Genomic DNA, 43,444 nt, shown 5'->3' with positions numbered 1-43,444 from the left:
GCGGCGGACACGACAGGGGGAAAACTGTAACCCATGTATCCGGTTCAAAGTGTTACCCATCTTTCAACTGGACACCGCCAGGCGGATGAGGGGCGGCGCTCGCTTCGGCGATTAGCAAACGTTACACGGGCCGGCCTGCTGGTCGACCAGTTCGCGCAGCGCCATCCGCTTGTAGGCGGCGACCAGGTCGTCGCCTTCGTTTCGACCGACCGAGATCGCCAGCCGCATGGTGGCCTCGCCCATCTGCCAGATGAGAAACGCCGTCGTTTCCAGCGCCGCCGGATCGGCGGTAGGCCGCAGCCGCTTCAGCACCGCGGTGAGGAATTCGGCGTTGGCCCGGCTGTCGGTGAGTTCGAGTTCGCGCAGCGCCTTGTCGGCCTGCGTGCCCGACCAGATGTCGCGCATCACCGGCTCGGCCAGGAATAGCCCGTAATAGATATCCACCAGCTCGGAAAATGCCCGCCGCAGCCCTTCGGCGTCGCTAACCGGTGCAAGCGCTGCCACGATGCAGGCCTGGCTTTCGGAGGTGTAGCGCTCGGCCAGCGCCCAGATGATCGCTCGCTTGTCCGGGAAGAACTGGTAGAGCGAGCCGATCGACACGCCGGCCCGTTCCGCCACCTCGCCCATGCGCATGGCATCGCTGCCTTGCTCGGCGATCAGCGCAGAGGCGGCGGCCAGCATCCGCTCGACCCGCTCGCGGCTGCGCTGCTGGCTGGGCGCCCGGCGCGGCGATGCGATCTGGCCATCCTGTGAACCCGATACGGTCGAGCCTTCCATCACTGTCTCCTGGCGAATGATCAACAAATTGGCTTGACTCACAAAATACGAGGGTTTATCACGTTTTGCAAATGTGAGGATTAATCATATTTGTGAGCAAAGGAAAATCGCCATGATCGACACAGCAGCAAAACCGATTTTGATCCTCGGCGGCACCGGCAAAACCGGCCGTCGTCTCGCGGACAGGCTGACGGCGCAGGGCCTGCCGGTACGGATCGGCTCGCGCTCGGGCACCCCGCCCTTCGACTGGGAAGACGATACGACCTGGGAACCCGCGCTCGATGGTGTCGGTGCCGTCTACATCAGCTACTATCCCGATCTTGCGGTGCCCGGTGCGGCCGAAGCGGTCGGCGCTTTCGCCAACCTTGCCGTGGCAAGCGGTGTGCGCCGGCTGGTGCTGCTGTCGGGGCGCGGCGAAATCGAAGCGCAACGTGCCGAAGAGATGCTGAAAGCCTCAGGCGCCGACTGGACGATCCTGCGCTGCGCCTGGTTTTCCCAGAACTTCAGCGAGAGTTTTTTGCTCGATCCGCTGCTCGCCGGAGAGGTGGCTTTGCCGGTCGGTACTGTCGGAGAGCCGTTCGTCGACGCCGACGACATTGCCGACGCCGCCGTGACGGTGCTTACCCGGCAAGGCCATGTCGGCCAGCTTTACGAGCTGACCGGGCCGCGTCTGCTGAGCTTCGCCGACGCGGTCGCCGAGATCGGCAAGGCGGCCGGCCGCGACATCCGCTTTGTCAGGATTTCGCATGCCGAGTTCACCGCCGCAGTAGCCGGACACGAGTTGCCGGCCGAGTTCGCCTGGCTGCTCAACGAGCTGTTCACCGAGGTGCTCGACGGTCGCAACGAGGCGCTGACCGACGGCGTCGAGCGCGTGCTCGGCCGCGCCCCAAAGGACTTTTCCGCCTATGCAACCGAAACCGCTGGTACGGGCATCTGGAGTGACTGACATGATCATGAAACTGCTTCCCACCCTCACCTTCATCGCCGCGCTCGGCTCGGGCGTCGTCGCTGGTGTCTTCTTCGCCTTTTCCAGCTTCGTCATGCCGGGCCTCGCCCGCATGCCGGCCGCGGGCGGCATCGCCGCCATGAATTCGATCAACATCACTGCGGTGACGCCGCTGTTCATGACCGCGCTTTTCGGCACCGGGCTGATCTGCCTCGTCCTCGTCGTCGGCGCTGTCATCGGCTGGGGCCAACCGGGCTCGTTGTGGCTTCTCGCCGGCGCCCTGATCTACCTCGTCGGCAACCTGATCGTGACGATGATCTTCAACGTGCCGCTCAACAACGCGCTGGCCGCCGTCGATCCGGCAAGCGCCAACGGCGCCGCCGTTTGGGCCACCTATCTCAGGGACTGGGTGATGTGGAACCACGTCCGTACCATCACCGCCATCGTCGCGCTGGCCTGCTTCATCGTGGCGTGGCGGTGAACGAGGGCAGAAATCTAAAGACCTTGCGTCAGGCAGGGTCTTTTGACGGGGTATCTTTTGACTTGTCGCTCTTGCGGTCGGCATAGCCGAGATCGCGGTCCGGATCGATCACGTCGCGAACCAGTTGCTTGAGCCTTGCGGCATCGGGAAAGCCGCCGTCGCGCTTGCGGTCCCAGACCAGTGTCTCGTTGCAGGAAATGGTGAAGATGCCGCCGGTGCCGGGCACCAGCGTGACCTCGCCCAGATCCGTTGCGAAGGTCGACAGCAGCTCCTGCGCCATCCAGCCGGCCCGCAGCAGCCAGTGGCACTGCGCGCAATAGGTGATGCGGACCTGGGGCAACGGCTTTTCGGTCATGTCAGATTGAGTTCCGCTCATATCTCAGATTAAGCTCCGCTCAAATCTCGGATTGAACTCCGCTCATGTCTGGTTGAGCTGTGCTCATGCCGCGCTGAGCTTCGCCATGGTCTCGTCGTCGACCTCGAAATTGGCGTAGACGCTCTGCACGTCGTCATCGTCCTCGAGCGTGGCGACCAACTTCATCAGCGACTGTGCCCGCTCCTCATCGACCGCAATGTTGGTCTGCGGCTTCCAGATCGGCTTCACTGATTCAGCCTCGCCGAGCGCGCCTTCCAGCGCCTTCGACACCTCACCAAGATTCTCGAAGGCGCAATAGATCGTGTGGCCTTCCTCGTCCGACTGGACGTCGTCGGCCCCGGCCTCGATCGCCGCGTCCATGACCTTCTCCGCGCTGCCTACCGATGCCGGATAGAAGATTTCGCCGACACGGTCCCACATGAACGACACCGAGCCGGTTTCCCCCATCGCCCCGCCGGCCTTGGTGAAGGCGGCCCGCACATTCGACGCCGAGCGGTTGCGGTTGTCGGTCAGCGCCTCGACGATGAGCGCGACGCCGCCTGGCCCGTAGCCTTCGTAACGCACAGCTTCGTAAGTCTCGGCGTCGCCCATCGACGCCTTGTTGATGGCGCGCTGGATGTTGTCTTTCGGCATCGACACCGCCTTGGCGTTCTGCACGGCAAGACGCAGGCGCGGGTTCATCGACGGGTCCGGCGTGCCGCTCTTGGCGGCGACGGTTATTTCGCGCGCCAGCTTGGAAAACATTTTCGACCGCACCGCGTCCTGGCGGCCCTTGCGGTGCATGATGTTCTTGAACTGTGAATGGCCAGCCATGGCACCCCTGTCGTCTTCTTGGCAGAGCATCCTGCAGCGAGGTAGTCACCTCGCCTTTGCCAAAATGCTCGAAGTCAAAATTTCAGAACGTCCCTGCTGCGTCCGGATGGACGTACGGCGCTCTATCTCGGAATGGCCGGCTTATAGATAAATCGGCTCAATTCGTCCAGCCGCGCCGTAAGGATGGTGCGGCAAGGTAACCGCCAGCTGCTTTCCTGCGAACGCTCACTCCTCCAGATCGGATCTCAGCCGGTCGAGAATGCTGATCGCATGCGTGGCGTACTGGCTGATCCAGCGGTCGTGGATCTGCTTGATTGGCAGCGCATTGAGATGGTTCCAGCGTTCGCGCCCCTCGCGCCGCGCCACCACCAGGTCGGCTTCCTCCAGCACTTTCAGATGCAGCATGACGGTGCAGCGGTCCATGTCGGGAAAGGCATCGCACAGCATGCCGCTGGTCCGCGGCGCGTCCTTTAGCTCGTCGAGCAGCGCGCGCCGGCGCGGATGCGCCAGCGCCTTGAAAACATTGTCATCCTGCGCCTTGCTTGACATGTTATATTTTTATAACATAATATCGATCCGATCAAGGAAGGAGCTGTGGATATGTCTCTTGGATTCAGAGTTTCGGGCCGCATCGGCAAACCGGTTGCCGAAGTCTTCGATGCGGTCGTCAATCCGAACAAGCTCAGCGGCTATTTCACCACCATCGGCGGCGCCAGTGCCCCGCTGGTGGCCGGCGCCAGGGTCATCTGGTGGGGCAAGGTCCCGGTCGAGGTCGACGAGGTGGAGAAAGACAACCGCATCGTGCTGCGCTGGGACGCCACCGACGCCGACGGCAAGCCGGCCTACAAGACGCGAATCGAGATGAATTTCGAGCCGCTGGACGACGGCGGCACCTTCGTCACCATCGCCGAGGCCGGCTGGCACGAGGACGCGGTCGGCCTGAAGAAGTCCTACCTCAATTGCGAGGGCTGGTCGCAGATGCTGGCCTGCATGAAGGCCTATGTCGAATACGGCATCAATTTGCGCGACGGCTACTATCGCAGCGAGATGAAGGGCGAGCCCGCCAATGAAGACAATATCTGAGAAGACGGAGGAAAGAATGGCTGCGAAAATCACCGGCGGCATCAACATCGCCATGAAAGTGCCGCCCCACCAACACCAGGAGACGATCGCCTTCTACCGCGATGTCGTCGGCCTAAAACCGTTCACGACCAAGGCGCCGGCCATCGGTTTCGAGCTCGGCCCCAATCGCCTGTGGATCGACGAAGCGCCGATGCTGAGCCAGGCCGAGATCTGGCTGGAACTGTTCACCGACGATTTTCCGGCCGCCGCCGATCATCTCGCCAAAGCCGGTGTTGTGCGCTGCGACGCCATCGAGGCGCTCGGCGAAGGTTTTCGTGGCGGCTGGATCACCAATCCGGCCAACATCATTCACCTGGTGCGCGAACCCGACGCCTGGTGACGGAGACCGGTTCGGAAGGAGGACGAAATGGACATCCGTGAGACACCGACCGCCGAAGCCGGCATGCTGATCCGGCGGCCGGTCGCAGAAGTATTCGAAGCCATCGTCGATCCGACGATCACGACGAAATTCTGGTTCACCCACGGCAGCGGCAGGTTGGACAGCGGCAAGAAGTTCGCTGGGAGTGGCGGATGTATGGCGTTTCGACGCCGGTCACGGTCAGCGAGTTCGTCACGAACGAAAAGATCGTCATGCAATGGAGCGATCCGCCGACCACGGTGGTCTGGACTTTTACCGAGATGCAGGGCGGCACCTTTGTCGAGGTTCGCAATTTCGGTTTTGCCGGCAGCACCGATGAACAGGTCAAGCAGGCGATCGGCTCGACCGATGGCTTCGCGCTGGTGCTCGCCGGCGCCAAGGCCTGGTTGGAGCAAGGCTTGACGCTTGGCCTGATCGGCGATCGTCATCCGAAGGGCACGCCGACCGCTTAAGTCACTGGGTGCAAAAAGCCGTTCTGCAGCGATCCTTCCCACCCCCTCTGTCCTGCCGGACATCTCCCCCGCAAGGGGGGAGATCGGATGTCGCTGAGGCTTTCGCCAATCTCCAACGCTGCAGGACGAGCAGAGCGCTAAAGCTGCCAATCTCCCTCCTTGAGGGGGAGATGTCCGGCAGGACAGAGGGGGTGCTGTCCCTCCGACGTCTCAAAGGTTCTGCATGGCCGCGACAAGTGAGGCAGAGCTCAGGCCTTCGCCGTCGCTTCGCCCCGCCAACCTCAGTGCCCCGCGCCGGCCTTTGCCTTCCTCCGACGTCGCGCCAGCATGTTGAGGCCCTCGACAAGGGCGGAAAAACCCATTGCGGCGTAGATGTAGCCCTTCGGCACATGGAAGCCCATGCCGTCGGCGATCAGCGTCATGCCGATCATCAGCAGGAAGCTCAGCGCCAGCATGACGATGCTGGGGTTCTTGGCGATGAAGTTGGCGAGCGGTCCGGCCGCCAGCATCATCACGGTGACCGCGACGATCACGGCGATGTACATTATGGCGATCTCGTCAGTCATGCCGACCGCGGTGATGATCGAATCGATCGAAAAGACGAGGTCGAGCAGCAGGATCTGGAAGATGGCGCCGGCCAGCGAAAGCTGCAGCGTCTCACCCATCATCGTGTCCTGGTGATCCTCGAGATCGACCGTGTGGTGGATCTCCTTGGTCGCTTTCCAGACGAGGAACAGGCCGCCGGCGATCAGGATCAGATCGCGCCACGAAAAGCCATGGCCGAAAGCGGTGAACACCGGTGTCGTCAACTGGACGATGATCGAGATGGTGGCAAGCAGCACCAGCCGCATGATCAGCGCGGCAGAAATGCCGAGCCGCCGGGCGCGGGCCCTCTGCGCCTCCGGCAATTTGTTGGTCAGGATCGAGATGAAGATCAGATTGTCGATGCCGAGCACCACCTCCAGCACAATCAGCGTCAGCAACGCTACCCATGCAGTCGGATCGGAGACAAAGGCGAAATGCGGCGCCAGGAATTCGATGAGCTGCATGGAGGTCGTCCCCTCTTACGATCTGAAGCAGGCGTGGCCGGCAATTAGGTACTACAATCGCTTACATCAATGTCATGACCAGAACGAGGGCGCGGTTTCTTCGAGCCGCGGCCCGCGGCGAAACGGCGCAATCCGCTCGGTCAGGCCGCTGCGATCCGAAATGTCGACCCCGACGCCGCACAATGTCGCCGGGCCGCTCGCCGCCTCGAAGCGCCCTTTCGGCACCTTCGACAGAAAGCGGTTGAGCGGCTCCTCCTTGTCCATGCCGAGCGAAGAATCATAGTCGCCGCACATGCCGGCGTCTGAGATATAGCCGGTGCCGCCGTTGAGGATATGGTGGTCGCCGGTCGGCTGATGCGTGTGAGTGCCGACAACCAGGCTGGCGCGGCCGTCGACGAAGTGCGCAAAGCACATTTTTTCAGAGGTCGCCTCGGCATGGAAATCGATGACCACCGCATCGGCCTGCTCGCCGAGCGGGCAGGCGGCAAGCTCGCGCTCGCCGGCCTGAAATGGATCGTCGAGTTCAGGATGCATGAACACCCGGCCCATGATGTTGGCGACCAGAACGCGCGCGCCGTTCCTGGCGATGTAGACGCCCGAGCCCCGCCCCGGCGTGCCCTTGGGGAAATTGGACGGACGCAGAAAGCGTTCCTCGCGCGGCGCGAAAGCCAGCGCATCGCGCTGGTCCCAGACATGATTGCCGGTTGTGACGACGTCGGCGCCCGCCGAGATCGTCTCGCGAAAGATCTCTTCGGTAATGCCGAAGCCGCCGGCGGCGTTCTCGCCATTGACGATGACGAAGTCGAGTTTGAAATCCGAGATCAGGCCGGGCAGTTGTTCCCACACCGCCGTGCGTCCCGTCTTGCCGACCATATCGCCGAGGAAGAGAAGTCTCATCTAAACATGATCCCGAACCGAAGGTCAGCGAAGCAAAAAGCTGCATGACTTCCGGAAAAGACCATGCGTCCAGGAACTTATCTACAATTTCGGCGCGAACCGGCGCAACCCGCTCTCGGTGAGTATTTCCGGAATGGTCACGTCATGCGGCTCGTCCGGCACCAGCGCCACCTGCTGGCAGTCGAAAGCAATGCCGATCAGCCGCGGCGGCTGCCCCTTGTCGACCAGCCGCGCGATGGCACGGTCGTAATAGCCGGCGCCATAGCCGATGCGGTGGCCGCGCGCGTCGAAAGCCGCGAGCGGCACCAGCATCACCTGGGGATCGAGCACCTCGGCCTCCTCATGCGGCCCGACGGTGCCGAACCCCATGTCGATCATCGGCGCGCCGCGCACCAGTTCGCGAAAGACGATGGTGGTCTTGTCGAGAATCGCCGGCAGGCAAAGCCGTGCCCCTTTTTCGCGCAAGGCGAACATCAGCGGCCGGACGTCGACTTCCGAGCGCATCGGCCAGAAGCCGGAGACGATCTGGCCCGGCTCCATCGCAATGCTGTCCCGCGCCGTCTCGGCCATTTCGAGCGCTGCCTCCACCTGCCAGAACGGATCGAGCGCATCGCGGCGCCCGAGTGCTTCGCGTCGCAACTGTCTTTTCAGGTCTTTCGAGGATGTCATGCGCCGACGATAGAAAAGGTCAGATTTGGATGGAGTTTTAGGAGCGACGTTTTCCACCGCATGATCCACCGAAGCGTGGATCCTTTGCGTCAAGTGACGATCCACACAACCGGTGGAGAGAGCGATCCCGGGAACCTACAAAGTAGGTGGGCGCCGTATGAGAAAACCCACGGGTCTTCCCAGGGACAGCTCCCTAGGGATCATTAAGGCCCCGGGGAAAATGTTCTCCTGCCGGGAAGCGCAGACCGTCACACCCAATATAGGCCGACGATCAACCAAGCGCCATAGAGATGGCCATGCTCCGTGGCTTAATTCGTCACAAACCCCTGCCTGGGAGTTTCCTGGCACAAGGCTTCACCGCGCCCTCGCCGCTGCGCCTTGCATGGGCCGGGCTGCCTCCTTACGGTTGCCATCACAACCGAGGAGCAAAAATGCGTTTCGAAGGCACGGCGGCCTATGTCGCCGACAAGGATTTAATGGTGGCGGTCAATGCGGCGATCGCGCTGGAGCGGCCATTGCTGGTCAAGGGCGAGCCCGGCACCGGCAAGACGGAACTGGCCAGGCAAGTGGCGGCCGCGCTCGGCCTCGAGCTGATCGAATGGCACGTCAAGTCGACGACGAGGGCGCAGCAGGGGCTCTACGAGTATGACGCCGTGTCGCGGCTGCGCGACAGCCAACTCGGCGACGAGCGCTTCAACGACATCAGCAATTATATCAAGCGTGGCAAGCTGTGGGATGCCTTCGCGACGGCCAAGAAGGTCGTGCTTCTGATCGATGAGATCGACAAGGCCGACATCGAATTCCCCAACGATTTGCTGCAGGAACTCGATCGAATGGAGTTCTTCGTCTACGAGACCGGCGAAACGATCCGCGCTGCCGTGCGCCCGATCGTCATCATTACCTCCAACAACGAGAAGGAACTGCCGGACGCCTTCCTGCGCCGCTGCTTCTTCCACTATATCCGCTTTCCCGCCTTCGAGACGCTGCATCGGATCGTCGACGTGCACTATCCCGGCATCAAGCAGAACCTGGTGCGCGCCGCGCTCACCCAGTTCTACGAGATCCGCGACGTGCCGGGCCTGAAGAAGAAGCCGTCGATCTCCGAGGCACTGGACTGGATCCGCCTGCTCGTGACCGACGATATCGCGCCCGAGGATTTGCGCGCCGACCCGAAAAACGCACTGCCCAAGCTGCACGGCGCGCTGTTGAAGAACGAACAGGACGTGCATCTGTTCGAGCGGCTGGCCTTCATGGCGAGAAGGCAGGGGTGAGGAGCGGTCGGCCGACGAAAAGCCGACGATTTGGCTTTTCGAGCGACGAACGCCCGAAGCCATAGCGGATGGCCGGGCATGCGGCGGACAGCGCTTTCCCGTTGCTGGACCGTTGCCGCCGTCCGGGCACCGGGGCAGCCTGGGCCCGAAGCTTCAGAAGGAAATGAAATGACCGAGATCACCGTCCGCCCACTGGCACAATCCGACCACGCCGACTGGCAGCGTCTGTGGACTGCCTACCTCACCTTCTACAAAACCGAGCTGCCGGAAGACGTCTACGCCGTCACCTGGAAGCGGCTGTTCACGGCGGGTGAGTTTGAACCAAAAGGGTTCATCGCCACGCTCGGCGGTAAGGCGGTCGGCCTGACGCACTATCTCTACCATCGCTCCTGCTGGTCCGAAAAAAACAACTGCTATCTGCAGGACCTGTTCGCCGACCCGGACGTGCGCGGCAAAGGCGTCGGCGCCGCCCTGATCGAAGCGGTCAAGCAGGAAGCCGGCAAGATCGGCGTCAAGAACGTCTACTGGATGACGCACGAGACCAACACCACCGCGCGCAAGCTCTACGACCACGTGGCGCGCAGGACCGGCTTCATCGAGTATGATCTGATGTGATTTTTGCCGACAGTTGAAATGGCCGCGGTTGCGCAATATATTGCGCATGATCAGGAGTGCCCGTGCCGCTGATCGAGACCAACACACGCAAGATCGTCACGAGGCTTTTGCGCGACGGCTGGGTAAACGTAGGCGGCGGCAAGCATGAGAAATATGAGCATCCGGAGAGACCGGAGATCATGATCATCGTGCCGCGGCATCGCGAACAATCTCTGGGTGTCGCGCGGTCGATCGCCCGGCTTGCCGGATGGATTTAAGGAGGAAATCATGACCCACTATGTCGGAATCCTTGACGGCGCAGATGATGTCTGGGGAGTGCGGGTGCCCGATCTTCCCGGATGTCATGGCGGTGGCGCAAGTCCCGAGGAGGCGATAGCCGATGCGACCTCCGCCGTTCGCGAATGGGCCGAGGCACGAATGGCGAAGCACTTGCCCTTGCCCGACGCGCGCACGGTGGCAGATCTGCTCCGACTGGGCGAAATCGATAGCTCCGCCGGCGAATCTGCCGTGATGATCCCCGTGCTGATCGATTCCGGACGGCCTGTCCGAGCGAATCTGTCGCTCGACGCAGGTCTCTTGGCGGCAATCGATGCCGAAGCGAGCCGGCGCGGCCTCACGCGTTCCGCCTTCATCGCCAGCGCCGCTCGCGAGAAGATCGAAGGGCACAGATAAAGTCGCACGATGTTCATCCCCTTTTTTCTCGAACTGAAGGCTGCGCGGGTTCCGGTCTCGCTCCGGGAATATCTGTCGCTGCTGGAAGGGCTGGAGGCTTGGCTGATCGACTATGACGTCGAGGGTTTTTACTACCTCGCCCGCTCGGCACTGGTGAAGGACGAGCGCCACATCGACCGTTTTGACCAGGTCTTTTCGCACTTCTTTAGGGGTGTCGAAGCGCTGGCTGGCGAAAACCCGGTCGACGTCGAAAACATCCCGGAGGAATGGCTGCGGCGGCTTGCCGAAAAGCACCTGACCGATGAAGAGAAAAAGCTGGTCGAGGCCCTGGGCGGTTTCGAAAAGCTGATGGAAACGCTGAAAAAGCGGCTGGAGGAACAGAAGCGCCGCCACCAGGGCGGGTCGAAATGGATCGGCACCGGCGGCACCTCACCATTCGGCGCCTATGGCTACAATCCCGAAGGCGTTCGCATCGGCCAGCATGAAAGCCGCAACCGCCGTGCGGTGAAAGTCTGGGACAAGCGTGAGTTCAGGAATTTCGACGATGCCGTCGAGCTCGGCACCCGCAACATCAAGATCGCGCTGAAGCGCTTGCGTCGCTGGGTGCGCGAAGGCGCCGAGGAAGAGTTCGACCTGCCCGGCACCATCCACGCCACGGCCGAGCATGGCTATCTCGACGTACAGACGCGGCCCGAGCGGCGCAACGCCGTGAAGCTGCTGATGTTCTTCGATGTCGGCGGCTCGATGGACGATCACATCAGAAGCGTCGAGGAGCTGTTTTCGGCCGCCCGCGCCGAATTCCGCCAGCTCGAATATTTTTACTTCCACAACTGCCTTTATGAGAGTGTGTGGAAGGACAATCGCCGTCGCCATGCGGAGGTGATTCCAACTTTCGATCTCCTCCACAAATACGGTCCGGACTACAAGGTGATCGTCGTCGGCGATGCCTCGATGAGCCCCTATGAGATTGCGCATCCCGGCGGCTCGGTCGAGCACTGGAATCCGGAGGCCGGCGTCGTCTGGCTCAGCCGTCTGCTGCAGCAATGGCCGAACGCGGTATGGCTCAACCCCGAAAGCGAAAAGCACTGGGGTTTTACCCATTCGATCGCCATGATCCGCGACATCTTCGGCGGCCGCATGTTTCCGCTGACGCTCGCCGGGATCGAGGCCGCGACGAAGCAGCTTTCAAGGAAGCACTGAATGGATCCACGCAAAACAGGACGGCCGACCTGTTTCCTCTGCCTGCAATGTGGCGTCCAGTTCGCGGCGGCAGCGACGCCGCCGCAACATTGCCCGATCTGCGAGGACGAGCGGCAATATGTGCGCTGGGAGGGCCAGGCCTGGATCACGCCGCAAGAGCTCGCCGCCGGGCATCGGATCGTGATGAAGGATGACGCCGGCGTGCTCGCCTTCGGCATCGAGCCGCGCTTCGCCATCGGTCAGCGGGCGCTGCTGGCACAGTCGCCGCACGGCAATGTGCTGTGGGACTGCATCTCGATGGTCAGCGACGAGGCGGTGGCCGAAATTAACCGCCGAGGCGGCCTCATCGCGATCGCCATTTCGCACTGCCATTATTATTCGGCGATGGTCGAGTGGAGCGAGGCGTTTGGCGGCGTGCCGATCTATCTGCATGCCGATGACCGCAAGTGGATCATGCGGCCGCATCCGGCTGTTGTCAGTTGGCAGGGCGAGACGCGCGCCCTCAACCCCTCGCTGACACTTATCCGTTGCGGCGGTCACTTTGCCGGCGGCCAGGTGCTGCACTGGAAGCGCGACGGCGGCGACGCCATCCTGGCCGGCGACATCCTGCAGGTGACGCCAACCCGCCGCCATGTCAGCTTCATGTACAGCTACCCGAACTACATCCCGCTCAATGCGCCGAAGGTACTCCACATCGCGTCGGCACTGGAGCCTTTCGCGTTCGACCATATCTATGGCGCATGGTGGAACCAGAACGTCATCGGCGACGCAAAGACGGCATTTGCAGGGTCTGTTGCGCGGTATCTGGCAGCGATCGCCTGAGGAATTCTTCGCGGCAGGATTGGAATTACGGGCAAACGCCGTAACAAAAGCCTATTTTTAGGCGAACTTGGGAAAGCAGCCCAATAGCGGCATGAGCTAAGAGGCAAAGATGGATAGTCACACCTACCCTGTTACCCGCACCGATGCCGAATGGCGCGCCCGGCTGACGCCGGAGCAATATGCCGTGATGCGCAATCACGGCACCGAGCGGCCGGGCAGTTGCGCCCTGCTCCACGAGAAGCGCGCTGGCACATTTTCTTGCGTCGGCTGCGACCAGCCTTTGTTCGAATCCAAGCTGAAGTTCGAGAGCGGCACCGGCTGGCCAAGCTTCAACGATCCGGTGCCCGGTTCGGTCGAGACGACCGTCGACCGCAGCTACGGCATGGTCCGCACCGAATGCCACTGCGCCCGCTGCGGCAGCCATCTCGGCCACGTCTTCGAGGACGGCCCGCCGCCGACCGGCCTGCGCTATTGCATCAACGGGGTCGCGCTGAAATTCGAGCCGGCTGCCTGACTAGAATTCAACGTTGTCAAAGGACGGCTTCCGCCGGCCTCTGCCGGCAGCACTGTCCTGTCAGATCACCACCACCAGGATCAGCCACAGCACAGCCCCCAGCGCCATCAGCGAAGCTTTGACGCCGCCGGTTTTCTCGGCGGTCCGCCACACCGCAAAAGTCAGGAAGAAATTGTACGGCACCGGCGCGAAATGCACCGCCAGAACGAGAGCGAGCGGCAGCTTCAGCCCGAGCAGGATCAGCGCCAGCACCGACACGGCGATGTTGATCGCCGTGCCGACAAGGACAAGATCGCGCCAGAACAGCCGGTCTAGCGGGGCCGTGCCTTGCCAGCGCGAGCGGAAGAAACCCGCCGCACGGCCTGCCTTGCCGTCTTCGCCTTCGAAAGTCTCCGGCGCACTCATCGATACGGCTTTCTCTCATTCGACAGCCGCAGAGATTTCCAAAGCAGCAAGCCTGTCAACGCAAATCGATCATCGGCACGCAAGCGTATGATTTGACAAATTGTCATCAAACGGTCGTGAAACCTTTCTACGTCGCCCTTGTCGGCGTCTCGGCAAAGACACCTTGCCGGACTCTGCCGCCCCCATCATCCAGTCGCCTGCCAGGGGAGGTCTTGAGATGAGCGATAATGTCTACAACGTGCTGTTTCTTTGCAACGCCAATTCGGCGCGATCGATCATGGCGGAAGCCATCCTCAGCCGGATCGGTGGCGGCAGGTTCAAGGCCTTTTCCGCCGGTTCGCAGCCGAGGGGCGAGGTCAATCCCTACGCATTGCATCTGCTCGAAAGCCTTAGCTACGACACGAGCTTCGCCCGTTCGAAAGGCTGGGACGAGTTTGCCGAGCCCGACGCGCCGGAAATGAATTTCATCTTCACGCTTTGCGACAGCACCGCGAATGAATCCTGTCCGATCTGGCCGGGTCATCCGATGACCGCGCTCTGGTCGATACCGGACCCAGCCAAGGCAGACGGCACCGAAGCCGAACTGCATCTTGCCTTTGCCGATGCCTATCGCATGCTCAACAACCGCATCTCGCTGTTCACCAATCTGCGGGTGGATGCGCTCGACCATTTGGCGCTGCAACAGCATCTCGATCGGATTGGCCGCGACACGGCGAAACCGAACTAACTCAAGCCACTGCGACGCGAATTCACGGTCCGGCTTCGCCACCCCCGCCCAGCACCTCGGCAACGGCGCGCTCGAAACGCGATGCTTCCGTCACCAGCCAGTCGGCCATGGCCGGCCAATTGTCCTCGGCAAAACAGTTCACGCGCCACAGCGAATTGATGCCGAGGCCCTCGCAGCTCTGTTCCGGCCTGAGTTTCAACCTGTCTTCGATCGCCGGCTGGAACGGCTTCAACCGCGACCAGGCTTGCGTGGCACCGAACTTCTCGTTGCGGCCGAAGAAGACGCCGACATGGTTCTGCGCCGGCGCGACATACATGGAAAGGACCAATGCGAAGTCGGGCAGCCCGCGCTGCCAGAACCAGGGTCCGCGCCGTGCCATCAGAGGCCTTTCTTCCGGATGCCGTTCCGCGAACAGCGTCCAGAAGCCGCGTTGGCGGAACTCAGAGGCGCGGCGGCCGCCAAAGTCGAATTCGTTCATGGTTCGACCCGTTGCGGGCGCAACTGGCGCCCAGGGCTGTTACCAGCCTTACACCATGCCGAGTGCGGCTTTGTAGAGGTCGAGGATGGTTTCCTCCTCTTGCCGCTCAGCCTGGTCCTTCTTGCGCAGCCGGATGATCGACCGCATCGCCTTGGTGTCGAAGCCGGTGCCCTTGGCCTCGGCGAACACTTCCTTGATGTCGTCGGCGATCGTCTTCTTCTCTTCCTCGAGCCGCTCGATGCGCTCGATGAAGGCTCGCAGCTGGCCGGCGGCAACAGTCTGGCTGGTCTCGGTGATGTCGTCGGCCATTTTCTCTCCGCGTCGTTTTCCATGCCGCGACTCACGAACCGTCGCGGCGAATTTGCAGCGGTTCGATGCCCGACCGGAGCCGACCGGTCAAGCTGTTATCGATGCGGCATGAAGGGCTGCCGCCAGACGCAGACAACTCTGCCTGGGCAACATTTCTGTCTCATCCGAATGCGATCAGCAGATCCTTGGCGTCGATCTGATCGCCGGTCTTGACCAGCACTTCGGCGACAACCCCATCACGCTCGGCATGCAATGCCGTCTCCATCTTCATCGCCTCGATCGATAAAAGCACGTCGCCGGCCTTGACCGCTTGGCCGGCGGCAACGGCGAGCGCCGAGACGACGCCCGGCATCGGTGCGCCAACATGCGCCTCGTTGCCGGGCTCGGCCTTGCGCCGCGCCTTGGCGGCGGAAGCGCCGTGCGCCCGATCCGGCACTTTGACCCGGCGCGGCTGGCCGTTGAGCTCGAAGAACACGGTGACCATGCCCTTCTCGTCGACATCGCCGATGGCCAGGCAGCGCACCACCAGCGTCTTGCCCTTCTCGATGTCGACAAAGATCTCGTCCTCCGGCTTCATGCCGTAGAAATAGGTCGGCGTCGGCAGCACGCTGACCGGCCCATAGGTTTCCTGCGCTGCGGTAAAGTCGGAGAAGACCTTCGGGTACATCAGCCACGAGGCGAATTCGAATTCGCTGAGCTTGCGCTCGAGCTTGTCCTCGATCTCCTTGCGGCTGGCCTTGAGATTGGCAGCTTTCAGCAGCGAACCGGGCCGCACGGTGATCGGTTTGTCGCCTTTCAGCACCTTCTTCTGCAGTGCCTCCGGCCAACCGCCCGGCGACTGGCCGAGGTCGCCGCGCAGCATCGACACGACCGAGTCGGGGAAGGCGATATCCCTAGCCGGATTTTCGACATCGGCAACCGTCAGGTCCTGGCTCACCATCATCAGCGCCATGTCGCCGACAACCTTGGACGACGGCGTCACCTTGACGATGTCACCGAACATCAGATTGACGTCGTGATAGGTCTGCGCCACTTCGTGCCAGCGCGTCTCCAGCCCGAGCGAGCGCGCCTGCTCCTTGAGGTTGGTGAACTGCCCACCCGGCATTTCGTGCAGGTAGACTTCCGAGGCCGGCCCCTTCAGGTCGCTTTCGAAGGCAGCATACTGGTTGCGCACCGCCTCCCAGTAGAACGAGATGTTCCTGATCCATTGCGGGTCGAGGCCCGGATCCCGCTCGGTGCCCTTCAGCGCCTCGACGATCGAGCCCAGGCAAGGCTGCGAGGTGTTGCCGGACAGGGCATCCATCGCCGCGTCGATGGCGTCGACACCGCTGTCCACCGCCGCCAGCACCGTCGCCGCCGACAGGCCTGACGTGTCGTGCGTGTGAAAGTGGATCGGCAGGTCGGTCGCCTCGCGCAGCGCCTTGAACAGTGCGCGGGCGGCATTCGGCTTCAAGAGCCCGGCCATGTCCTTGACCGCGACGATATGGGCGCCGGCCGTCTGCAACTCCCTGGCCAGCGCGACGTAGTATTTGAGGTCGTACTTGGCTCGGGCCGGGTCGAGTATGTCGCCGGTGTAGCAGATCGCTGCTTCGATCAGCTTGCCTTCGGCGCCGACCGCGTCCATGGCGACGCGCATGTTGTCGACCCAGTTCAAACAGTCGAAGACGCGGAACAGGTCGACGCCGCCGCTTGCTGCCTGTTTGACGAAATGCTGGACGACATTGTCCGGATAATTGGTGTAGCCGACGCCGTTGGCGCCGCGCAAAAGCATCTGCAGCAACAGATTGGACGCTGCCTCGCGCACCAGCGACAGCCGCTCCCACGGGTCTTCGGTGAGAAAGCGCATGGCGACGTCGAAGGTCGCCCCGCCCCAGCATTCGAGCGACAAAAGCTGCGGCAATGCGCGTGCATAGGTGCCGGCAATGCCGGCGATGTCATAGGTGCGCACGCGCGTCGCCAGCAGGGATTGGTGTCCGTCGCGCATCGTCGTGTCGGTGACCAGCACTTCTTTGCGTGCGCGCATCCAGGCCGCGAATTTCTCCGGCCCAAGCGCGTCGAGCTTCTGCTTGCTGCCATCGGGGACATTGCCGTTGAGGTAGGGCACCATAGGTGCCGCCGCATCGGCCTTAGGCTGCGGCCGGCCACGGGTTTCGGGATGGCCGTTGACGCTGACATCGGCCAGGTAGTTGAGCAGCTTGGTCGCGCGATCCTGCCGCTTCACGCTCGCGAACAGTTCCGGTGTCGTATCGATGAACTTGGTCGTATAGGAATTTTCGGCGAAACTTGGGTGATTGATGATCGCCTCGAGGAAGGTTAGGTTGGTCGCCACCCCGCGAATACGGAACTCGCGCAGCGCCCGGTTCATGCGGGCGATGGTCTCGGCCGGCGTCGGCGCCCAGGCCGTCACCTTCTCCAGCAGCGGATCGTAAAAGCGGGTGATGACCGCGCCGGAATAGGCGGTGCCGCCATCGAGGCGGATGCCGAAACCGGTGGCGCCGCGATAGGCGGTGATGCGGCCATAGTCGGGGATGAAATTATGCTCGGGATCTTCCGTGGTGATGCGGCACTGCAGCGCGTGGCCGTTGAGCCTGATATCCTTCTGCGCCGGCACGCCCGATTCCGCCGTGCCGATGGCAAAGCCATCGAGGATATGAATCTGCGCCTTGACAATGTCGATGCCGGTCACCTGCTCGGTGACGGTGTGCTCGACCTGGATGCGCGGATTGACTTCGATGAAGTAGAATGTGCCGGTGTCGGCATCCTGCAGGAACTCGACCGTGCCGGCGCCGACATAGCTCGTCTCGCGCGCGATCTTCAGCGCGTAGCCGCAAAGCTCTTCGCGCTGTGACATTTCGAGATACGGCGCCGGCGCGCGCTCGACCACCTTCTGGTTGCGGCGCTGGATCGAGCAATCGCGCTCGAACAGGTGCACGGCATTGCCGTGTGTGTCGCCCAGCACCTGGACCTCGACATGGCGGGCGCGCTCGATCAGCTTTTCGAGATAGACCTCGTCCTTGCCGAAGGCGGCTTTCGCTTCGCGCTTGCCCTCCGTCACCTCGCGGGCGAGATCGACTTCCGAGCGGATGGCGCGCATGCCGCGGCCGCCGCCGCCCCACGACGCCTTCAGCATCACCGGATAGCCGATCGTCCTGGCGAGCGCCTTCACTGTCTCGATGTCGTCCGGCAAGGGATCGGTGGCGGGGATTACCGGCACGCCGACCTCGATCGCCAGGTTGCGTGCGGCGACCTTGTTGCCGAGCCTGCGCATCGTATCCGGCTTGGGTCCAATGAAAATGATGCCGGCCTTGGCGCAGGCTTCGGCGAATTCAGGGCTTTCCGACAACAGCCCATAGCCCGGATGGATGGCATCGGCGCCCGAAAGCCTGGCGACGCGGATCACTTCCTCGATCGACAGATAGCTTTCGATCGGTCCCATATCCCTGTTCAGATGCGGCCCGCGCCCGACCTGATAGCTTTCATCCGCCTTGAAGCGGTGCAGCGAGTATTTGTCCTCCTCGGCCCAGATCGCCACGGTTTTGAGGCCGAGTTCGTTGGCCGCGCGGAAGACGCGGATGGCGATTTCGGACCGGTTGGCGACAAGGATCTTCGTGATTGCCAAGGACAAGGCTCCGGACGCTGACGGAAGGGGGACTGCGCCATGATTAACGCGAAAATGCTGCAGCGCAAACAAAATCGGGCGGCGACGATTAAACCGATTTAAATCCACTCATTGGGTAGAGCGCCCCGCGTTCCCTCGAATGCGCAAAGGGTGCTCCGACGAAAGGTAAAACGGCACACACGAAAAATGCCCGGCGCGAGGCGCCGGGCATTCCGGAATTGTCGTCCTCGTCGACAGGCTTACATCTTCTGGACGTAGGTGTATTTGCCGTCGTCGCCCTTCTTCCATTCGTACATGACGTAGCCAGGCAGCGTCGGATCGCCCTTCTCGTCGTAGGAAAGATCGCCCAGCACGGTCTTGAACGGGCCGTTGGCCTTGAGAGCCTTGGCAACTTCCATCGGATCGTTCGACTTGGCGGCTGTGGCGGCTCCCACGATCGCCTGCATGGCGGCGTAGGAATAAAGCGTGTAGGCCTCCGGCTCGAAGCCCTGCGCGCGGAACTTCTCGACCAGTTCCTTGTTCGCCGGGATCAGACGCGGATCCGGGCCGAACGTGTTCAGCGTGCCCGCAACCGCGTCACCGGCGATTGAGGCCAGTTCGTTCGACACGATGCCGTCGCCGGAAACCAGCGTGGCCTCGAGGCCCTGGTCAGCCACCTGGCGGATGATCAGTCCGGCTTCGGTGTGCAGACCACCCCAATAGATGATGGAAACGCCGGCTTGTTTCATCTTGGCGATCAACGCCGAGAAGTCCTTGTCGCCGATATTTACGCCTTCATACATGACTTCCGTCACGCCGGCAGCGTTCATCGCCTTCTTGGTCTCGTCGGCAAGGCCCTGACCATAGGTCGTCTTGTCGTGGACGACCGCGATCTTGGCATCCTTGAAGTTCTCCGCGAGATAGGCGCCGGCGATGCTGCCCTGCTGGTCGTCGCGTCCGCAGGTACGGAACGTGTTCCACAGGCCGCGCTCGGTGAACTGCGGGTTGGTCGCGGCCGGCGTGATCTCGAGGATGCCGTTCTCCGCGTAGACTTCCGATGCCGGGATCGAAACGCCCGAGTTGAAGTGGCCGACCACGAACTTGACGCCGTCGCCGACGAACTTGTTGGCGACCGAAATGCCCTGCTTCGGATCGGAGACGTCGTCGCCGACCGTGAGTTTGACCTGCTCGCCGTTGATGCCGCCGGCCGCATTGATGTCGGCGACAGCCTGTTCGGCGCCCTTCTGCAGCTGCGCGCCGAAGGCGGCATTCGGGCCGGTGATCGGACCGGCAACTCCGATCAGGACGTCAGCCCACGCGCTTCCGCTGAACGCGACGAGCGCGGTCAGGGCGACGGCGGACAAAAGTGATTTTCTCATGTAAAACGCTCCCATTTACAGAGTGGGCGTGGATGATGCTTTCATGCGATGCCCACCTTTACTCGCAGAAAGCGTACTTTGCCGATTTTCAGGCACTTGTCACGCCGATTCATCCCCGAAACGGCGTTAATGATGAACGTCAACCTTTTGGTTTCCAACTCAAAAGCGATGCTCTTTCGTAGAGCCAGCTATACTGTGTCACCATCTGGTTCGTGCGCGTGTATTGATAGCCGATGAAGCCCAATATCATCAGGACGATGGTGTCGACGATGTAGTAGTGCAGCGAGAACATCGTGCCGCCGAACAGCGCGTGATGGATGAACCTTACGGCTATAGCGAGGCCGAGCAAATAGGCGAACAATTGGACGACGCTGCGCCATGTCTGGGCGCAGGCCTTGCCCGTCATCCACGCCGCCCAGCCGCCAAGCAGGCAGGTGACGAAGAAGAACTGCCAGACCGAGGGTTCCTCATAGAGAATGCCCTGCATGATGAAGACTCCTGAACTCAGTGATGGCCGCCTTCGAGATAGGCGGCGCGCACGTCCGGATCGGCGAGCAGCTCCTTGCCGGTGCCGCTCATCGTCACGTTGCCGTTGACCATGACATAGCCGCGCGTGGCGAGCTTCAGCGCGCCGAAGGCGTTCTGCTCGACCAGGAACACGGTCAGCCCCTGCGTGCGGTTCAACTCGCGGATGGCGTCGAAGATCTGCTTGACGATCAGCGGCGCCAGGCCCAGCGACGGCTCGTCGAGCAAGAGCAGTTTCGGCCGCGCCATCAGCGCACGTCCGATCGAAAGCATCTGCTGCTCGCCGCCCGACAGCGTGCCGCCGCGCTGGGCAATGCGTTCCTTCAGGCGTGGAAACAGCGTGAATACCTTCTCGACGTCCTCGTCGTAGTGCTTGAGGTCGTCGAGGCTGGCGCCCATCTGCAGGTTTTCCATCACCGTCATGCGCGGGAAGATGCGCCGGCCCTCCGGCGACTGGGCGATGCGCATGCGCGCGATCTCATGGGTCGGCAACTGGGTGATGTCGGTGCCGGCGAAGGTGATGGTGCCCGCCCGCGCCCGTGGTGCACCAAAAATGGTCATCATCAGCGTCGACTTGCCGGCGCCATTGGCGCCGATCAGCGCCACGATCTCGCCCTGCTTGACGGTGACATCGACGCCGTTCAGCGCCCTGATGTTGCCGTAATAGGTCTGGACGCCCTTGATGTCGAGCAGCGTTGTGCCGGCCATCATTCATTCCCTCCGCCCCGGTTGGAGTCGCCCGGTGTCTTGGGCTTTGCCGGAGCCTTGGCGGCCGGCGGCTTTGTCGCGGAAGGTTTCTCCGTCGGTTTGGCTTCGGCCGGCGATGCGGGCCTTGCCGCCGCGCCCGACCTTGCATCGACCTGCCCGGCTTTCGACGCGCCCTTCGACACCGTGACGCGTTCGCCCTCACTGTGTCCGACTGTGTCGATCACTGGCCCGGCGAAATACGAGGACGACGAGTCCGGACCGTGCGTCGAATCCGGGCCGGTGTCGAGTTGCTCGATGACGTCTTCGTCGCCGACCTCGATCAGCACCGTCTCGACGTCCTCGTCTTCGACCCCAAGATAGGCGGCGATGACACGCGGGTCGGTGCGCACCGCATGCGGACTGCCGTCCGAGATCTTGCGCCCGTATTCGAGCACCACGACATGGTCGGAAATCTGCATGACCACCGCCATGTCGTGCTCGATCAGCAGGATCGAGGTGCCGGTGTTGTCCTTGATGTCCATAAGGAGCGCGTTGAGCGCCATTGATTCCTTCGGATTGAGCCCTGCCGCCGGTTCGTCGAGGCAGAGCAGTTCCGGACCCGTGCACATGGCCCGCGCGATCTCCAGGCGCCGCTGCGCGCCGTAGGGCAAGTCGCCGGCCGGATCGTCGGCTCGATCGACGAGGTCGGCCTTTTCCAGCCAGTGCCTGGCGAGATCGATCGACTCGGCCGACGCCGTCCGGTAGCCGCTGAAGCCAAACAGGCCGAGGACAGTGTAGCCGGACGCCTTCATCAGCTTGTTGTGCTGCGCCACCAGCAGGTTCTCCAGCAGCGTCATGCCGGAAAACAGGCGGATGTTCTGGAAGGTGCGCGCCACCTTGGCTCGCGCCGGAATCTCATGGTTCGGCAGCCGTTCGAGCAGATAGCTCGAGCCGTCGCGCCGGTTGAGCGTGAGCATGCCCTCAGACGGCTTGTAGAAGCCGGTGATGCAGTTGAACACGGTTGTCTTACCGGCGCCGTTCGGCCCGATCAGCGCGGTGATCTCGCCGCGCCTGGCCTGGAAGGACAGGTCGCCGATGGCGACCAGACCACCGAATTTCATCGACAGATGATCGACCTGCAGGATGGCATCGTTCACGGATGGGCTCGCATCGCTCATCAGCCGTGGCCCTCCTTGGTGAAGGAGCCGGACACAGCCCTGCTCTCCTTGAGAAAGGCTGTCGGTTCACGACTGCCGACGAAGCCGCGCGGCTTCCACAGCATGACGATGACCATGGCCATGCCGAACAGCAGCATGCGGTAGAGTTCCGGCGTGAAGTCGGGACCGAAGACCTGCTTCAGGAAATCGAGCTCGCGCAGCACCTCGGTGCCACCGATCATCACCATGGCGGCGACGGCGATGCCGACCAGCGAACCCATGCCGCCGAGCACGACGATGGCGAGAATGATGGCCGATTCCAGGAAGATGAAGGATTCGGGGCTGACGAAACCTTGCCGCGCGGCGAAGAACGAGCCGGCGAAGCCGCCGAACATGGCGCCGGTGGCAAAGGCGGTGAGCTTGGTGGTGGTGGTGTTGATGCCGAGCGAGCGGCAGGCGATCTCGTCCTCGCGCAGCGCTTCCCAGGCGCGGCCGACGGGCATGCGCCTAAGCCTTATGGTGACGAAGGCGGTGAGCAGGCAGAGCCCGAGGATCAGGTAGTAGAGGAAGATCTTGTAATAGGCGCTCGACGTGGCGATGTCCAAGACCTTGGCGATATAGTTCGGATCCGAGACGTTGAACGACATCAGCCCGAAAAAGGTGACCTTGGGAATGCCGGAGATACCGGCCGAGCCGTTGGTAACCTCACGCCAATTGATCAGCACGAGACGAATGATCTCGCCGAAGGCCAGCGTCACGATCGCCAGGTAGTCGCCGCGCAGGCGCAGCACCGGAAAGCCCAGCAGCACCCCCCAGAAGGCGGCCATGGCGCCGGCGGCAGGCAGCAGGATCCAGAACGACAGGCCGTATTGCGTGCCGAGCAGCGCATAGGCATACGCGCCGACGGCATAGAAGGCGACATAACCAAGGTCGAGCAGGCCGGCGAGGCCAACGACGATGTTCAGCCCCCAGGCCAGCATGACATAGATCAGGATCTGAATGCCGTAATTGTCGACCCATTTCAGAGAACCCTGGAACCCGGCGGCCACCGATCCTCCGTACAGAGCAAGCACCAGCACAACGATGATCGGGTAGAGCGCCAGTGCGGTTATGCCCAATGCCGAGAAATGGGCATGGATGAAGGTTCGGAAATAAAACATCACCGAGGCCAGGGCGTAGATGGTCGCCAGCGCTCTCAGGAACCGTGCATAACCGGCCAGGCCGGGCCCCAGCAATCCGTCAAGGGAGCCGGCAAGGAAAGCCAGCACGGCCACTGTGACGATGGCGGCGATGAAATACCGCAAGCGGAAGAACCGCGCCGCCATGCTCTGCGGCAGCAGGCCGGTGGCGACGTCGACGATCTTCTGATTCGCCAGGAAAGGCTGCCCGTAGGCGACATAGAGAAAACGGCCGGCCATGGTCAGCACGACCACGACTGCAAGAAGCCACCAGCGCTGTACAAGGATCAGCTCGTTGGAGATGTTTTGATCGGTCCTCAGGCCGATGAACAGCACGAACAGGCCGAGCGCGATGGCGCCGGCATAAAGCGCTTCGCGGGTAGCGCGCTGCATGGGAGTGGCGACGATGTCGCGCTCCGGAGACGTGGTGACCGCCATAAACTCAGACCTTTTCGACTTCTGGCCGGCCGAGAATGCCGGAAGGCAGGAAGATCAGCACGATCGCCAGGATGGAAAAGGCCGCGACGTCCTTGTAGTCGATCGAGAAATAAGCCGACCACATGCTTTCGATGAAGCCGATCATGAGCCCGCCGAGCACGGCGCCGGGCAACGAGCCGATGCCGCCGAGCACGGCCGCGGTGAACGCCTTCACGCCCGGCGTGAAACCGTCGGAGAAGGCGATGACGCCATAATACATCAGGAACAGCGTGCCGGCGACGGCGGCAAGGGCCGCACCCATGACGAAGGTGATCGAGATGGTGCGGTCGACGTCGATGCCGAGCAACGCCGCCATCTTGCGGTCCTGCTCGCAAGCCCTTTGGGCTCGACCCAGCGAGGTCTTGTTGACCAGGTACCAAAACAGCGCCAACAGCAGCGCGGTGACGATGACGATGACGATTTGCTTCAGCGACACGCTGACGCCCTCGATATTATAGACCTTGGACACCATCGGCGGGATCGGCTTGTTGCGCGGCCCCTGCGTCACCTGGACGAAGTTCGACAGCGCGATCGACATGCCGATCGCGGTGATCAGCGGCGCCAGCCGGAACGACCCGCGCAACGGCCGGTAAGCTACCTTCTCGATCGTCCAGTTGTACAGGCTGGTCAACAGCATCGCGACGATCATCATGACCAGCAGCGCGATCACCACCGGCACCGAATAGAACATCGCGCCGAGGATGAGGAAAACGATGAGGGCGGCGAAGGCGCCGACCATGAAGATGTCGCCATGGGCGAAATTGATCATGCCGATGATGCCGTAGACCATCGTGTAGCCGATCGCGATCAGTCCATAGATCGATCCCAGCGTCAGCCCATTGATAAGCTGCTGGACAAAATACTGCATGCTGTCGTGGCTCCCCTGGAATGTCGCCCATGCAGGCGCATTCCTTTTCGTATTTCCCCTAGTCGTAAAGTTTCGAGCCCGGATTGCAACGTCATTCTTTAATCGGCATGCGTGATTTTGAAGCACGCAATCGGATTGCCCGTTCTTCCCTTCCCGGCCTCTGGACTATCGCCGACCCTATCATTGGCCTAACGCAATGTCTTTGGCGATTCGTCGTCAAAATGCACGCTGCTTCGAAGGAATCGCCGTAAAAATAGTTGATGAGCGGGATCGTTGCGCCGTCTGGGCAATCGATCCTTGCATTCTGTTCGATTCCCCTGCGTCAGGATTCTCTCTCTATTTGACGACGAATCCGTGCGCGAACGGATCGCGATCGTCGATGAAGATCGTGTTCAATCCGGTCATGCGCGCCCAGCCGCCGATCGAGGGGACGATCGCCGGCTTGCCCGCCACCGTGACTTCCTTCTCGACCCTGCCCTTGAACAGCGAGCCGATGATCGATTCGTGGACGAATTCGTCGCCGGTCCCAAGCTTGCCCTTAGCGTGAAGCTGCGCCATCCGCGCCGAGGTGCCGGTGCCGCAAGGCGAGCGGTCGATCGCCTTGTCGCCGTAGAAGACGGCGTTGCGCGCATCCGCCTGGCTGTCGGTCGGCGCACCCGTCCACAATATGTGCGACAGCCGGTCGATGCCGGGATTCTCGGGATGCACGAAGGCGTATTTTTCGTTGAGCCGCTGCCGCACCACCGGGCTCCAGGCGATGAGGTCGCCGGCAGAGTGGTCGGCCATGTCGCGATAGGTCTTCTGCGGCTCGACGATGGCGTAGAAATTGCCGCCATAGGCGACATCGACGCTGATCTCGCCGAGCTGCGGACATTCGACAGTCAGACCCTCCGCATGGAGGAAGGACGGCACGTTGGTGATGCGCACCTCCTCGACATATTCGCCGACCTGCCTGTACTCGGCGGTGACCAGGCCGGCCGGCGTGTCCAGCCTGAGCAAGCCCGGTGTCTTCGGCTTGACCAGCCCGTGCTCGATGGCCATCGTCACCGTGCCGATGGTGCCGTGACCGCACATTGGCAGGCAGCCCGAGGTTTCGATGAACAGGATGGCGATATCGCAATCGGGCCGCGTCGGCGGATAGAGGATCGAGCCGGACATCAAATCATGGCCGCGCGGCTCGAACATCAGCCCTGTTCGGATCCAGTCATATTCGGCCAGGAAATGCGCGCGCCGCTCCATCATCGTCGCGCCGTTGAGCAGCGGTCCGCCGCCGGCGACCAGCCGCACCGGATTGCCGCAGGTGTGACCGTCGATGCAGAAGAAGGAGTGGCGCGCCATTTCTAGATCCCGTCAGAAGCGGTTCGGAGAAAACGGAGAAAGATCAAACACCGGATTTTGGCCGAGAATGAGATCGCGAACCAGGCGTCCGGTGGCAGCCGCCTGGGTGAGGCCGAGATGGCCGTGGCCGAAGGCATAGACTATCGTGCCGGCCCGCCTGGCGCCACCGATCACCGGCAGCGAATCCGGCAGCGATGGCCGCAAACCCATCCATTCGCGGCCGCCGGCCGGGTCAAGCCCCGGCAGGAATTTCTGTGCCTTGTCGAGCAGCGCTTTCGAGCGGGCGTAGTTGGGCGGCCGCTCAATGCCGCCGAGCTCGACCGCGCCGCCGACGCGCACGCCGGTTTCAAGCGGCGTGACGACGAATCCGTGGCCGGAGAAGATCAGTTGCCGCTTCACGTCGAAGGCGGTCTTCGGCAGCGTCGTGTTGTAGCCGCGCTCGGTCTCGAGCGGGATGCGGTCGCCGATATGTTTCGCCAGGAGATGCGACCAGGCGCCGGCGGCGATGACGAGGCATTTTGCCTGCCGCACCGTGCCGTCGGCGAGCGTCAATGTCGCGCCGTCCTGTCCCGCCCCGACGTGGTCGACCCGAGCCTTTTCGAAGCGCGCACCTTTCCTCTCGGCATAGGCCCAGATCGCCTTGCCCAATAATTTCGGATCCGTAACGGTCCTCCATCCCGGCACGAAAGTGCCCTTGACGAAACGCGGCGACAGGCCCGGCTGCAAGGCGGCGAGCGCATCGCCCTCGACATGGCTGAAGCCGATGCCGAAGCGTTGCCTCGCCGCCCAGCCGGGCAGCGACGCCTTGAACTCGGCCTCGCTCTCGTAAAGTTCGAGCGAGCCATCCTCGCGCAGCATGTTTTCGGTGCCTGAGCGCGCCATCAGCCCGGCCCATTCGGCCTCGGCGAGCCGCATCATCCCGGCCTGCGCCGCGAGGCTGGCCTCGTAGCGGTCGCTTCGTCCGGCGCGCCAGAAGCGGATAAGCCAGGGCAGCAGCTTCGGCAGGTAGGCGGGCGGGATGCTGAGCGGGCCGAGCGGGTCGGCAAGCCATTTCGGCAAGTGCCTGATCACGCCCTTGTGGGCCAGCGGCAGCACATCGGAAAAGGCCAGGGCGGCGGCATTGCCGGAACTCGTTTCCTCGCAGATCCCCGTCCGATCGAAGATCGTGACGTTTCGCCCCGCCTCGGCCAGATAGGCGGCGACACAGATGCCGATGATGCCGGCGCCGATAATGGCGATGTCCTCACCTTCTCCCCGTTCACGGGGAGAAGGTGCCCGAAGGGCGGATGAGGGGCGGCGCCCCGCTTTTGCCGACTTGGAAATTCCTTGCACGTGGGCGCTGCCCCTCATCTGGCTGCCGCCATCTTCTCCCCGTAAACGGGGAGAAGAGAGCCTGCCTCAAAACCTCGGCAGCTCCGGCCGCGCCGCCAGCGCATCCCGGACGATCTTCTCGACCATCTTGCGGCGCTCGCCCGACAGCGGCTGGCGCGGCATGCGCACGCGGTCGTTGGTGTTGATCGCCAGGACTTCGGCGAGCTTGATGTTCTGCACCAGATAGGTCGACACGTCGAGGTCGAGCAGCGGCCGGAACCAGCGGTAGATTGTCAGCGCCTCCTCGCGGCGGCCCTGCTTCATCAATTGGTAGATCGCGACCGTCTCGCGCGGGAACGCGGTGACCAGCCCCGCCACCCAGCCGATGGCGCCAACCGACAGCGCCTCGAACGCCAGATTGTCGACGCCGGTGAACAAATCGTAGCGGTCGCCGAAGCGGTTGATGATTTCGGTCGAACGGCGGATGTCGTCGGAGGATTCCTTGATGGCGACGAAGCGCTTGTCCTTCGCCAGTTCCTCCATCTGATCGACGGTGACGTCGACGCGATAGGCAAGCCGGTTGGAATAGATCATCACCGGCAGGTCGCCGGCCTCGGCGACGGCGCGCAGCGCGGCGACCGTCTCCTCCGCATTGGTGTGGTAGATCGGGCTCGGCACCACCATCAGCCCGTTTGCGCCCTCTCTGGCGGCGCGGCGCGCGATCGCCACCGCCTCGCGGGTGCCGGCTTCGTTGACAGTCAGCAGAACCGGCTTGTTGCCGGCGATCTTCTGCGCGGTCTTCAGCACGTCGATCTTCTCGTCATGCGAGAGCATCGGCCCCTCGCCGAGCGAGCCGCAGACGATGATCCCGTCGCAGCCAGCCTCCATCTGCAGCGCAAAGCAGCGCTCCATCTCGGCGTGGTCGAGGCTGTCGTCCTCAGTGAATTTGGTCGTGACGGCGGGGAAAACTCCGGTCCACATAGCGGTCGCTCCATCTGATATATCAGTCGTATATTTATTAGGAAACGGACTGTCAACACGGATTTTGCTATGATATACCAAAAATATATCAGGAGCCCGCCTTTGATATTTGAAACAAGCCCGGCATTCGAGCCAGTGGCGGCGAAAGCCTACCGCGTGCTCGAGCACATGATCGTGACGCTCGAACTGGTGCCTGCAAGCTTCATCACCGAAGGCGCGCTGATCGACAGGCTGGGGCTCGGCCGCACGCCGGTGCGCGAGGCGATCCAGCGGCTGGCATGGGAGGGACTGCTGGATGTCCGGCCGCGTGCCGGCATCGCCATTGCCCCGCTGCATCCCGGCGACTGGTTGCGCGTTCTCGATGCGCGGCGTGGCGTCGAGGTGGTTCTTGCCCGCTCGGCCGCCCGCTTCGTCACCCGCGAGGCCGCCGACTTGTTTCACGACGCGGCACTGGCCATGCAGAGGGCGGTGATATCGGGCAATGTGCTGGCCTTCATTCAGGCCGACAAGGCGCTCGACGAGGCGCTGGCGCTGGCGGCCGACAATCCCTTCGCCGCGCGGCTGGCGGCCCCGTTGCAGACCCACAGCCGCCGCTTCTGGTTCCGCTACAAGGCCGATACCGGGCTTGCCGAATCGGCCGAGCACCATGTCGCGCTGATCCGCTCGATCCTCGACGGCGATGAAGACGCCGCCGCCAAGGATGCCAAGCGCCTGATGGCGCTGCTGCGCGGTCATGCCGCGGCGGCCGCTACGCGATAGAGATCGGCAGCAAGCTTCGGCAGGCTCTTTGAGTTCCGCCCACAGGCGCTGAGCATCGCTCAATTCGTCATGCGTCCTGGTCGGTCGGGATCACCACGTTTTCCCAATGTTCGCCGGCCGCGACGATGCAGCTTCTGCCGGCGACGTCGGTGACGATGATCGTCCAGCTTCCGCTGTCGGCGACATAGACTTCCATAATCGCCATCTGACCGATCAGCCCGAAAGCAAACTGTCTTTCCTGGAACTGCTCGCTCAGGTGGGCGACGAGATCGCGATGTTCAACGCAGTATTGATATTGGGCGCTTGCGGCGTTCGTACCCACCGCCAATGCGCCAGCAAGAATGAGGGTTTTCAACCCAACCAACAGCGATTTGCGCGCCATAGGGCATCTCCTTTGCCATCACGTCCGGCAAAGGAAGAGCCCTCATTTTGCCGGAACGATCCAGGCCGGTCCCGACGTCATCATCATCGCGTCGTTCCTTTCCGTGTTCCGGTCTGTCATCAACGGGGACGATTCAAAATGTTCCCACTATGTTCCATATATGGTGTCGGCAACAAAAAAGCGCAAGCAGGCGCCCGCTGGGGGCGCCTGTGGATCCGTTTCATGGTCGTCGCCGAGAACCGAGGCCTGCGCGCGCGCGGCTATGCTAAGGCGGCTGCCACCCGCTAGGCGGCTCAGGTCCCTGGCAGCGCCGCTGTCTTCACCGCGCTCTCCCAGCCTTCACCCACCGAAACCACGCAGCTTTGACCGCGTGTGTCGCTGGCGAGGATGGTCCAGGTGCCTTGGTCGGAAACGAAGACTTCAACAATCACATTCGGATTGACGACGCCGAGCGCGGTTGGATTTTCCTGGAACTTCTCGCCGAGCGCCCTGATCATGTCGGCTCGTGGCGCGCATTGTTCGGCCGCTGTTGCCGGGGCCGCGGAAAACGCGGCAGCCGCCGCGCCAAGTATCGACACCATGAGACGTGTCATCTCACACCTCCTTGCGCCGGCCGTAGCCCCCGAAGCTGTCGCCAACACCGTTGGTCGATCTGCCGCGTCTCCTTCGCGGCAGGATTGCAAGTTAAGGCTTCTGCTGTCCGCCTGGTTCCATCACATTAGCGTTCAGGCATACACGCGGCCGCGACCGGTCAGCAAAAAGGCCCGGTTTCTGGCCGGGCCTTTTTCGTCTTCAATCATAAAATCTGGAGCTCTTTGTCGACTGGCTAGTTCATCGTCGGGATGACGAATTCGGCGCCGTCCTTCACGCCTGCCCGCGCGCCCGCAGCCGAAGGCGAGGACGCGCAGACAAGCAACCGTCCGGCTAATTCATCGTCGGGATGACGAATTCGGCGCCGTCCTTCACGCCGGACGGCCAGCGCGAGGTCACCGTCTTGGTCTTGGTGTAGAACCGGAATGCGTCCGGTCCGTGCTGGTTGAGGTCGCCGAAGGAAGACGCTTTCCAGCCGCCGAACGTATAGTAGGCGATCGGCACCGGGATCGGCACGTTGATACCGACCATGCCGACCTGGACCCTCGAGGCGAAATCGCGGGCCGCATCGCCGTCGCGGGTGAAGATGGCGACGCCGTTGCCCATTTCGTGATCGTTGGCGAGCTTGATCGCGTTCTCGTAGGTCGGCGCACGCACTACCGAGAGCACCGGCCCAAAAATCTCTTCCTTGTAGATGCGCATATCGGCGGTCACGTTGTCGAACAGGCAGCCGCCCATATAGTAGCCGTTCTCATAGCCCTGCATGGAAAAGCCGCGCCCGTCGACGACCAGCCTGGCGCCTTCCCTGACGCCGATGTCGACATAGCCCTTGACCCGTTCCAGCGCCTGCGCCGTCACCAGCGGGCCGAAATCGGCGGACGAATCCGTCGATGGGCCGACCTTCAGGCTTTCGACGCGCGGCACCAGCTTTTCCATCAGCCGGTTGGCGGTATCGTTGCCGACCGGGACCGCCACCGAGATCGCCATGCAGCGCTCGCCGGCCGAGCCGTAGCCGGCGCCGATCAGCGCGTCGACGGTCTGGTCCATGTCGGCGTCGGGCATGATGATCATGTGGTTCTTGGCGCCGCCGAAGCACTGCACGCGCTTGCCGGCCGCGCAGCCGCGCGAATAGATGTACTGGGCGATCGGCGTCGAGCCGACGAAGCCGATGGCCTTGATGTCGGGATCATCGAGGATGGCGTCGACCGCCTCCTTGTCGCCGTTGACGACGTTGAGGATGCCGGCTGGCAGGCCGGCCTCGATGAACAGTTCGGCGATGCGCATCGGCACGCCTGGGTCGCGCTCCGAAGGCTTCAGGATGAAGGCGTTGCCGCAAGCGATAGCCGGCGCGATCTTCCACAATGGGATCATCGCCGGAAAATTGAACGGCGTGATGCCGGCAACGACGCCGAGCGGCTGGCGCATCGAATAGACGTCGATGCCGGGGCCGGCGCCGTCGGTGAACTCGCCCTTCATCATGTGCGGCGCGCCGATGCAAACCTCGACCACTTCCAGGCCGCGCTGGATGTCGCCCTTGGCGTCAGCGATGGTCTTGCCGTGCTCGCGCGCCAGAATGTCGGCCAGCGCATCATACTCCCGGGCGACCAGTTCGAGGAACTTCATCAGGACGCGCACGCGCCGCTGCGGATTGGTTGCCGCCCAGCCGGGCTGCGCCGCCTTGGCGTTTTCCACCGCCGCGCGCAGTTCCGCCTGCGAAGCCAGCGCCACGGTGCCGCGCACCGTGCCGTCCATCGGCTGCATGACGTCCTGCTTGCGGCCGCTGGTTCCAGCGACACGCTTGCCGCCGATGAAATGACCGTAGTCGATCATGGTTTCTCTCCCTGTATTTGTGATGCGGCATTGTCCGCCTTTGCGCCGCCGATGGCAACGCGAGCGAACACGCAACCGTTGTGCGGCAAATAGAGTGCGAGCGACGCCTGTGCATCAATTGCCGCAAATGATAGGGATGCAGGTCCCTTAGCGGCAAGGATAGAGAAATTGAGTTCCTTCGCGCCCCCCACGGAACGCAACGTCGACGATTGTCATCCGGACCTTCCTCATGAACTGGGATGACGTCCGCATCTTTCTCGCGGTGGCGCGTGCCGGCCAGATCCTTGGCGCGGCCAGGCGGCTGGAGCTGAACCACGCCACTGTCTCGCGCCGCGTCGCCGCGCTCGAGGATGCGCTGCGCACAAAACTCTTTCGCCGGCTGACCACCGGCAGCGAGTTGACGCCGGCGGGCGAGCGTTTCCTCGACATCGCCGAGCGCATGGAAGGCGACATGATCGCCGCGCGCGCGACCGTGGCGGGCGAAGGCGACGACGTCTCCGGCACCGTGCGCATCGGCGCCCCTGATGGTTTCGGCGTGGCCTTCCTGGCCAAACGACTCGGCGCACTGACGGCGCTTCACCGCGAACTCACCATCCAGTTGGTGCCGGTGCCGCGTTCCTTCTCGTTGTCCAGGCGCGAGGCCGACATCGCCATCACCGTGGAGCGACCGACCGAAGGCAGGCTGGTGGCGGGAAAGCTGGTCGATTACACGCTCGGCCTGTTCGCGTCCCGCGCCTATGCCGACGCGCATGGCCTGCCGCAGACGCCGGCCGAGCTTGGCCGGCACACGCTGATCGGCTATGTGCCGGACCTCATCGTCAGCCCCTCGCTCGACTATGCGGCCGAGTTCAGTGCCGACTGGCGCACGAGCTTTGCCATCTCCTCGGCGCTCGGCCAAGCCGAAGCGGTGCGCTCCGGCGCCGGCATCGGCATCCTGCACACTTTTGTCGCCCACTCGATGCCGGAACTGGTGGCCGTCGACATCGTCGCGCCCATTCGCCGCGCCTACTGGCTGGTCTATCACGAATCGGTCAGGCCGCTGCGCCGCGTCCAGATCGTCGCGAGCTTCATCACCAGGGCGGTGGAACGGGAGCGGAGCCTGTTCGTCTGACGATATTTTCTCTGACGCGGCGAGGTGTGCTGGAGACTGATGCCGAGTCACGCGGCAAGTTCCTCCGCTCAAATGCGTGAAGAATCCTTCCGATCCTACCGCTGGTATCGCTCCGGTCCGAGATCGCGGACATCGATGTCCGGCACCCGGCTGGAAATGATGTCGGCCAGGACCTTGGCCGAGCCGCAGGCCATGGTCCAGCCGAGCGTGCCGTGGCCGGTGTTGAGATAGAGGTTGGAAAACTCGGTGCGGCCGATCAGCGGCGGCCCGTCTGGCGTCATCGGCCGCAACCCGCACCAGAAGGTCGCCGACCGCATGTCGCCGCTGCCTGGAAAAAGGTCGCCGAGCGAATGTTCGAGCGTGCGCCGCCGCGATTCATGCAGCGTCAGGTCAAAGCCGGAAATCTCCGCGGTGCCACCGACGCGGATGCGATCGCCGAGCCTGGTGATCGCCACCTTGTAAGTCTCGTCCATCACCGTCGAGACCGGTGCTGCGGCAGCATCCTTGATCGGCACGGTGATCGAATAACCCTTGACCGGATAGACCGGGATAGGTCGTTTCAGATAGCGCATGAACTTTGCCGAATAGCTGCCCATCGCCATCACATAGGCGTCGGCGGCCTTCCATCCCTTGCTCGTATTGATGTTGGCGATCTGGTTGCGCTTGCGCACGATGCGCCTGATCGACGTGTCGTATTCAAAGGTGACGCCGCGCGCTGCGCAGAGCTCTGCCAGACGGTCAGTGAACATCTTGCAGTCACCGGTCTCGTCGCCCAGCAGCCGCAGGCCGCCGACGAACTTTTCACGGATCCCTGCCAAGCCCGGCTCGGCCGCGATGCAGCCGTCGGGATCGAGGATCTCGTAGGGAACGCCATATGTCTTCAGCACCTCGACATCGCCGGCTGTGCCGTCGAGCTGCTGTTGCGTGCGAAAAAGCTGCAGCGTTCCCTTGCTGCGCTCGTCATAGGCGATGCCGGTCGCCTCGCGCAGCGCTTTCAGCGTGTCGCGGCTGTATTCGGCCAAAGGCACCATGCGCGACTTGTTCACCGCATAGCGCTCGGCGGTGCAGTTGCGCAGCATCCTGACCAGCCAAATCCACATATGTGGATCGAGAGTCGGCCGCACCACCAGAGGACCATGCTTCATAAGCAGCCATTTGATCGCCTTCAGCGGGACGCCGGGACCGGCCCAGGGCGAGGCGTAGCCTGGCGAGATCTCGCCGGCATTGGCAAAGCTGGTTTCCAGCGCCGGGCCCTTCTGGCGGTCGATCACCGTCACTTCATGACCGGCCTCGGCCAGGTAATAAGCCGTGGTGACCCCGATGACGCCGCCGCCCAGCACGAAGATCTTCATCGCATAGCTCTCCAGAACGATGTCTTGTCAGCGGGCGGCATCGTGGCTTTCTGTCTGCCGGATTTTACCGCGTCCGCCAAGTGCCCAAGCATGTCGCCCCTACGCAGAAGGTTTTGGGACGACGACATGCCTAAAAAAGCCCGGCGCTATCCATTCACATAGCGCCGGTGAAAGCGGTGTCCGAGGCTGGTCAGGATTTCATAGCCGATGGTGCCGGCGTGGCCGGCCGCCTGGTCGACCGTCTGCGAGGGGCCGATCAGTTCGACGAGGTCGCCCGCCTTCAGCCTGCCGAGCGGCAGGGCCGAAATGTCGAGGACGATCGAATCCATCGACACACGGCCCAGGAACGGCAAGCGCACATTTTCGAACCAGGCGGCCGAGGCCGCGCGTCGATGCCAGCCATCGGCATAGCCAAGCGAGATCGTTGCGGCGATCAGCGTATCGGTGACGCGAAAAATATGGCCATAGCCGACGCCGGCTCCCCTATCGAGGCTGCGCGTCTGGATGATTTTTGCTTGAAGCCGCAGCACCGGCAGCATCGGATTTTCCTGCGCAGGCGTCGGATTGATGCCGTAGAGCGCCGCACCGGGTCGGGCGAGGTCGTAGTGAAAGGACTGCCCAAGAAAGATACCGGAGGAATTGGCGAGCGAGGCCGGCGCATTTGGCAGCATCCTGCGCAGCCGCTCGAATTCCAGCCGCTGCTGCTCGTTGGCCGGATGTTCGGGCTCGTCGGCGCGCGCGAGATGGCTCATCACGATGGTGACGTCGATACCATCGAAAGCCTGCGGGTCGGCAGCGACGGCCTCCACCTCGGCTGCCGCCATGCCGAGCCGCGACATGCCGCTGTCGACCTGGATTGCAGCCTTGAGCTTGTGGCCGGCCCGCTGCGCCGCCGCGCGCCAGGCGGCGAGCTGGCCGGCGCTGTTGATGACCACGCCCAGCTCCGCTGCGACGGCTTCGCTTTCGGCGCCCGGCTGAATGCCGTTCAGCACATAGATCGCCGCCCTTGCGCCGAGCGCCTGGCGCAGCAAGGCACCCTCGGCCAGATGCGCGACAAAAAAAACAGCGCAGCCTTCGGCCGCCAGCGCCGCGGCCACCTGCGGCCCGCCGAGCCCGTAGCCGTCGGCCTTGACGACACCGGCGCAGCCGACACCGCCCAACCGCGCCTTGAGCCGCCGGTAATTTTCGCGGATGGCGCTGAGATCGACGGTCAGTATGGCGCCGGCCGCCGCTTCGCTGATCGGCGCGGCTTTGACTGCCCTTTCAGAAAGAGATTTTTTGGAAGTGCCGTTCATGCCAATCCCGTCTGCAGCGGATCGGCCATCAATAAGGCCACCGCGCCGACGCGGCAACCGTGGTCGGCGCGAGCGCGGCTTGCGCCAGGCCTACGCAACCAGATGCCGGAATGCCGCAACCACGTCCTCATAGACCTGACGCTTGAACGGAACGATCAGGTCGGGCAATTCCTCCATTGGCCGCCAGGCCCATCTGTCGAACTCGGCGGTGTGGCCGCCCGGCGGGGGATTGATCTCAATCTCGCTCAAATCGCCGTGAAAGCGGAAGGCGAACCATTTTTGCGTCTGGCCACGATACTTTCCCTTGAAGGCGACGCCGACCAGATGGGCCGGCAGGTCGTAAAATATCCAGTTCGGCGCCTCATCCAGCAACGAGACGCTGCGCATGCCGGTTTCTTCGTAGAGTTCCCGCTGTGCCGCCTGCAGCGGCTCTTCGCCCTTGTCGATGCCGCCCTGCGGCATCTGCCAGAGCTGCGTCGTGCCGGCGAATTCGCTGTCCGGCTCGGCAATGCGATGCCCGACCCAGACCAGCCCGTCTCCGTTGAGGACCATCGCTCCGACGCAGCGACGATAGGGCAGCGTCTCGGGGTCGACCGGTTTTTTCTTCGCCATGCTCAACCTTTTTCCGGATCCACCGCCACTGCCGAAATCGGCACGATCTCGATGCCGCGCTTCTTGGCCTCGATCACCCAGGACGACACGGTGTCGACCGTCAGGTCGAAGGCCGAGCCGATGCCGACGGCAAAGCCTTTCGCCCGCGCGGTTGCTTCCAGTTCGTCCAGCTTCTTCAATATGGCGCCGCGGTCGCGCACGGCGTCGATCGACGTGTCGCCGGCGGCGAACGGCACACCGTTCTTCAACGCCAGTTCGGGCGCCAGGCTGCGTGCCGACGAACCGTCGTCGACATAGGCCAGGCCGCGCCTGCCAAGCTCGGCCATCAGTGGCCCCATCGCCGCCGCATCGGCCGAAAAACGAGCGCCCATATAGTTCATGACGCCGGTGTAATTGGTCGTCCGCGACAGCGCCCAGCGCAAATTCTCCAAATTCTCGTCGGGTGTCGCCACGACCGTCAGCGTGTTGCGGCCGGGATTGACATTCGGATAATCGAACGGTTCGAGCGGCACCTGCATGACGATCTCATGGCCGCTCTGCCGCGCCGCCTGCATCCAGCGGCCGATGCTGTTGCCCTGCGGCGCGAAGCCCAGCGTCACTTCGGCCGGCAGCTTGGCGATGGCCGCCTGCGTGCCGGTCTGTGACACGGCAAGCCCGCCGATGACGATCGCCACGCGCGCACCGCGCGCACCGGACCACGGTCGCGCATAGACATCGAATGGCCGCCTGCCGTCGGCAGCACGAACCGGCAACGGACCGGTTTCGCCGGACTCGACCAGCGCCCTGTCGGGAATATGCGCGATCCTCAGGTTCTGGCCGGTCGTCGAAGGGTCGTGGATGACGATGGCCCCGGGTGGACCGTCGCCCGCTTCGGCCTGCATGTGGATGATCTGCGGCCCGCCCGTCTTCGATCCGCCTGTCTTGGATGTGCTCGCCTTGGACGCTGCTTCGGCCTTCAGCGCCGGCTCAGTGACCGGCGCTGCGGGTTCGACCACGGCTGTCGCCTTCGGCGTCGAAACGGCGACTTCTTCCGGCTTTCGAAACGGCCTTTCACGCAGCGCAATCGCGCCGGAGACGCCGATCACGGCCAGCACCACGAGAGTGGCCGCGACCACGCCAGCGCTGATCCTGCGGGCCGCGCGCGGCGGCCGGACGGCCTGCCCGAGTGGGCATTCGATGTCACTACTGATGTCAGCCAAGCCGCATCCCCAGCCGCGGTCCCCGAATCAAACTGCCGAGGCCTTGCGGCCCCGGCAGCATTACATCGCTTCGATCAGGCAGCCAGACCTGTTGTCCGGCTGATCGACTTTTACTGGTTCAGCACGGCCCCTACTGGTTCAATACGGCCTTGTCCGGGTTCGGCGGGAACGCCGGATCGGTCTTCTCGCCGCGCAGCAACTGCTGGGCGAAGATGAGCTGCAGATCGTCCTTCGGCTCCGGCGGCACATAGGCTGCCGAGCCTGAACCGGCATCGCCCTCCTCGCTGCCCTTGATGTGGCCCTTGAGGTCCGACTCGCCGCGCGTCAGGTCCCTGCCTTGCAGGTCCGGCGGCAACGGCTGGTCGACCTTGATGTCGGGCGTGATGCCCTTGCCCTGGATCGACTTGCCGGACGGCGTGTAATAGAGCGCCGTCGTCAGGCGCAGCGCGCCGTTCTCGCCGAGCGGGACGATGGTCTGCACCGAACCCTTGCCGAACGACTGCGTGCCGACGACCGTGGCGCGGCGCAAATCCTGCAGCGCGCCGGCGACGATTTCGGACGCACTGGCCGAGCCGCCATTGACGAGCACGACCAGCGGCTTGCCGTCGATATCATCGCCCGGCCGCGCGTCGAAGCGGGTGACGTCCTTCGGATCGCGGCCGCGCGTCGAGACGATCTCGCCACGGTTGAGGAAGGCGTCGGACACGCTCACCGCCTGATCGAGCAGCCCGCCCGGATTGAGGCGCAGATCGAGCACGTAGCCCTTGAGCTTTTCCTTCGGCACCTGCTTCTCGATGGTTTCGATGGCGCTCTCGAGATCATCATGGGTCTTTTCGGTGAAGGAGGTGATCTTGATGTAGCCGATGTCGTTCTCGACCCGGAACTTGACCGCCTTGACCTTGATGATATCGCGCACCACCGTCAGTTCGATCGGCTTGTCGGCGCCTTGGCGCAGGATGGTGAGCTTGATCGGCGTGTTGACCAGCCCGCGCATCTTCTCGACCGCATCGTTGAGGCTCAGGCCGCGAACCTCCTCGCCGTCGATCTTGGCAATATAGTCGCCGGCAAGCACGCCCGCCTTGGCAGCCGGCGTATCGTCGATCGGCGTGATCACCTTGACCAGGTCGTTCTCCATGGTGACCTCGATGCCGAGGCCGCCGAACTCGCCCTTGGTCTGCACGCGCATGTCCTGCGCCTCTTCGGCGTTCATATAGGAGGAGTGCGGGTCGAGCGAGGTAAGCATGCCGTTGATGGCGTTTTCGACCAGCGACTTGTCGTCGGGCGGCGTCACATATTGCGCCCGCACCCGCTCGAAAATATCACCGAAGATCGCCAGTTGCTTATAGGTCTCGGAGCCCGCAGCGTTCGCCGTCGAGCCGGGCGCGCCATAGACCAGGCTCATCGCGGATGCGCCCATCAGCGCACCGGCAAACAGAAGCGACAGTTTCCGCATCATCTCACGTCCTTCCAGACAAACGGTCCGCCCACCATGGGGTCGGATCGACGGGTTTTCCATCCTTGCGGAACTCAACATAGAGTTCCGGCGTGGCATTTCCATTCTTCGATGCCGAGGTGCTCGCCACCCGGGCCTCTCCCATCGCGCCGACCGGCTCTCCTGCGAGCACCGACTGGCCAGACGCGACGCTGATTCTGCTCATCCCCGCGAGAACGACATGATAGCCGTCACCTGCGTTCAGGATCAAGAGTTGACCATAAGAGCGAAAAGGTCCCGCATAAAGTACATTTCCGTCCGCCGGCGCGGTGACGATGGCTCCCGATTGTGTCGCAACCATGTCACCGAGCATCACTGCGCCGTTACCGTCGCTGGCCCCGAACCGCCGCTTGATCTTGCCGGTGACCGGCAACGCGATCTGCCCCTGAAGCGCCGAAAACGGTGCAGCGGCGGTAAGCCGGTTGGCTTCCGGCACCGGCAGGGCCGCCAGTTCCGTCTGTTCCGGGGCCTTCTGTGCCGGAGCCGTCTGCGCCGGAACCCCCGGGGCCTTGTCGGCGCCCGCTGCCTTCTGCTCCGCGGCTTTCTGCTCGGCGGCCTTCTGCTCGGCTGCCTTCGCCGCGTCCGCAGCCTTGCGGGCCTTGTCGGCCTCGAGCGAGGCGATCAGTTCCTTCAGGCTGCCGGCCTTGGCCGCCAGTGCTGCGGATCGGTGCTTTTCCGCCGCCAGGGCCGTTTGCGTCTCGGCCTCGAGCTTCTGCTTGGCTTCGAGCAGCATGCCGAGCCGCTTCTTTTCCGCCGTCTGCTCGGCGACTGCCGCCGTCAGCCGCGCCCGCTCCGCCTCGATCGAGGCCGTCACCCGTGACTGCTCCTTGAGTTCCGCCAGCAATATCTCGGTCTGCTGGCGCAGTTCCGGCACTACGGCGCCGAGCAGGATGGCGCTGCGCACCGACGACAGCGCGTCCTCCGGCTTGACCAGGATGGCCGGCGGCGGATTGAGCCCCATGCGCTGCAGCGCGGCCAGCACCTCGGCCAGAACGTCGCGTCTGGCGGCCAGTGAGGCACGGATTTTCTGCTCGTCGCCCTTCAGCCCTTCCAGCTTGGCACCGATGTCCTCGATGTCCTGGCCGAGTTTCTGCTCGGTCATCGCCGACTGGATCAGCGCCGCGGTGATCGAGGCATGGTCCTTCTTGACCGTCGCCATGTCGGCGGCGAGCTTGGCCAGCCGCTCCGACGACAGTGTGATCTCCTGCGATATCCGTTCGTATTCGGCGCGGCTCTGGTCCGGGTCGGGCGCCATGTCGAGCCTGCTCTGCGCCCGCGCGGCACCGAGCGACAGCATAAGCACCGCCGCTGCCAAGCCGCAGCCTGCGCGCCAAAAGCCCGTTCGCGATTTCCAACCTTCAGCCATTGAAGCCCGACTCTATGCGTGGCTTCGTTAACGAACAATCAACCATGTTCGAGAGCCCGCCGACCGAAAACAGCCTCGTGACGCATTGAGGCGAAAATCCGTGCGGCTCACGCCAATCCACCGGTTTCGGTCGAATCTGCAACGGCTCACGAGCGATGATAGGGATGGCCGGACAGGATTGTGGCCGCCCGGTAAAGCTGCTCGCCCAACATGACACGGACCAGTTGGTGCGGCCATGTCGGCGCGCCGAACGACACCATCAGGTCGGCCTGGTCGCGCAGCGACTGGTCGTGACCGTCGGCGCCGCCGATGGCGATGATTAGCGCCTTGCGGCCGCTATCACGCAGCAGCCCGATGCGCCCGGCGAAATCCTCGGAAGAAAAACTCTTGCCGCGTTCGTCGAGCAGCATCAGCGCGGCACCAGGTTGCAACTGCGCCTGCAGTTTCTGGCCTTCCTCGCGGCGACGCTCGTTGGCGGTCTGGGCGCGGCCCTCCGGGATCTCGACGACCCCTGAGAATTCGAGGCCCACGGCCGGTCCGCTCTTGGCGAAGCGCTCGAAATACCGGTCGGCGAGCAGCTTCTCGGGGCCGGCTTTCATCCGGCCCACGGCATGAACGGTAATTTTCATCCCTGCCTCGAAGAGCCGCTAATGCATGTCACCAAAAGTGGTCACCGGTTTTGGGACACGACATGCATCAATCAAATGCGGCTCAGTGGAGGGTCTCTTCCTCGAGGTCCGGCGCCTGCCACATCTTTTCAAGATTGTAGAAGTCGCGGACTTCGGGGCGGAAGACATGGACGATGATGTCGCCCGAATCGATCAGGACCCAGTCGGCGCCGGCCAGTCCCTCGACGCGCGCCGTGCCGAGCCCGGCATCCTTGAGCGCCTTGAGGAGATGATCGGCCACAGCCGAGACATGACGGTGCGATCGGCCGGACGCGATGACCATATAGTCACCGAGGCTCGATTTTCCCTGAATGTCGATTGAGACGATGTTTTCGGCCTTGGAGTCTTCCAGACTGGCAAGGACTGTCTTGATGGCGCGGGACACGGCGTCGTTTACGCTGATCCCGGCCGGCGAAGGCACGATGTCGGCCTTCTTCCAAAGTGCTGTTCTCAGTGTATTTCCTTTCGCAGCAAGAACAACCAAATCACCCTTCAAAGCAGGTGACACCCTTAGATAGGCAGAGTTGCGTTGCAGTTTCAAGACGGCAGCCCTACCGTAGCCAACGAAGAACCGTTCTTCCGGTTCCGCTGTGGAAGAAAAATCGGAACTCTTGCCGCCCGGCGAGGGTTATCGGCGCATTGACCAATCGGATCCCCCTCATGCCTGTCGACCCTCAGAACGCTCTCCTCACCGTGCAGTCCGGCCTTGCGCAGCTCAGCGCTCTGATCGTCTCGTACTCGTTCTCGGCCATTGGCGCCGTCATCCTGCTGGTCCTCGGCTATATCGTCGCCGGCCTTGCCCAGCGCTCGATCTACGCCGGCCTCGGCCATATCCATGGCTTCGACACCACGCTGCGCCACTTCTTCTCGCGGATCGTCCGCTACGCCATACTGATCCTCGTCGTCGTCATGGTGCTCGGCCAGTTCGGCGTCCAGACGACCTCGATCATTGCCGCCATTGGCGCCATCGGCCTGGCCATCGGCCTGGCGCTGCAGGGCACGCTGCAGAACATTGCCGCCGGCATCATGCTGCTGGCGCTGCGACCATTCCGCATCGGCGAATATGTCGAGGTCGGGGTCATTTCCGGGACCATCGAGGAAATCGGGCTGTTCGCCACCACACTGAGAACGGTCGAAGGCGTTTACGTGCTCGCTCCCAATTCGACGCTGTGGAACCAGCCCGTCCGCAATTTTACACGCAACGGCGTCCGCCGCGCCGACATCACCCTGACCATCGGCTCGTGGAACGATATCGATCTCGCTCAAAAGACCATGCTGGGCGTCGCCGCCGCCGAGCGACGCGTCAGGCGGGAGCCGGCGCCGATTGCCTTTGTGGCGACCGTCGGCGACAGCAACGTCGCCATAACCTTGCGCTACTGGACCTCGGCTGCGGATTTCTTCGCGACCCAGATCGATCTCACCAAACGCGCCAAGCAGGCCTTCGACAGCGAAGGCATTTCTATACCCGCGCCACCGCCGGAAGCACCGCAGCAGGAAACCGTCACCAGACAGTGAGACGATTCCCGGTATAGCTACTTATCCGCCCGGCGCTGCTCTTCGGACGGAAAGGCAAGATCGACCGGCAGCGGTGCCTGCGCCGTCATCGGCGCGAAATTGCCGGTCTCGGCGGCGGGAACAGGCGACATCGCCACGACGCGCCACAGCACGAACAGGCAAAAAACGGTGGCAATGACGATGGCCACATGGATGAAGGCCTGGGTTCCGTAGACGGCGGAAAGCCCGGTCACGATGCCGGGCACGATGAAGCCGGACAGCGACCACGCGAACAGCAGTGAACTGGACAGCGCCACCATGTCGTCCTTGCCGGCGCGGTCGGCGGCATGTGCGCTGGCCAGCGAATAGATCGATTCCGACGCGCCGGCCCAGACCACATAGATGACGACCAGCGCCACCAGCGCACCACCATCGAAGCCCAGCGCGAACAGGCCCGCCACCATGGCAAGCGCCGAAGCGGCGACCAGCACAAAGCGCCGGTCGGTGCGGTCGGAAATCCAGCCGAGCGGGATCTGCAGGATCAATGTGCCGATCGGCATCGCCGACAGCAGCAGTGCCACATCGGCCTGGCTGTAGCCCTTGGCCGTGGCATGGATCGGCGCAAAGCCTGAAATCGTCATCGACAGGCCGCCGACGGCAAACATGCCGGCGACGCCGACCGGCGAAATCCGCCAGGCCCGGCCAAGCGCCACCGACGCCCCCGGCGGCGGCGGCGGCTGGGGAAGCCGCGGCAACCCCCCGGGGAGGATGGACAGCGCCGTGGAGGCCCAGCCCCCCCGCCGCGCGGCCGCACCCCGGT

General features: G+C 63.2%; 46 protein-coding genes, 1 other RNA gene and 2 pseudogenes. 16 read left to right on the top strand and 33 right to left on the bottom strand.

Annotation, left to right across the window (positions count from 1 at the left end; all coding sequences use genetic code 11):
- Window positions 1-111: 111 nt before the first annotated feature.
- Window positions 112-777 carry a TetR/AcrR family transcriptional regulator gene (locus AC0L2C_RS30650; RefSeq protein WP_473525173.1) on the bottom strand — a complete coding sequence of 222 codons (666 nt, stop codon included), beginning with the start codon at window positions 775-777 and terminating at the stop codon, window positions 112-114.
- 112 nt (window positions 778-889) lie between these two features.
- Here AC0L2C_RS30650 and AC0L2C_RS30645 point away from each other — a divergent pair, with 112 nt between their 5' ends.
- Together AC0L2C_RS30645 and AC0L2C_RS30640 are read left to right on the top strand one after the other, a co-directional pair.
- A complete protein-coding gene (locus tag AC0L2C_RS30645; protein WP_473525172.1) occupies window positions 890-1,723 on the top strand; it encodes a Rossmann-fold NAD(P)-binding domain-containing protein in 834 nt (277 codons plus the stop codon).
- 1 nt (window position 1,724) lies between these two features.
- Window positions 1,725-2,204 (top strand): anthrone oxygenase family protein, encoded by a 480-nt coding sequence (locus AC0L2C_RS30640; protein ID WP_473525171.1) that lies wholly within the window; start codon window positions 1,725-1,727, stop codon window positions 2,202-2,204.
- Between the two features lie 28 nt (window positions 2,205-2,232).
- Here the strand turns inward: AC0L2C_RS30640 and AC0L2C_RS30635 are convergent, their stop codons facing one another.
- The 3 genes from AC0L2C_RS30635 to AC0L2C_RS30625 all read right to left on the bottom strand — a co-directional run bounded on the left by AC0L2C_RS30635 (window position 2,233) and on the right by AC0L2C_RS30625 (window position 3,942).
- Window positions 2,233-2,559: an Rdx family protein gene (locus AC0L2C_RS30635; RefSeq protein ID WP_473525170.1), complete on the bottom strand. Its 327-nt coding sequence runs from the start codon at window positions 2,557-2,559 to the stop codon at window positions 2,233-2,235.
- 84 nt (window positions 2,560-2,643) lie between these two features.
- The gene (locus AC0L2C_RS30630; RefSeq protein ID WP_023800014.1) at window positions 2,644-3,393 is read right to left on the bottom strand and encodes a YebC/PmpR family DNA-binding transcriptional regulator; all 750 of its coding nucleotides are present in this window, start codon (window positions 3,391-3,393) and stop codon (window positions 2,644-2,646) included.
- A 225-nt stretch (window positions 3,394-3,618) separates the two neighbouring features.
- Entirely contained in the window at window positions 3,619-3,942 is a 324-nt protein-coding gene (locus AC0L2C_RS30625; protein ID WP_473525169.1) for an ArsR/SmtB family transcription factor, read from the bottom strand.
- A gap of 51 nt (window positions 3,943-3,993) precedes the next feature.
- Between AC0L2C_RS30625 and AC0L2C_RS30620 the strand changes: the two genes are divergently transcribed.
- The 3 genes and pseudogenes from AC0L2C_RS30620 to AC0L2C_RS30610 all read left to right on the top strand — a co-directional run bounded on the left by AC0L2C_RS30620 (window position 3,994) and on the right by AC0L2C_RS30610 (window position 5,346).
- A complete protein-coding gene (locus tag AC0L2C_RS30620) occupies window positions 3,994-4,476 on the top strand; it encodes an SRPBCC domain-containing protein (protein ID WP_128173565.1) in 483 nt (160 codons plus the stop codon).
- Between the two features lie 16 nt (window positions 4,477-4,492).
- Window positions 4,493-4,855 (top strand): VOC family protein, encoded by a 363-nt coding sequence (locus tag AC0L2C_RS30615; protein ID WP_023800017.1) that lies wholly within the window; start codon window positions 4,493-4,495, stop codon window positions 4,853-4,855.
- A gap of 27 nt (window positions 4,856-4,882) precedes the next feature.
- A pseudogene (locus AC0L2C_RS30610) lies at window positions 4,883-5,346 on the top strand (SRPBCC family protein).
- A gap of 281 nt (window positions 5,347-5,627) precedes the next feature.
- On the opposite strand, the gene AC0L2C_RS30605 reads toward AC0L2C_RS30610, so the two are convergent.
- From AC0L2C_RS30605 to ssrS, 4 genes are all read right to left on the bottom strand, one after another.
- Window positions 5,628-6,395 (bottom strand): TerC family protein, encoded by a 768-nt coding sequence (locus AC0L2C_RS30605; RefSeq protein WP_027152876.1) that lies wholly within the window; start codon window positions 6,393-6,395, stop codon window positions 5,628-5,630.
- Between the two features lie 72 nt (window positions 6,396-6,467).
- Window positions 6,468-7,292 (bottom strand): TIGR00282 family metallophosphoesterase, encoded by an 825-nt coding sequence (locus AC0L2C_RS30600; RefSeq protein WP_023800020.1) that lies wholly within the window; start codon window positions 7,290-7,292, stop codon window positions 6,468-6,470.
- An 81-nt stretch (window positions 7,293-7,373) separates the two neighbouring features.
- Window positions 7,374-7,961: a 5-formyltetrahydrofolate cyclo-ligase gene (locus tag AC0L2C_RS30595; RefSeq protein WP_128170688.1), complete on the bottom strand. Its 588-nt coding sequence runs from the start codon at window positions 7,959-7,961 to the stop codon at window positions 7,374-7,376.
- Between the two features lie 94 nt (window positions 7,962-8,055).
- Window positions 8,056-8,211: non-coding RNA, 6S RNA (gene ssrS / locus AC0L2C_RS30590), on the bottom strand.
- 181 nt (window positions 8,212-8,392) lie between these two features.
- On the opposite strand from ssrS, the gene AC0L2C_RS30585 reads away from it, so the two are divergent.
- The 7 genes from AC0L2C_RS30585 (at window position 8,393) to msrB (ending at window position 13,055) form a co-directional block, all read left to right on the top strand.
- Window positions 8,393-9,232, top strand: a complete 840-nt coding sequence (locus AC0L2C_RS30585) for an AAA family ATPase (RefSeq protein ID WP_473525168.1) — start codon at window positions 8,393-8,395, stop codon at window positions 9,230-9,232.
- A 168-nt stretch (window positions 9,233-9,400) separates the two neighbouring features.
- Window positions 9,401-9,847 (top strand): GNAT family N-acetyltransferase, encoded by a 447-nt coding sequence (locus AC0L2C_RS30580; RefSeq protein WP_023800023.1) that lies wholly within the window; start codon window positions 9,401-9,403, stop codon window positions 9,845-9,847.
- Between the two features lie 62 nt (window positions 9,848-9,909).
- Entirely contained in the window at window positions 9,910-10,104 is a 195-nt protein-coding gene (locus AC0L2C_RS30575; protein ID WP_126104508.1) for a type II toxin-antitoxin system HicA family toxin, read from the top strand.
- Window positions 10,105-10,114: 10 nt separating this feature from the next.
- Window positions 10,115-10,519, top strand: a complete 405-nt coding sequence (locus AC0L2C_RS30570) for a type II toxin-antitoxin system HicB family antitoxin (protein ID WP_287240322.1) — start codon at window positions 10,115-10,117, stop codon at window positions 10,517-10,519.
- Window positions 10,520-10,528: 9 nt separating this feature from the next.
- Window positions 10,529-11,719: a vWA domain-containing protein gene (locus AC0L2C_RS30565; RefSeq protein WP_287240320.1), complete on the top strand. Its 1,191-nt coding sequence runs from the start codon at window positions 10,529-10,531 to the stop codon at window positions 11,717-11,719.
- A complete protein-coding gene (locus tag AC0L2C_RS30560; RefSeq protein ID WP_128245931.1) occupies window positions 11,720-12,541 on the top strand; it encodes an MBL fold metallo-hydrolase in 822 nt (273 codons plus the stop codon).
- Between the two features lie 109 nt (window positions 12,542-12,650).
- Window positions 12,651-13,055 carry a peptide-methionine (R)-S-oxide reductase MsrB gene (msrB, locus tag AC0L2C_RS30555; RefSeq protein WP_027152870.1) on the top strand — a complete coding sequence of 135 codons (405 nt, stop codon included), beginning with the start codon at window positions 12,651-12,653 and terminating at the stop codon, window positions 13,053-13,055.
- Between the two features lie 60 nt (window positions 13,056-13,115).
- Here msrB and AC0L2C_RS30550 read toward each other — a convergent pair whose 3' ends face one another.
- Window positions 13,116-13,460, bottom strand: a complete 345-nt coding sequence (locus AC0L2C_RS30550) for a hypothetical protein (RefSeq protein ID WP_128245930.1) — start codon at window positions 13,458-13,460, stop codon at window positions 13,116-13,118.
- A gap of 217 nt (window positions 13,461-13,677) precedes the next feature.
- On the opposite strand from AC0L2C_RS30550, the gene AC0L2C_RS30545 reads away from it, so the two are divergent.
- Window positions 13,678-14,187, top strand: coding sequence for an arsenate reductase ArsC (locus AC0L2C_RS30545; protein WP_091593477.1), 510 nt, complete (start codon window positions 13,678-13,680; stop codon window positions 14,185-14,187).
- Window positions 14,188-14,209: 22 nt separating this feature from the next.
- Here the strand turns inward: AC0L2C_RS30545 and AC0L2C_RS30540 are convergent, their stop codons facing one another.
- From AC0L2C_RS30540 to AC0L2C_RS30485, 12 genes and pseudogenes are all read right to left on the bottom strand, one after another.
- Entirely contained in the window at window positions 14,210-14,665 is a 456-nt protein-coding gene (locus tag AC0L2C_RS30540) for a hypothetical protein (RefSeq protein WP_287240317.1), read from the bottom strand.
- A 48-nt stretch (window positions 14,666-14,713) separates the two neighbouring features.
- Entirely contained in the window at window positions 14,714-14,974 is a 261-nt protein-coding gene (locus AC0L2C_RS30535; protein ID WP_023800031.1) for a DUF2312 domain-containing protein, read from the bottom strand.
- Window positions 14,975-15,134: 160 nt separating this feature from the next.
- A complete protein-coding gene (gene pyc / locus AC0L2C_RS30530; protein WP_473525167.1) occupies window positions 15,135-18,593 on the bottom strand; it encodes a pyruvate carboxylase in 3,459 nt (1,152 codons plus the stop codon).
- Window positions 18,594-18,832: 239 nt separating this feature from the next.
- Window positions 18,833-19,951, bottom strand: coding sequence for a branched-chain amino acid ABC transporter substrate-binding protein (locus AC0L2C_RS30525; RefSeq protein WP_023800033.1), 1,119 nt, complete (start codon window positions 19,949-19,951; stop codon window positions 18,833-18,835).
- A gap of 139 nt (window positions 19,952-20,090) precedes the next feature.
- Window positions 20,091-20,438, bottom strand: coding sequence for a DUF6867 family protein (locus AC0L2C_RS30520; protein WP_473525166.1), 348 nt, complete (start codon window positions 20,436-20,438; stop codon window positions 20,091-20,093).
- 17 nt (window positions 20,439-20,455) lie between these two features.
- Window positions 20,456-21,184, bottom strand: a complete 729-nt coding sequence (locus tag AC0L2C_RS30515; protein ID WP_027152864.1) for an ABC transporter ATP-binding protein — start codon at window positions 21,182-21,184, stop codon at window positions 20,456-20,458.
- Window positions 21,184-22,341, bottom strand: a complete 1,158-nt coding sequence (locus tag AC0L2C_RS30510; RefSeq protein ID WP_473525165.1) for an ABC transporter ATP-binding protein — start codon at window positions 22,339-22,341, stop codon at window positions 21,184-21,186. The genes AC0L2C_RS30515 and AC0L2C_RS30510 overlap by 1 nt, the downstream gene beginning before the upstream one ends.
- Window positions 22,341-23,834 (bottom strand): annotated as a pseudogene (gene livM, locus AC0L2C_RS30505) (high-affinity branched-chain amino acid ABC transporter permease LivM); the annotation flags it as partial. The gene AC0L2C_RS30510 and the pseudogene livM, both read right to left, overlap by 1 nt.
- Window positions 23,835-23,940: 106 nt before the next feature.
- On the bottom strand, window positions 23,941-24,843 hold the full coding sequence (locus AC0L2C_RS30500; protein ID WP_023800038.1) for a branched-chain amino acid ABC transporter permease: 903 nt from the start codon (window positions 24,841-24,843) through the stop codon (window positions 23,941-23,943).
- A 336-nt stretch (window positions 24,844-25,179) separates the two neighbouring features.
- A complete protein-coding gene (locus tag AC0L2C_RS30495; protein ID WP_473525164.1) occupies window positions 25,180-26,181 on the bottom strand; it encodes a 4-hydroxyproline epimerase in 1,002 nt (333 codons plus the stop codon).
- A gap of 12 nt (window positions 26,182-26,193) precedes the next feature.
- On the bottom strand, window positions 26,194-27,531 hold the full coding sequence (locus AC0L2C_RS30490; RefSeq protein ID WP_473525163.1) for an NAD(P)/FAD-dependent oxidoreductase: 1,338 nt from the start codon (window positions 27,529-27,531) through the stop codon (window positions 26,194-26,196).
- Between the two features lie 48 nt (window positions 27,532-27,579).
- Window positions 27,580-28,473, bottom strand: a complete 894-nt coding sequence (locus tag AC0L2C_RS30485) for a dihydrodipicolinate synthase family protein (RefSeq protein ID WP_027152859.1) — start codon at window positions 28,471-28,473, stop codon at window positions 27,580-27,582.
- 69 nt (window positions 28,474-28,542) lie between these two features.
- Between AC0L2C_RS30485 and AC0L2C_RS30480 the strand changes: the two genes are divergently transcribed.
- A complete protein-coding gene (locus AC0L2C_RS30480; RefSeq protein ID WP_473525162.1) occupies window positions 28,543-29,232 on the top strand; it encodes a GntR family transcriptional regulator in 690 nt (229 codons plus the stop codon).
- 67 nt (window positions 29,233-29,299) lie between these two features.
- Here AC0L2C_RS30480 and AC0L2C_RS30475 read toward each other — a convergent pair whose 3' ends face one another.
- From AC0L2C_RS30475 to AC0L2C_RS30465, 3 genes are all read right to left on the bottom strand, one after another.
- Window positions 29,300-29,614 (bottom strand): hypothetical protein, encoded by a 315-nt coding sequence (locus tag AC0L2C_RS30475; protein WP_027152857.1) that lies wholly within the window; start codon window positions 29,612-29,614, stop codon window positions 29,300-29,302.
- Window positions 29,615-29,907: 293 nt separating this feature from the next.
- A complete protein-coding gene (locus tag AC0L2C_RS30470) occupies window positions 29,908-30,207 on the bottom strand; it encodes a hypothetical protein (RefSeq protein WP_128171137.1) in 300 nt (99 codons plus the stop codon).
- 331 nt (window positions 30,208-30,538) lie between these two features.
- Entirely contained in the window at window positions 30,539-32,035 is a 1,497-nt protein-coding gene (locus AC0L2C_RS30465) for a CoA-acylating methylmalonate-semialdehyde dehydrogenase (protein ID WP_027152855.1), read from the bottom strand.
- A 229-nt stretch (window positions 32,036-32,264) separates the two neighbouring features.
- Between AC0L2C_RS30465 and AC0L2C_RS30460 the strand changes: the two genes are divergently transcribed.
- Window positions 32,265-33,146: a LysR family transcriptional regulator gene (locus AC0L2C_RS30460; protein WP_287345527.1), complete on the top strand. Its 882-nt coding sequence runs from the start codon at window positions 32,265-32,267 to the stop codon at window positions 33,144-33,146.
- Between the two features lie 95 nt (window positions 33,147-33,241).
- On the opposite strand, the gene AC0L2C_RS30455 is transcribed toward AC0L2C_RS30460, so the two are convergent.
- The 8 genes from AC0L2C_RS30455 to rsfS form a co-directional block, all read right to left on the bottom strand.
- On the bottom strand, window positions 33,242-34,498 hold the full coding sequence (locus tag AC0L2C_RS30455) for a D-amino acid dehydrogenase (protein ID WP_473525161.1): 1,257 nt from the start codon (window positions 34,496-34,498) through the stop codon (window positions 33,242-33,244).
- A gap of 146 nt (window positions 34,499-34,644) precedes the next feature.
- Window positions 34,645-35,793 carry an alanine racemase gene (gene alr / locus AC0L2C_RS30450; RefSeq protein ID WP_473525160.1) on the bottom strand — a complete coding sequence of 383 codons (1,149 nt, stop codon included), beginning with the start codon at window positions 35,791-35,793 and terminating at the stop codon, window positions 34,645-34,647.
- Between the two features lie 90 nt (window positions 35,794-35,883).
- Window positions 35,884-36,405: an RNA pyrophosphohydrolase gene (locus AC0L2C_RS30445; protein WP_128171132.1), complete on the bottom strand. Its 522-nt coding sequence runs from the start codon at window positions 36,403-36,405 to the stop codon at window positions 35,884-35,886.
- A 2-nt stretch (window positions 36,406-36,407) separates the two neighbouring features.
- Window positions 36,408-37,604 carry a divergent polysaccharide deacetylase family protein gene (locus AC0L2C_RS30440; protein WP_473525159.1) on the bottom strand — a complete coding sequence of 399 codons (1,197 nt, stop codon included), beginning with the start codon at window positions 37,602-37,604 and terminating at the stop codon, window positions 36,408-36,410.
- 130 nt (window positions 37,605-37,734) lie between these two features.
- A complete protein-coding gene (locus AC0L2C_RS30435) occupies window positions 37,735-39,060 on the bottom strand; it encodes a S41 family peptidase (protein WP_023800050.1) in 1,326 nt (441 codons plus the stop codon).
- A gap of 1 nt (window position 39,061) precedes the next feature.
- Window positions 39,062-40,462, bottom strand: coding sequence for a murein hydrolase activator EnvC family protein (locus AC0L2C_RS30430; protein WP_473525158.1), 1,401 nt, complete (start codon window positions 40,460-40,462; stop codon window positions 39,062-39,064).
- A 146-nt stretch (window positions 40,463-40,608) separates the two neighbouring features.
- Window positions 40,609-41,091, bottom strand: a complete 483-nt coding sequence (gene rlmH, locus AC0L2C_RS30425) for a 23S rRNA (pseudouridine(1915)-N(3))-methyltransferase RlmH (protein ID WP_473525157.1) — start codon at window positions 41,089-41,091, stop codon at window positions 40,609-40,611.
- A gap of 82 nt (window positions 41,092-41,173) precedes the next feature.
- The gene (gene rsfS, locus AC0L2C_RS30420; RefSeq protein WP_023800052.1) at window positions 41,174-41,551 is read right to left on the bottom strand and encodes a ribosome silencing factor; all 378 of its coding nucleotides are present in this window, start codon (window positions 41,549-41,551) and stop codon (window positions 41,174-41,176) included.
- 239 nt (window positions 41,552-41,790) lie between these two features.
- Between rsfS and AC0L2C_RS30415 the strand changes: the two genes are divergently transcribed.
- Window positions 41,791-42,645: a mechanosensitive ion channel family protein gene (locus AC0L2C_RS30415; RefSeq protein ID WP_473525156.1), complete on the top strand. Its 855-nt coding sequence runs from the start codon at window positions 41,791-41,793 to the stop codon at window positions 42,643-42,645.
- A gap of 17 nt (window positions 42,646-42,662) precedes the next feature.
- Here the strand turns inward: AC0L2C_RS30415 and AC0L2C_RS30410 are convergent.
- Window positions 42,663-43,444, bottom strand: a 782-nt coding sequence (locus AC0L2C_RS30410) for an MFS transporter (protein ID WP_473525155.1), incomplete at its 5' end; no start/stop codon positions are given.

The sequence above is a fragment of the Mesorhizobium sp. WSM4845 genome, assembly GCF_055811455.1.
Note: the sequence above shows the minus strand (reverse complement) of the source record. Positions and strands in the feature narration are given on the sequence as shown.

Excerpts from the sequence above, each read along its gene's own strand:
- AC0L2C_RS30600 (WP_023800020.1), bottom strand. The coding sequence starts at position 7,292 with ATGAGACTTCTCTTCCTCGGCGATATGGTCGGCAAGACGGGACGCACG.
- AC0L2C_RS30545 (WP_091593477.1), top strand. The coding sequence starts at position 13,678 with ATGAGCGATAATGTCTACAACGTGCTGTTTCTTTGCAACGCCAATTCG.
- AC0L2C_RS30535 (WP_023800031.1), bottom strand. The coding sequence starts at position 14,974 with ATGGCCGACGACATCACCGAGACCAGCCAGACTGTTGCCGCCGGCCAG.
- AC0L2C_RS30550 (WP_128245930.1), bottom strand. The coding sequence starts at position 13,460 with ATGAGTGCGCCGGAGACTTTCGAAGGCGAAGACGGCAAGGCAGGCCGT.
- AC0L2C_RS30495 (WP_473525164.1), bottom strand. The coding sequence starts at position 26,181 with ATGGCGCGCCACTCCTTCTTCTGCATCGACGGTCACACCTGCGGCAAT.
- AC0L2C_RS30510 (WP_473525165.1), bottom strand. The coding sequence starts at position 22,341 with ATGAGCGATGCGAGCCCATCCGTGAACGATGCCATCCTGCAGGTCGAT.
- AC0L2C_RS30605 (WP_027152876.1), bottom strand. The coding sequence starts at position 6,395 with ATGCAGCTCATCGAATTCCTGGCGCCGCATTTCGCCTTTGTCTCCGAT.
- AC0L2C_RS30470 (WP_128171137.1), bottom strand. The coding sequence starts at position 30,207 with ATGACACGTCTCATGGTGTCGATACTTGGCGCGGCGGCTGCCGCGTTT.
- AC0L2C_RS30630 (WP_023800014.1), bottom strand. The coding sequence starts at position 3,393 with ATGGCTGGCCATTCACAGTTCAAGAACATCATGCACCGCAAGGGCCGC.
- AC0L2C_RS30580 (WP_023800023.1), top strand. The coding sequence starts at position 9,401 with ATGACCGAGATCACCGTCCGCCCACTGGCACAATCCGACCACGCCGAC.
- AC0L2C_RS30465 (WP_027152855.1), bottom strand. The coding sequence starts at position 32,035 with ATGATCGACTACGGTCATTTCATCGGCGGCAAGCGTGTCGCTGGAACC.
- msrB (WP_027152870.1), top strand. The coding sequence starts at position 12,651 with ATGGATAGTCACACCTACCCTGTTACCCGCACCGATGCCGAATGGCGC.
- AC0L2C_RS30480 (WP_473525162.1), top strand. The coding sequence starts at position 28,543 with ATGATATACCAAAAATATATCAGGAGCCCGCCTTTGATATTTGAAACA.
- AC0L2C_RS30520 (WP_473525166.1), bottom strand. The coding sequence starts at position 20,438 with ATGCAGGGCATTCTCTATGAGGAACCCTCGGTCTGGCAGTTCTTCTTC.
- AC0L2C_RS30560 (WP_128245931.1), top strand. The coding sequence starts at position 11,720 with ATGGATCCACGCAAAACAGGACGGCCGACCTGTTTCCTCTGCCTGCAA.
- AC0L2C_RS30435 (WP_023800050.1), bottom strand. The coding sequence starts at position 39,060 with ATGATGCGGAAACTGTCGCTTCTGTTTGCCGGTGCGCTGATGGGCGCA.
- AC0L2C_RS30500 (WP_023800038.1), bottom strand. The coding sequence starts at position 24,843 with ATGCAGTATTTTGTCCAGCAGCTTATCAATGGGCTGACGCTGGGATCG.
- AC0L2C_RS30615 (WP_023800017.1), top strand. The coding sequence starts at position 4,493 with ATGGCTGCGAAAATCACCGGCGGCATCAACATCGCCATGAAAGTGCCG.
- AC0L2C_RS30570 (WP_287240322.1), top strand. The coding sequence starts at position 10,115 with ATGACCCACTATGTCGGAATCCTTGACGGCGCAGATGATGTCTGGGGA.
- rlmH (WP_473525157.1), bottom strand. The coding sequence starts at position 41,091 with ATGAAAATTACCGTTCATGCCGTGGGCCGGATGAAAGCCGGCCCCGAG.
- AC0L2C_RS30620 (WP_128173565.1), top strand. The coding sequence starts at position 3,994 with ATGTCTCTTGGATTCAGAGTTTCGGGCCGCATCGGCAAACCGGTTGCC.
- AC0L2C_RS30460 (WP_287345527.1), top strand. The coding sequence starts at position 32,265 with ATGAACTGGGATGACGTCCGCATCTTTCTCGCGGTGGCGCGTGCCGGC.
- AC0L2C_RS30540 (WP_287240317.1), bottom strand. The coding sequence starts at position 14,665 with ATGAACGAATTCGACTTTGGCGGCCGCCGCGCCTCTGAGTTCCGCCAA.
- AC0L2C_RS30585 (WP_473525168.1), top strand. The coding sequence starts at position 8,393 with ATGCGTTTCGAAGGCACGGCGGCCTATGTCGCCGACAAGGATTTAATG.
- AC0L2C_RS30645 (WP_473525172.1), top strand. The coding sequence starts at position 890 with ATGATCGACACAGCAGCAAAACCGATTTTGATCCTCGGCGGCACCGGC.
- AC0L2C_RS30475 (WP_027152857.1), bottom strand. The coding sequence starts at position 29,614 with ATGGCGCGCAAATCGCTGTTGGTTGGGTTGAAAACCCTCATTCTTGCT.
- AC0L2C_RS30430 (WP_473525158.1), bottom strand. The coding sequence starts at position 40,462 with ATGGCTGAAGGTTGGAAATCGCGAACGGGCTTTTGGCGCGCAGGCTGC.
- AC0L2C_RS30525 (WP_023800033.1), bottom strand. The coding sequence starts at position 19,951 with ATGAGAAAATCACTTTTGTCCGCCGTCGCCCTGACCGCGCTCGTCGCG.
- AC0L2C_RS30490 (WP_473525163.1), bottom strand. The coding sequence starts at position 27,531 with ATGAGGGGCAGCGCCCACGTGCAAGGAATTTCCAAGTCGGCAAAAGCG.
- AC0L2C_RS30515 (WP_027152864.1), bottom strand. The coding sequence starts at position 21,184 with ATGGCCGGCACAACGCTGCTCGACATCAAGGGCGTCCAGACCTATTAC.
- AC0L2C_RS30565 (WP_287240320.1), top strand. The coding sequence starts at position 10,529 with ATGTTCATCCCCTTTTTTCTCGAACTGAAGGCTGCGCGGGTTCCGGTC.
- AC0L2C_RS30625 (WP_473525169.1), bottom strand. The coding sequence starts at position 3,942 with ATGTCAAGCAAGGCGCAGGATGACAATGTTTTCAAGGCGCTGGCGCAT.
- alr (WP_473525160.1), bottom strand. The coding sequence starts at position 35,793 with ATGAACGGCACTTCCAAAAAATCTCTTTCTGAAAGGGCAGTCAAAGCC.
- AC0L2C_RS30415 (WP_473525156.1), top strand. The coding sequence starts at position 41,791 with ATGCCTGTCGACCCTCAGAACGCTCTCCTCACCGTGCAGTCCGGCCTT.
- AC0L2C_RS30445 (WP_128171132.1), bottom strand. The coding sequence starts at position 36,405 with ATGGCGAAGAAAAAACCGGTCGACCCCGAGACGCTGCCCTATCGTCGC.
- AC0L2C_RS30635 (WP_473525170.1), bottom strand. The coding sequence starts at position 2,559 with ATGACCGAAAAGCCGTTGCCCCAGGTCCGCATCACCTATTGCGCGCAG.
- AC0L2C_RS30485 (WP_027152859.1), bottom strand. The coding sequence starts at position 28,473 with ATGTGGACCGGAGTTTTCCCCGCCGTCACGACCAAATTCACTGAGGAC.
- AC0L2C_RS30640 (WP_473525171.1), top strand. The coding sequence starts at position 1,725 with ATGATCATGAAACTGCTTCCCACCCTCACCTTCATCGCCGCGCTCGGC.
- AC0L2C_RS30650 (WP_473525173.1), bottom strand. The coding sequence starts at position 777 with ATGGAAGGCTCGACCGTATCGGGTTCACAGGATGGCCAGATCGCATCG.
- AC0L2C_RS30595 (WP_128170688.1), bottom strand. The coding sequence starts at position 7,961 with ATGACATCCTCGAAAGACCTGAAAAGACAGTTGCGACGCGAAGCACTC.
- AC0L2C_RS30455 (WP_473525161.1), bottom strand. The coding sequence starts at position 34,498 with ATGAAGATCTTCGTGCTGGGCGGCGGCGTCATCGGGGTCACCACGGCT.